Below are 47,242 nucleotides of genomic sequence, written 5' to 3'. Positions count from 1 at the left end.
CTGCAGCCCTTCCAAGGCCGGCCATCTCTGCAAGGCCATCGCCGTCCTTCAGAACCACCGTGTCGCTCACGCCACCCGAGGATGAAAAACATTCATTGTGACCCGCATCCTGCAGATATCCAGCCGAGGTCGACCCGGCGTCGAACCACCGTAACTCTGCGCATCGAGAATCGGCCGAACAGCGCGGCGAACACTTTTCATTCAGCCCGTTTTCCTCCCATTTCGGACTGACCGTTTGTTTTTAGATTACTTTTTACGCGACAATCCAAGCATTCCGTTGTACCGGAGGACCGGCCAACATATGCTCCGCACAGGTGAAACGTACAGCCAAGCCGACTGGAGGCGGGCATGGCTCGTTCCTAGGAGGCCGACCCTTCCGCGTTGTTCGAGCGGCGATTAGGGAAGGCGGCCAAAGAGCTGAACAGTTCGGACGGCCGCGATGAATGCCCGGATATCTGGCAGCTCAACAACGGTGACATCGCGGTGATCGGCAGGGACCTCACAGCCGCCTACAGCCTTCGCCTGCCGGAGGGCGTCTCCCTCGCCCCTGACGAGCGACTGGTCGTCATCCCGGGCATCATGCTCAGCGTGGCGAAGGCGGACATCGCCGATGCCTGATCCCCGCGCCCCTCTCGCCCCTCCCACGCGAGGCGTTCCACCACAGGGAGAGAAACTCATCAGGGAGGCCTACAGGCGCGACTTCCGGAAACGGGACGCGCGGATTCGCAATCGAGACTCCTGGAAGTTCGAGCGGCGGCAGCATTTCGAGGAGCAGAACAACCCCAGCCGTGACGCTTTTCGCCGAGGCGACTGGGACGAGGCGATGCGCCTTCTCGACGAGAGGCGAGGCGACCTGCTCGCACTCGCGCAGGAGGACGAACGCCGCGGCTCCTTCTTTCACCGGGTACGCGTGGTCGAGACACCGCTCACACCGTATATGCGGTGGGAGCTGCACTCTCTGCGGCTCCGCGCCGAATGCGGCGAGCGGATCCGCGTGATCGGCGTGGAAAAGGTGGCGGCCTCGGAGAAGACCGATCCGCTTCCCGAAGTGGTCATCCTCGGCGGCCGGACCCTCTACCACATCATCTACACCGCGACCGGCGTCCCGGACGGCGCGGTCCGCTACACCGATCCCGGCATCATCGAGGAGTGGGAGAAATACATCAAAAACCTCTATGAGGCCGGAGAAGATGTGATTTCCTACTTCAACCGCGAGTTGACCCACCTTCACTCGCCCGGGACAAAGCTGGAGTAGGCGTCAAAAAGCGCGGAGAAGGAGAGGAACGCCACGGCGGTTCGCGTTCCGAACTGTCGGGCTCCTCGCGCGATGTCGTGCAGGCCAGGGACGTCAGTGGCGGAGTCCACTTCCACGAGCACGGCAAACCAGACCGGAGCGACCCCGCCGACCTCACCCCACGGCAACTACCGGCCGATGGGCGTGGGTTCGTCAACCGCGTCGGCGAGTTCGAAGAGCTGAACACGGTCCTGATCGGCGAGGACGGCGATCCGCGCGTCATCTCGGTGTACGTGATCGCCGGGACGGCGGGCGTGGGGAAGACGTCGCTCGCGCTGCGCTGGGCCCATCAGGTCCAGGATCGCTTTCCCGACGGGCAGCTCTATGTCAATCTCCGTGGCTACGACCCGGGAGAGCCGGTCACCGCCTACGAGGCCCTGCACCGTTTCCTGGTCGCTCTCGGCGTCCGCGCCCGTTCCGTGCCGCAGGACCCCGACGCCGCCGCCGCGCTCTACCGCTCGCGGCTGGCCGGGCGCCGGGTGCTGATCGTTCTGGACAACGCGGCGACGGCGAACCAGGTCCGTCCGCTGCTGCCCGGCGGCACGGGCTGCCTGGTCGTCGTCACCAGCCGAAACCGCCTGTCGAGTCTCGCCGTACACGACGGGGCCCGTCGGCTGACGCTGGGCACGCTGCCCGAACCGGAGGCCGTCGCCCTGCTGCGTGCCGTCACCGCCGGATACCATCCGGAGGACGACGAGGAGAAGCTCGCCGAACTGGCCCAGCTGTGCGCCCGGCTGCCGCTCGCCCTGCGCATCGCCGCCGAACGCGCCGTCAGCTACCCACACATGCGGCTGGACGACCTGATCGCCGACCTGCGCGACGAGTCCGCCCTGTGGGACGCCCTGAGCACGGGAGACGACGAGGAGGCCGGAGCGGTCCGTACGGTGTTCGCGTGGTCCTACCGCGCCCTGCCGGAACAGGCCGCCCGGCTGTTCCGCCTGCTTGGCCTGCACCCGGGCCCGGAATTCGGTTTCCACGCCGCCGCGGCCCTCGCCGGACTCTCCCCCGGCCGCACCAGACAGCTCCTCGACTCCCTGGCCGGCGCCCATCTGCTGGAGCAGACGGCGCCGGACCGCTACCAGTTCCACGGCCTGCTGCGCGCCTACGCCGCGGACCAGGCACAGCAGGAGGAACCGCCCGAGGAGCGGGAGGCCGCGCTGCGCCAGGTGCTGGAGTGGTACCTGCACACCGCCGACACCGCCCAGGGCTGGATCAGTCCCGCCGAGGCCCGGGTGGAACTCGTGCCACCGGCCGACGGCGTGCGCCCGCTGACCTTCCCCGACTACAACGCCGCCGTGGACTGGTCCGAGCGTGAGCACACGAACCTCCTGCGTGCGATCGGGAGCGCCGCCTCGGCCGGACAGGACCGGCTCACCTGGCAGCTGTCGGCCGTCCTGTCGAACGCGCAGTCTCCTTCGGCACCGGCCGCCGACTGGCTGGTCGTGGGCCGCCTGGGGCTGGCGGCGGCCGGACGGCTGGGTGACCGCGTCGCGGAAGGACAGCTGCTCACGGAGCTGGGCATGGGATACACCCGGATCAATCATCTGACCGAGAGCCTCGAATGCCACAGGAACGCACTGGCGATCTGGCGCGAGCTGGACGACCGGCTCGGCGAGGCGCACTCGCTCAACCTGATCGGACTGGCGCATCTCCGCACGAGACGGCTGAACGACGCCGCGGAGCACTTCGAGCAGGCCGCCGCCGCCTTCCAGGAGCAGGGCTCCGCCCACTGGGAGGCCACCATGCTGTCCAACCTCGCCAGCACCCACTACCACGCGGGCCGCCTGCCGGAAGCCGCGGATGCCGCTCGGCGCGCGCTGGCGGCGCACCGGTCCCTGGACAACCAACGCGGCGAGGGCAACGTCCTGCGCCTCATGAGCGAGCTCCAGCGAGAGCGGGGAGAGGTGCGGGAAGCCCTGCGGTCGGCCCAGGCCGCGCTGGACATCGCCCTCGGCCTCCGCAACCACCGGCTGGAGGGCTTCTGGCTCATCACCCTCGGCAACGCCCAGCTCGCTGACGGCCGGTTCGCCGACGCGCTGGACTCCTATCACCGCTCCGCCACGCTCAATCGCCGCCTCGGCGACCGCAGCCGGGAGGCACTGGCCTGGCACGGCACGGCACGGCACGGCACGGGCGAGACCTACCGCCACCTCGACCGTCACGCGGAGGCCGCCGACTTCCACCGCCAGGCCGCCACCGTCCACCACGAACTCGGCGACACCTGGAACGAGGCTCTGGCCCTCGACGGCCTGGGGGCGGCCCTGCTCGACGAGGACCCGCAGGCGGCCCACCGGCACTGGACGGAGGCGCTGGGGCTCCTCGCCGACTACGACGACCCACGGGCGGTGGCAGTACGTGACCGCATCGAGCTGCAAGTGAGGGAAACGGGTTGAGCCGACCAGGAGCATACGCATGAGACCTGGCCGTTCACCTTCGACGGCCAGGTCACGGAAGGCAGGACACGCGAGGGGAGAGCCCACGCCGACCAGTCATTCGAGCACGTCGAGGTGGCCGAGGTGGTCGTACATGCGTTCACCGACAGCGTGAGCGCGCAGTTCGGCGAACGTGGGTGCGGCGACTTCCAGCTGAGCAGCGAGGCTTGCGGCGCGATCGGCCAGATCGGCCCGGGTACGGACTCCGTACAGGCGAGCCATGCCAAGGACTCTTTCCAACACGGCACGACGGCGTAGCCCGGCGTCGTCACACCACAGCTGCAGGAAATGATGGTTTCGCAGTTGGAAGGAACCCACCTGACTCAATGGCAGCTTCGGGGATCCACTGAACGCGCCCGGGGTCAGGACAACCCGCCAGACGGCGTTCGGCAGTTCCTGAAGTCGGCCAGGGCCAAGCTTCCTGTCGGCGAGCCATTCAGTCCACAGCTCGTGCGGGTTCACGCGGTCCACCGTGTCGATCCTCGCTCGGATCGCCGGAACGTCACGGCAGACGGTCTCCATGAAGTCGTCCCGCCCGGAATCGGTGTCGGTGTAGGCGAGCAGGGAGCGGTCGCTGGTCTCGATCAGATAGGTGGGCAGGTAAGCATCCCGTGTCGCGACGCCTCTGATCTCCCTGAGCTGGGCGGGAAGGTTGTAGTCGGCTCGATCAGGACGGGCAGCGAGGTCGTCGACAATCCGCGAATGGAACATCGTCTGCGCGAACAACGGAAGGAACCGTGTACGGTCCTCCAACAACTCCTGCGGAACATTCGGGTTGGGCAGCACGGTGAGTGATCCCCGGTGGTACCGCCGTGGCAGCGGTCTGCCGGTGAAGCGTTCGATCAGCACCTTCTGCCTGCTCTCCTTCGGGGTGTACCGCACACCCGCTCGCACGGACCGCAGCCCCAGCTCGGTCAGCCGGACCTCACCGTGGCGGCTCACCGTGAGATGGCCGATCACGGTGAGGAAGGCGAGGCAGCGGTCCACCAGGGAGCGCTCCAGCCCGAAGAAGGCGACCAGTCCGTCCCGAGTGCCGATACCGCCATCCGCGAGGGCGCGGGCCAGGAACCGGTCGATGACCTCGTAGGCCTGCTCCTCGTAAACGTTCGCGGTGATCTCCACCTCCCACAGGGGCCACGAGACGGCGAAGAGGCGCACCGGCCGGACTCCGGGAACGGTGACGGCGTGCTCCACGGCACGCCGGGCGGGGTAGATGGCGCGTGTCGTCATGAGAACTCGTCAAGGCGGTCGAGACGGGCGGCGACCTCGGCCGAGGGCCTCAGGTCACCGACGCGGCGGAGATGGTCCATCATCTGCCGCACCAGCACCCGGAACCCCTCGTCCCTGGCGGCGGTGAGGGTCGTGGTGTCCCCCACCAGCACGAGCTGCCTCCTGGCCCGGGAAACGGCGACGTTCAGCCTCCGCAGCTCCTTGAGGAATCCCACCTCTCCACGCGCGTTGCTGCGGGTGAAGGCGTAGACGACGAGATCACGTTCACCTCCCTGGAAGGAGTCGACCGTGCCGACGTTGTCCGCCACCTCGGTGCTCTCACCGAGCACGCGGGCGAGTCCGGCACGGATACGCTCCGCCTGGGCGCGATAAGGCACGATCACCGCCCAGTCCTTGTAATACCGGGTGTATAAGGCGACCAGCCGCACCACGATGTCGGCCTCCAGCCGATTGACGTAACCGGGCCGACTGCCCGCTTCCTCCGCTCGCTCGATCGCCGGCCTGTCGCCGGTGTCGATCATCGCGAACGAGCTGGCGAAGATGGGGTCGTCGTGCCTTCCCGCGTGGTCGGTGCGGAGTACGCCTTCGTAGAAGGCGGCCGACACGAACTCCCCGACCTCACGCGGCATCCGCCGCTGCACGGTCAGCATGACCTGGTGGTCTGCCGGCACGGCCCCGTAGAGCCGCTCGAAGGCGCTTCTGCGCAGCACGTCGGCGATCTCTCTCGCGTCGGCGGGCGGCAGATCCCCGTTCCGAGCCAGGTTGTCTCCCCAATCGCGTACCTCCTCATCGAGGTACGGCGGAAGCTGCTGATGGTCACCCACCAGGATGGCGCGCTTCCCCCGGACCAGGGGGACGAGGAGATTGGGCGTGGAGATCTGGCCGGCCTCGTCGACGATCACCAGGTCGAACTCCAGCTCGGCGAGCAGTTTGGTAGTCGCGGTGCCTATGCAGGTGGCGGCCACCACGTCCGCGTAGCGCACCAGCTCACGCTGGAGGTCCTGCTCGGCGTCGCCGATCTTGGCCCGCCATTCGTCCAACAGGGCCGCCCGCGTCCGGAACGTCGCCACGACCTGTTCCAATCGGTCACGCAGAGCCTCCCAGCCGGCCAGGTTCGCGGGTGGCCGTCCGTCCGGCAGTGGCTCCTCCAAGGTCGGGATGACGGCCGCGATGATCGACCGCAGTGATCCCGCGGCTCTGGACGCCTCGGCCGTCGCCTCCTCACCCTCCCGACGAGCGGTGTCCCTGGCCGCCATCAGCCGAGCCGCCTCCGGATGAGTTTCGATGAGTCTCTCCATCTCGGCCTGTTCCGCGCGGCACACCGTCTCGGCTCGCGTCACCTCCTCGGCGGCGAGCGCGAGCTCCCGCCGGATCGCGTTCAGCCGGGCCAGCCGGTGGTCGGCCAGTCGGCGGTAGAAGAAAGCGAGCATCCCCGAAACCGTCCGGGCCTGGGCACTCGCGTGCCGCCGCTCCCAGGTCTCCCGCTGAGCGTCCAGCCGCTCGGCGGTAGCACGTGCGGAGGTGAGACGGTTGACGGCATCGGTGATCCGACCGGCCTGGGTCGGCTCCAGCCGCTGGATGACCGCGTCGAGACCGGCCGCGTGTCCCTGTTCATCCCGCTCGGCTGTACGGGCGGCCGCGAGAGATTCCGTGAGGTACGCCAGCAAGCGGCCGGCCGCGTCCCCATCGCCCGTGAACGGCACCAGGCGCGAGACCGTCCCCTCCGTGGAGACGCGAATCCGTTGCCGCAACGCGGTGACGTGGCTCTCCACCATGAGGTCGCGGGCACGGCCGGTGATGACATCCTCGTTGCCGACGCGCACCGCCAGGAGGTCCGCGGGCAGCTGTTCCAGGACGTTGTCGACGGCCCGGTTGGTATGCGAAGTGATCAGCACGCGTTCGCCCCGCGCGGCGCACGCGACCGCGATCTCGGTAATCGTCCTCGTCTTGCCGGTGCCCGGCGGCCCCAGGATGAGCAGCAGGTCGGGCACGGCGAGTGCCCGCTGGAACGCCGACAGCTGGCTGTCTTGGTCGAGCGTCCCACGGGGCCGATCGTGGGTATTCACCGTGAACGGGGTGAGGCTCCGGTCGACAAGCCATTCAAGCAACCCGCGGTTCACCACGTCTCCCTGACGCAATGCCTGCACGGTGTCGGCCTGTGCCCGGAACACGCGGTCACTGGGCATCACCACGAGGGCCCCCTGGGCGGGGATACGGCCGTAGTCGACCGTCGTCTCGAACCGGATGAGCACGTCCAGCCCCTTCACCCTCACCACCCTGCCCTTCAGGTCGGGCTGGTCGGCGAGATGCACCATGGCCCCGGCCGCCAACATGGCGGGACGCATTAGACCGAAGACATACATACTCTGGGCGGAACGCCGCTCCTCGCGGACGCTCTCCCTGCTCCGGTAGTGGACGGGGGGCGCCTCGCGCTGCCGGGCGATCTCGATGTCCCGCCCCGCTTCGATGACCTGGGCCATCCGGTCGAGGTACGCGGTGTGGTGCCGGGGCAGCGACGGCCGTTCTGGCTCGGAGGAACCGACCCCGCTCCAGGCCCGCCGCAGCAGCGGCCAGTGTGCCGACATCCCGTCCGGCACGTCGCGCACCTGATGGAAGCCCTGCCAACCGGCGGAGCACTTCAGCAGCAGAGCCCCACGCAACAGCCGCTCCTCCTCCCGGAAGCCGCGCGGGAACGCGGCTCCAAGGTTGTAGGCGTCCCCGTGCCGGGTCACGAAGAGCCAGGCGACGTGTGTGTCGGTGTAGACGACGAGACGGTCAGGGTCCTTCTCCAGCCTGGCGGGCAGCGTTCCCATCCTGGACAGGCGGGTCATCGCCTCGATCAGTTGGCCCGGCCGCAGGTGTGGCGCCAGTTGGCTTCGTACCTTCTCCGACGGGATCACCGCTATCGGACCGGGCAGGGACACCTGCGAAACCGGCGACACCGTCACGAAAACCCTCCTTGGGAGATTTCCTTCCGTCCCTGCCGCAGTGCCGCGGCGAGCAGCCCGATCCGCTCCGGTCGGCGCCGTGGGTCGGCGTCGAGGGCGCGTGCCAGCAGTTCGTCGGCGACGGAGGGGAACCCCCGTACGGTGACCCGTATCGGCGGGGATCCTCCGGGCAGGGGTGGATGGCCGGTCACCGTGTGATGGACGACGGCGGCGAGCTGGTAGAGATCGGTGTGTGCCCCCGGCTTCGGGGAGTGCGGGCTGAAACGCGCCTGCTCGGGCGCGCGGTAGCCGTCAGTGCCCTCCCCCGGTCGCGGCGGCCAGGTCGCCAGTCCCACGTCTCGCAGTACCGGTTCGTAAGCCCGGCCGGTCATGACGATCGCGTCGGGGCTCAGCTTCCGGTGGCTGTGACCTCGCCGGTGGAGTTCGGCGAGCGAATCGGCCAGCCGCGCGGCCGCGTCCAGGACCGCCGCGACCGTGAGGTGGTCAAGCGGCCCGTCGCCTGGCCCGAAGACCTCGTGCCAGACCGGCCCCGGGGGCAGTTCCGAGGCCACGGTGATCCCGCGAGCCGGATCCTCATAGTGACCGAGCAGCCGGGGCAGTCGGCGCGCGCCCGACATGCTGGAGAGCAGCGCCGCCTGGTCCCGCATGGCACGCCGGGCATCGGCCGAAGCGGGGCCGTCACGGAGCATCGTGATCTGACGCAGCCGTACTCGGGCGGACGCGGGTTCGATACGGTCGGCGGTCGCCTCCCGCCACGCCCATGACCGGTCGGGGTTGAAGGTCTCGGCAGCGTCATCGTGCAGGAGGTAACAGTCGCCCCCGAGACGTAGCTCCTCGCCTCCGCGCCAGGGAACATCCGTCGGAACGGGACCCGCTAGCGGCACGGAGGGCGGATCGACCGGCCCGGGAGGCCGATAGGGGTCGTAGTAGACCCTCCTGACGGTCGCCGCCTCGGGGAGGTCGAGTTGGCGACGCAGCCCGCTCTCGTCCCACAGTTCGATGGTGATGCCGGTCTCCGCCTGCTGCTCCCGCCTCCAACGCTGCCACCATCGCAGTGTCGGAGCGTCCAAGCTGCAGGGGATGCACAGCACCCATTTCTTTATGACATAGCCTTCTTTTTCCGCGTATTTCCGGGCCGACTTGAAGGAGTCCCTGACCTGTCCCTTCTGGGATTCCCCGAACCCGTTGATGAAGTATTTCGCCTGCCAGTCCGTGATCTCATCGTTGAGATCTCCCACCAGCACGTCGATGCCCCAGTCACCGGGATTCGCCCGGACCAGCACCGCCTCCCGCCCGGTGACCGCCGAGACGAGCGAGACGAGCATCTGCTCGAAGTCCTCCCTGGCCCCCGCCTCACCCCTGCGCTGGTGGTGTGCCAGGAAATTGATGGGATGCTCTCCCGCCCCGAACCCATGGCTCATCGCGGCCCTTTCGTCTCCCGTGGACTCCTCGCCCACCTCGGCCTCCGAACCCACCGCGCCCGAGGCTCCGGCATCTCCTCAGCCACCATCCGGGATCGCACGCACCGATCCCTCAGCGCACCACCGGCCGATCCCGCATTACCAATCCGTTGTACATCAACGACACTCAATTGAAAGAGACGCAGACCGGTTCACCGCAAATACCGTCAGACCAACCATGCCAATAGCGGCATTTAACGCAAACATAAATGTTATTAGTAAGTCACTTAATTCTCTTGAACAACACGGACGACGGCAGGCAACGGCCACCCCCGCACCGATCCGGTGACCTCCGCAGGTCTGGTGACGACGCGGCCAGCGGCCCAGTACGCCCCGCCCCTGTCTGCCCTCTCCCCCTCAACGCACATCCGTTTTCGGCCACGCGGAGGGCGGTGCTATCCGGCCCCGCACGACCGGCAGCGCCTCCTCCACCTCCGGTACGACCTCCGCCAGCCGCTTGGCGTCCCTCACCGACCAGCCCTTTGTTCTCGTGCCTCTCCCGACTCGGGCGTGCGGCTACGGTCGTGGGTCGGCGGCCCGGAGCACCGCCAGCAAACCGTGCACGGCGGCGTACTGCTCGGCTGACAGCGGGTCTGGGGAGAAGTGCATGAGCTCGTTGCGCACCTTCCGAACCTTCTCAAGGTATTCGAGGAGGATCTCCTGGTCGACGTTCCAACCGAGCGTCTCCCATCGCCCGTGGTCCTTCAGCAGGTAGAAATAGTTGCCGAAGGTGAGATCCGCGGCCTGACGGACCCTGGGCGATCGTCCCACCTGCCGGAGTTCGTCCACGCTGAACACCGCGGCCGCCCGGCGGAGCCTGTTCTCCGCCTCCTCGATCAGGATGAACGGCTGTGCGTGGTAACCGAACTGGCGAGTCAGATCCGCGGCCGTGATGATCCCGTCCACCCTTGACCGATCAGCGCTCCGTACGAAGACGTATCCCCTCTCGTAGATGGTCTCGATCTGGCCGAGCAGAAGCGCGTCGTGATCGACCACGACGGCGGGCGTCAACGCGTCCTTCAGCGCCGGGTCGGCGGAGGCGACGTGTGCGTGACCGATCGACTCCCAGCTGATCGCACCGTGGAAGGTCCCGTCCTCATCGACCACGGCCAGCTGGGAGAAGTTCCTCGTCAACATGAGGGTCTTGGCGTATCGCAGCTTCGCCGATCTCGGCACCGAGACAAGAGGCGCCGGGAGGCTGCCGAGCCTGAGCGTCATGGGCTCGTAGTCGGAGACGTTCTCGACGTCGTCGCCGTCTTCGACGACGTCCATGGCCACATCGGGCTCTCCGACGAGCCGTACCAGGGCGATCTCCGTGTCCACAGTGCCTTCGGTGAACGGCGGCTGAGTCGTGAGGCCCTTCTCGGCAAGGTCGGCTTTGATCATTTCGATGGTCGTGCCGGTCCGCCGTGAGGTGTTCCAGTGCCCCAGGAAGTTGCGAATCGTCAGTTTCCGCGGATCCTGCGCGCTGCGCGAAACAGCATCCTCCAGCAGATCGGTAGCCGTGGTGATCTCTTCCTGCCCGTCCATTCCAGGATCGACGCCGTGTTCGGCAAGGTGAGCGAGTCGTCGTGCCGCGTCATTACGGGTCAGCCCACAGACCGTGAGGAGAGAGGTTGTGCTCGCCCGCAGATCGGTCTTGAAGTCATCGCGAAGAATATCTGTGCGAATCCACTCGACCTTGCGGACCTGCCGGAATCCTGGCACCTCACCTGGACGGTATTCGTAGGGACCGATCACCCTCCCTATAGCGACCTTCCCGGGAACCGTCGCCCTGGGCATCACCACCAGGTCGCCTTCCTCGATCTCCTTGGAGAAGCGCCAGAGCTGTCCGGCCCAGTTGGCGATGACGCCCGGTGAACTCTCCGGGTAGGCGCGTTGAACCTCTTCCTTGAGGTCTTCCCGATTCGCGTAGTGCCCGATGTCTCCGAGCTCGCGCCAGCCAACGATCGTGAGCCCTTCGGCCAGCGCCTTGTCCTCCGCCCGGTCCGCCCCCTCGACGTTCCGCCCACCGCGGACCAGCCATGCTCGGGGTCCACTCTCCTGCCGCGACTTCTCCACCATGATCGGTCTCCCTCCGCCGCCTTGCATGAGAGTGTCCAAGGACCTCAAACCGATCCAAGCTGATACACCGACGACTGCGCCACCGCTATCGCCGTATCAAGTGAATTCGAAAACAGGTCGAAGTCGTCGCGACCGCTACCGGCCGCACTGGTTTATCAACGGTCGTTCTCCGAAACCGCATCACCGGTGAACGCGACATCCCCCGTACGAGCCAATATCTCGGAGAGGGTTTCGCGGAAGTACCCACAGCCAATCGTCTTCGAACGCCGCGCTCGCTTCTTCTTTGCAGCCGGAGCCTCGTAGGGGTCCAGACCGTGCGCGGTCAGTCGCCACACACCTGATCGAAGCTGGCTGGCCTCGCTGCACATCGCCGAGAGATTGCAGGCATCAGTCTCTTGCGTTCCTCGATCTTCGACTCACCCGGCAACAGGAAAACCGCGACCTTGGCCTTGAGATATGCCTCGTATTCGTGCGGGCGCTCGAAGATACGGATGTCACAGGCGATCACCAGCCAACCTCGCTGCCCGACCAGAGGCAGCCAGCGCTCATCGGCGGCACCCAGCGCCTCGTCTCGTGAACCGAACAGTTCCGCGGGAGTGTGCACCGGGTAACCCAGTCCGGCCAGCAGCTTACGGACACTGCGGCTGACGCTGTTCTCGTCGAGGTAGAACTCAGGCGGCGTGGCCCAGGAGGATGCGGGTGGCGGTTCTGACGTCGTCGAGGGTGACTCCGAGCTCATCGGCGATCACCTCCGGCTCCTCGCCGGCCTTCATCATGGCCGCCACCTCGGACACCCTCGTGCGCGTCTCCGCGAAGATCGACTGCCCGAACGCCCGATGTGGATCGACCACCACACTCGACGGCAGACAGCTCCGCAGCCGCAGGCTGGCAGGAAATCCGTCCTCGGCTCGGACCACGTAGTCCAGATAGTCGGTGACGATCTCCCGGACGACGTGCTGGCCCGTCCGTGCTTCGATGAGTCCCGCACCGGCCTCCGTTCGCGAGAAGTCCCACAGCACGTCGATGCCGTCCGTCGCCAGTTCGGGAGCGAGAAGGACGTACTCGTGACCGAACTCCTGCCGGAGCCGCTGGAGTGCGGGCCGGATCCTGTTCGGCTTCACCCCGGCCCGTCTGAGCGCGTCCAGCACATAGGCCTCGGCCATGGCGACGAACGGCACGGTCGCCTGCCGGAAGTCGCCGGAGGGAAGAACGTGCAGTAGCGGACGCCCCCGCTCGTAACCTCTGGCCCAGCGGTTGAAGGTCTGCTGCCGGATGTCGAGGAAGCGGGCGGCGTCGCTCTGATTCAGCAGACCCGTCCGAGTCCGGATGTCGTCCATGTCGCTCGCCTCCTCCCGTTGTCGTGACTGCTGTCATCATCGCCGATCGGCCTATCACCGGACAGGGGCCTCGCCGCTTCCGCAATCATTACGGTCGGCAGCAAAGAGATCATGATGGGGCGATCCGACTGGCAGAACCCGCCCACCGGTCGGTCGCGGCACAGTTTCGCACGTGATCAAGCCGCGAGTCCGTGGTTCAGACGATCGCGGCCCTCGTGGCCCGGCATGCTGCCGCCGTACGACCCAAACCGGCCGGCGCACACTCGATCGCTCCTTTTCTGGGCTCAGTGGCTTCTCGGGGCGGCGGTGAGGCTGGTTCCGCTGATCGGAGCCGCTCTGGACCGCCTCACCCACGCCCATCCGGTCACCATCACCCTCGCCTCATGTGCCGGGACCGCCCTACGCATGGTCGGCGACGATCTGGGCCTTGACCTCTGCGACCTGGTCGACAGCGAGGACCACATAGACGGGAACCTCGAAACGGGACGGGTTGTCCGGCGTGGATCCGCGAGTTCCCGAAGGTCTCCCGCGCCGCGACCGGCTGAGCTCGCTCTCAGCAGGCGCTGATCCCGGCCGGTGTGTGCGATCCGCGTACCCGTACCGCGAGGGCCGCGGCCCATCCCCAGCCCAGGAGGGCGATGGCCCGGAGCAGCAGGCTCAGCGGCCGGGAGTTCTCGCCGCCGTCCGACAGCATTCCGGCCAGGAGGTAGAGGGCGGAAAGCGCCACGCCGGTGGCCGCGCAGTAGAAGGCCCATCCGCGCTCTCCGCGTACGGCGAAGTGGCGGGTGAAGACGAAGCACGCCGTGACCAGTGAGACGAACACCACGAAGAAGGCGGCGCCGTGCAGGACGTAACCCAGGCCGGGGTCGTCGGGAAGGCCCTGCGGCGCGCCGGGTGGATAGCCCCACGCCGGTTCGAAGCGGAAGACGCCGGCCCCGACCAGGCCGGTCCCGTACGCGCCGATCGGTAACGAACCCCAGGTGCCGCTGCGGCCGGGACGTAGCGCCCGCCACAGCCCGGCCGCGAACGCGATGTTCAGCAGCCCGGTGAGCACGAAGTTGGTGATCTGGATCCACCCCAGGTCGCCCAGGCTGAGCATGCTGAGCGGCTGCCGCCGGGGGTCGAAGTCCGTACGCGTGTAGTCCTGGATCACGACCGTGAGGACGAACAGCGGCCCGGCTACGGCGCCGCAGGTCAGCAGTGCCCTGGTCAGCCGCTGTTTTCGCATGGTGGACATGGTTCTCCCCTCTGGGACCGGTAGGTAAGTTTTCCTTAGCAGCGCTAAGTGCGCGTCGCCGTCATGTTTCCTTAGCGCTGTTAAGGTGTCAACCGATGGGCGAGAACAAGCGGGGAGCCGGCCTGACCCGGCAGATGATGATCGACACGGCGCTGCGGCTGCTCGACGAGGTCGGCCTGGACGGGCTGACGGTGCGCAAGCTCGCCTCGGAGCTGGGGGTCCAGTCACCCGCGCTGTACTGGCATCTGCGCAACAAGCAGGAACTGCTCGACGGGATGGCCGACGCGATCGTCCTGGCCGCCGGGATGGGGCCGCCCCGCGACGGCGAGTCCTGGCAGGACTGGCTCGCCCGCCGGGCTCACGCGTACCGCGACTCCCTGCTCGCCCACCGCGACGGCGCCCGCCTGGTCGCCAACGCCGCGAGCCTGAGCCCGGCGACGGTCAGGATGTTCGACGAGGAGCTGACCGCCATGGTCGGCCGGGGCTTCACCCCGGCCCTGGCGCTTCGTACGATCACCGCCCTCACCCGCTACGTCAACGGGTGCGTCCTGCAGGAGCAGACCGAACGCCAGGCGGAGTCCTCGGGGACGCCCACCGACCGGCTCGCGGGGCTGGCCGGGCTGCTCGACGGGGGGATGGAGTCCACTTTGATCGCGGCGCTCCGCGAGAGCGGCGGGTCGTTCGGCGAGGACGCGTTCGAACACGGACTCCAGGCCCTGATCGACGGTACGGCCACCGCCTTGGCCCGCGCAGTCTGAACGGCCACCACCCTGGCCCGCACCGCTTGAATGGCCGCCGTCTCGACCTGCGGTGCCTGAGCCTGCCGGGGCCCCTGGCCGGACCCGTCGTCCGCCGAGATCAGCCGGTCCGGTGACCGCGAACCGGTGAACCCGCCCGCTCGCCACCTCAACCCGTCCGCCGGTGCGCGTACCTTGTGCAAAAATGATCATGGCTTCCGGAGCCGTGTATCGGTCCATCCGGATTCCGGAAAGGTGCTCGGCACCACCGAGGGACACCATCGAGGAGAGGATGTCGGTTGTCCGTGACGGACTCGGAGCTCGCCGACGAGCTTCGCGAACTCGCCGATCATCCTCATCTGGCGGCCCGCCGGGACCAGCTGAACGACCTCGCGGGCGCGATGACCGATCCCGGAGGAGCCGGACGCTGGTGCGAGGTCGACCTGTTCGCCGCCTTCGCCCCCGATGACAGCATCCTCGTGGACGACGAACCGGAGGACACCTCCCCGTCGAGGAAACCGCGATGGCGCCGGAGGCTCGTCGCCGCCGTCGGGCCGGTCCTCGTCCTCGGGCCGGTGCTCGTCGCCTGGCTCGGGCTGATGATGGCCACGCGTGCCTACGGCGACGTCCTCGACGCCGGTGGGACGGACGCGGCTCGCCGGCCCTTCCTGGAGATGTGGCAGCGGGGCTTCGACGGCAGGCTGCCCTGGGTGTTCGAGTTCGGCAGTGTCGCGCTCTGCACCCTCGCCGCCGTCTCCTGCCTCGTCTTCTGGACCGTGTACGAGAACATCGCGCGGAACAGCAGGGAGGAGGCCTCGGAGCGCGCGCTTCGTGCCCTTCGTGTCCGGCTTCGCGGGGCACTGACCCGGGCGAGCCTCGTACTCGGCCAGGTGCGGCTCTCCTCCCCGGAGCGGTTCGGGGCCGAGCTCAGCAGGACGGCGGCCGACATCGGCTTCGTCGGGACCACCGCGCGCAAGGTGCACACCGAGCTGGTCGAGGCGCTCACCCTGACCCTGGAGGCCACCCGGAAGGCCACGGACGCGCTGACCGGCAGCGCGATCGACGTGCGTGACGCCGTCGAGCTCCTGGGCGGGCAGCTGGCGGCGATCAACAGCACGTGTGACGACCTCGCCGCCGCCGTGGCCCGGACCTCGACCGCGATCAGGGTCCCGGACGCCCCCGAGAGAGTCCGGGCCTCGCTGTGACGGCCGGGCGAAGGGTCTCGCTGTGACGGTCCGGCGAAGGGCCTTCATCTCGCCCCTGATGGCCGGTTGGCTCTCCGCCAACCTGCTGCTCGGGCTCACGATCGTCGCGCTGGGAACGCAGGCGCCGCCCTCCCCGCCCGCCGAGGCCGTGGCGGACGGCACCCGGCTCCAGCCGGAGACCATCCGGCCGCCGACGGAAGAACCCGAGCCGGAGGCGGGGGCCCCGTCGAAGGAGCGGGGGAAGTCCTCGGGTGAGGAAGGGCCCGCGCACTCCCGGCCGCTCCCCTCCTCCTGCGCCGATCTCGTCGGAGGCGTACGGGCGGAACCGACCACGGTCTCGTTCCGGGTCGCCCCCGGCACCGGTGACGGCGTGCTGTCCGCGCGGGTACGTCAGGAGCTGCGTAAGTACGGGGACCGCCTGGCCGGGCGGCGCGTCGGCATGGTCCTGACCTTCGGCACCGGCGACGGCGCCGGGGCGGGCGTCCGCCTGGCCACGCGGGTCAACGCCGCCGCCCGCCAGGCGTACCCGCGCGTCTTCGGGGCGGCCGTGACCCGGAACTTCCACGACCTCGCCGCCCCGGACGGGTCGATCTCCATGGAGATCTACTTCGTGACCCACGGCTGCTCCCCCGCTTCCACGAACTCCGGTTGAGGGAGATCCGGGCGGTGCGCCGTGAAGACGGTCTCGCCGTTCGCGTGAGACGGCCGGTGACGTCGCCTTGGCGACGGGCCGGGCCGGTCACGAATCCCGGCGGGCCGCCGCGCATGCCTCCCATGTCCACCGGCCCTGAAGAACCCGGCGAAACCGGCGGACCCGGCGGAAACCGCGTGCCGGTGATCATCGCCGGCATCTCCGTCCAACGCGCCTGAGTATCTCCATTACGTATTCACGGGTGCCGGATATACGTATCGAGCATCATTGATGACTCCGCCCGCACCGTGGGATGCTGCCAACACGACGCCACCTCGAAGAAGGTACCAATACCTACGCGAATGGCGAGCGACTCAAGTCTTGGTATGCGCAGCCCGGCATGCGAGAGTCCATTCCGGTTGCCGACGCATAAAGCAGCGGCAAACACCCGAGAGGGAGAATCGCATGGCACTCGAAGCGCAGAAGCGCGCGGAATTCATCAACGCCTACACCCGCACGCTCGTCACCGCCTGGTCGGACGAGGAGTACGCGGCCCGGCTCGCCACGAATCCGCGTGCGGCGCTGGCCGAGTCCGGGCTGGTCGTTTCGGAGGACGCCGAGATCCTCATCGTCCGGCACATCCCCGAGGATCGCGAGGAGGGCAGCCTGGACCTCCAGGTCGGGCTGTGGGAGGTGGGCCTGGCGACCGGGCAGTTCGAGTTCCACATCCCCGGGACGCCGGTCATCGACGCCGCCGAGCTCAGCGAGGGCGACCTGTCCGACATCTCGGCCGGTGTCGAGGCGGACGCCCGCTACTACTGCTGCAGCACCTGATTCACGGCGGCCTCTCGGGCATCGCGCCGCACGACTCCCCGACGTCAAATTCGGACGATACCTAGCTCCGGGCACCTTTCTCCACCAGAACGGCAGGAAATATCAGTACAAGTGGCGCTTGCGGGAGTGAGTTATCTGAGAGAGTAGATCGGGTTTGAGGCTGTCGTACGAGCGTTCACAGTCGGACACCCGTAAGGGGGATAGTTGCCCCTGTTGTTGAGTTTCTTCGGCATGACCATCATGGTCCTCACCGAGCTCAGCCTCGGCGACATGACGTTCCTGTTCGGCCACCACCTCGTGGAGAGCGGCGAACCGCAGCTGGTCGTGAGGCTTCTCACCGACAAGCCCTCGGGCGGGGAGCTGCTGGTCCACCGTCCCGACGGGATGTTGCTGCAGCGTCGCGTGTTCCGCGGATGGAGCACCATGCCACCCCCTCTCCCCCCGTTCGCCGCGCTCGACCACCTCTTCCTGGTGATGCGCGCCGTCGTCATGGCGAAGGACGACGCGACGGTCGCGCTGATCGGCAGCTCCTGCTCGCCCGGCGCGGGCGTGGCGGCCGCGCTGGCCGGGCGGTCCTGGCGGCCGGTGTCGGGACAGCTCCTCGTGGTCGACCGGGCCACCGGCCACACGCTGCCCTTCCAGGTCCCGCTGGACCTGCGCGGCAGCGCCCTGGAGGCGGCCAGGACCGGCGGCCTGATCGGCCCGGAGGCGGCCTCCGGAAGCTGGCGGCGGGTCCGGTCGGCGCTGACCGGGGAGTCCGTCTCAGTCCGTCCGGAACTGCTGGGCCCGATCATCCCCGTCACCGCCAGGCTCGCCCCGCCCACGCTGGTCAGGCTCTGCCAGGGAGACGGCGACCTCTGCAGGCTGGAGCCCTGGGCCTTCCAGCCGCACGTCTGGCCGCCGAACACCTCGGACCTGGCCGGAGCGCCCCGTTACCGGCTGCTCATGCCGGAGTTCGGCGGCGCGGAGGAGGCCGCGGCACTCATCGACGACATGATCTGGAAGACGCCGCGCCCCGGCGGACCGCGTACAGGCGGGGAACACCTCGTTGGGCTGACCACGTCACCGTCGGTCTGACCGGCGCGAAACAGTTCCACGGCGGCCCGTTCGGCCGGGGGCTCATCGGGGGAACAATCGGAATCCGGCGCATCCCCGGACCGAACCGCTCAGAGGCCGAGGGCGCCGGACAGCTCGTGCCGTCCCCGGATGCCGAGCTTGCGGTAGATGCGGCCCAGGTGGGTGTCGATGGTGCGCTTGCTCAGGCAGAGCCGCTCGGCGACCTCCATGCTGCTCATGCCCTGCCGTACGAGCTCGACGACCCGCTGCTCGGCGGGGGTGAGCACGGTCCGGGCGTGTGGCTGCCGCGTGTCCGGCGCGTCGTGCTCGTGGCTCGCCGACGGCTCGGCGGCGATCGTACGGGCGGCGGAGTGCTCGCCCAGGGCGGTGTAGGCCCTCGCGGCGTGGGCGCGCCAGGGCAGGCAGGCGGGGTTGGTGATGCCTCGGGCGGAGAGCCGGTGCCCGCAGTCGAGGAACAGGCTCAGCGCGGTGGCGTGGTCGCCCGCCGCCGCCGCGATCAGCCCCTGGACCTCCAGGACCATGCTCTTGACCAGGGGGTGGGCGTCCGTGGGGGTCGTCGGCTCGCGCACCAGCGCCGCGGCGTCCTCCGCGCGGTCCAGCCGGATCAGGGCCCGCGCGCCGCAGGCGCGGGCCGCCGTGGCGAGCACCCGCGCGCCGATCAGCTCGGCCCCCTCCCGCGCGTCGAGCGCGTCCCGCAGGCTGCCGGCGTACTCGCCCCGCCGGTGGCCGGCGTCCGACCGCAGGAGCAGGCCGAGCGCGTGCAGGTCCGGCTGGTCCCAGGTGCGGGCGTCCCGCAGGATCCTGGCGCACACGTCGAGCGCCTCGTCGGGCCGTCCCGTCCAGCCGAACGCCAGCGCGGCGCCCACCAGGCCGGTGCCGGCCGGCCGGTCCTCGCGGGGGCCTTCCCCGGTGGCTCGCGTCGCCAGCCGCCTGGCGGTGTCCGGGTATCGCCCGCTCGCCGCGACCATCGCCGCCAGCGCTCCGGAGAACTCCTGCGCCGCCGCGTCCCGCGCGCCCGACACGGCCATCCGCAGCGACCTGCGCAGCCCGGTGCGGTGTCCCGACAGCAGCCCCTGCGCGGTGAGCCGCAGCAGCGGCTCCCTCGGCGGGTCCGCCACGGCCGCCAGCTCGTGGGCCGTGGTGACGAACGGCCTGACGCCCACGGTGCTGGCGGCCAGCGCGGGGCTGGCCAGGTCCAGCAGCGACCCGGCCCGCCGGGTGAGGTCGGGGGCGGTGGTGGCCAGCGCCTCGGCGTGCCGGGCACAGGCGTCCAGGTCGTGGCGGAGCTCGACCGTGCCGAGCTGCGACGTCAGCTCGTGGATGGTGGCGGGGTCGTCGGAGCGGGCGAGCGCGCGGCGCAGGTATCGGGTCGCGTCGTCGTACTCGCGGGCCGCGACCGCCTCGGTGGCCGCCCTGCGCAGCACCGGGACCCCCCAGTCGGAGTCGGTGAGCATCAGGTGCTCGGCGGTCTGCGCGGCCGGCGCGCCCAGCCTGTCCAGCAGCGCGGCCCCGCGCTCGTGCAGGCCGATCCGGGTCCGGTTGTCGATGCGCGACAGCACGGCCGCGCGGATCAGGGGGTCGCGGAACCGTACGGGCGGCCCCTCCGTGACGAGACCCGCCTGGACGAGGGCCCGGCGGGCCTGCCGGACCTGCGGCTCGCCCTGGCTCAGCAGGATCGCCGCCACGGTGGTGTCGGTGTCGGGGCCCATGACGGCGAGCTGGGTGAGCAGCTCCGAGGCCACCGGGTCGTGGTCGTGCAGCCATTCGAGCACGGTGTCGGACAGGGCCGCCGTGCCGATCTCCAGCACCTGCTCGGCGTCGGGCTCGCCCGGGTTGATCCTGGCCTGCAGCATCCGGCTGGTCAGCTCGCGCAGCACCAGCGGGTTCCCCTGTGACAGCGTGTGGCAGAGCGCGGCCAGCTCCACGTCGGGCGGCGCGCCCATCGCCTCCGCGACGAAGTCGGCCGTGCAGGTGGCGCAGAGCGGTCTGAGCTGGACGAACCGTGCGTACGGCAGCTTGCCCAGATCCGCGGCCGGTCCGGCCGGTCCGGCCGGGGTGCCGCCGGGCAGTGTGGCGACCATCATCACCGGCAGGTCGTCCAGGCGGCGCGCGATGTAGGAGAACCACCCCAGCGACGGCGTGTCGGCGAAGGACAGGTCGTCGATCGCAATCACCACCGGATGGTCCGCGACCAGGTCCCGGGTGATGTGGAACAGGTCGAGCAGCAGGTCGTGGGTGGCGGCCCCGTCGCCGCCCGAGGCGCGGTCGAACTGCCTGCGGGTCCGCTCGCCGGAGGAGAGCACCGGGTCGAAGAGCTGGCGGACCATGCCGTACGCGAAATGGCTCTCGCTCGGATGGCAGCGCGCCCGCAGCACGCGGCTACGCGGGGGGAGCATCTCGACAACGGCCCCGAGCAGGGAACTCTTGCCCGTCCCGTTCTCCCCGAGGATCGACGCGACGGTCGGCCTTCCCGACCGGAGCCCGTCGACGGCCTCCCTGAACACGGCCAGCTCTCGGTCCCGGTGAAGAAGTGGAGCCATGCCCCATCGTCCCATTCCCCTGATACGGATCTCAACGGATTCCATGCCCGCCCTGCGCGGTGGTCCGGTTGTGAGCCCGGCGATACCGATGCTCCCGAACTCGTTCCCTAAGTATCGGCCGGGTGATGCGTACAATTTTTTGCGCATTCACCATCCGGTCTCCCCGTGTTTGAATTCGCAGCGAAGAGGGTTCCGGGGGCACGGGGTAAAAGGCGGACGGCGATGGAGAGTCCACGACTGAAGGCTCATTTCCATGTGGAGGTCGTGGACGGATCGCGGGTCTTCCTGTACGCGGAGGGAAAGAACTTCCTCGTGCCGGGAAAGGCCGCCGCGGCGGTGCTGCCCTACCTCGACGGCCGCAGGACCGTGGGCGAGATCGTCCAGGAGCTGTCCGGGAGCGTGCCGTTCACCGCGGTGCTCACCACGCTGCGCCGCTACGAGGCCGCGGGGCACCTCGCGGAGGGCAGGCCCGACCTGCCGGAGAGGGTGCTGGCCTACTGGGACGCCCTGGGCGTCGACCCCGCGGCCGTCACCGGGGGCACGCCGGTCACCGTCTCGGCCGCCGAGGGGGTGGACGCCGCGCCGGTCGTGGACGCCCTGACCGGGATGGGGCTGAAGGTGGGCACCGGCGCGATCGGCGAGGTGCCCGCCGAGGGGGTGTCGGTCGTGCTCGTCGACGACTACCTCGACCCGGCCCTGCGACACCGCAACGCGCTGCAGCTGGGCTCCGGGCTGCCCTGGCTGCTGGCCAGGCCCGGCGGCGTCGGCCCGTGGCTCGGCCCCTATCTCGACCCCGGCCACACGGGCTGCTGGTCGTGCCTGGCGCAACGGCTCGGCGGCAACCGCCAGCTGGAGCGCTACCTCGCCGGCAAGCGGGGCGAACGGGATGAGCGGGGTAAGCAAGGCGAGCGGGTGCCGCTGCACCCCGTGCGCGCGCAGATCTCGGCGGGGCCGCTGGCGCTGGCCGGGATGCTGGCGGCCGAGGTCGCCAGGATCGTGGCGACCGGTGAGCCGGGCGCGCTCCACGGCCGGATGGTCACCCTCGACCTGGCGACCCTGGAGACCGGCGGGCACGTGCTGGTCCGCCGTCCGCAGTGCCCCTCGTGCGGGACGCCGCCCGCTGACGACCCCAAGATCGTGCTCACCTCCCGGCGGGCCGGCCACGTCACCGACGGCGGCTACCGGGTCGAACCGCCGCGGGAGACGTTCGCCCGGCTGGAGCGGCACATCAGCCCGTACCTCGGCGCGGTCACCGGGCTGGTCCCGATCGGCGGCGATCCCACCGGCCTCACCTTCGGCTACGCCGCCGGCCACGACTTCGCCATGGTCGGCGACGGCATGGACCTGCTCCGCCGCAACCTGCGCGGCCGGAGCGGCGGCAAGGGGCGCTCGGAGATCCAGGCGAAGGTCAGCGCGGTCTGCGAGGCGCTCGAACGCTACTCGGGGGTCTGGCGGGGGGACGAGCCGGTCGTCCGGGCCGCGTACGCCGACCTGGACCCGGCGACGGCCGTGCACCCGGACCGGATGCTGCTCTTCTCCGACGAGCAGCGGGCCGGGCGCGCGGAGTGGAACACCGACCCGGCGCACCGGCCGCGGCGGGTGCCCGACCCGTTCCCGGAGACCGTGCCGTTCGACTGGTCGCGGGCCTGGTCGCTGACCCGGGACGAGGAACGGCTGGTCCCGGCCGCCTACGCCTGGTACGGCCACCCCGACCTCCGCGACCACTTCTTCTGCGTCGCCGACTCCAACGGCAGCGCCGCGGGAAACACCCTGGAGGAGGCCGTCCTGCAGGGCGTCTGCGAGCTGGTCGAACGCGACTCGGTGGCGCTGTGGTGGTACAACCGGCTGCGCCGCCCCGGCTTCGACCCCGGCTCCCTGGACGACCCCTACGTGGACGAGCTGCGGGCCCTCCACGACGGCATGGACCGCGACCTGTGGATGCTCGACCTCACCACCGACCTGGGCATCCCGGTGTACGCCGCGCTCTCCCGGCGCCGCCACGAGGCCGAGGACATCGTGGTCGGCTTCGGCGGCCACCCCGACCCGCGCGTCGCGGCGTTCCGCGCGCTCACCGAGCTCAACCAGTTCCTGCCCGGCGTGGAACGGCGTGGCGAGCGGGGCGGCACGCTCCACCGCGCGGACGACCCGGAGCTGCTCGCCTGGTGCGAGGGCGCCGTCGTCGACCGGGAGCCCTGGCTGCTGCCCGACCCGGGCCGGCCGCCCGCCACCGTCGGCCCGCCCGCCCCCACCGACCTGGCCGAGTGCGTACGCCGGTGCGTGGACTCGATCGAGGCGGCCGGCTCCGAGGTGATCGTCCTCGACCAGACCCGCCCCGACCTGGAGCTGAACGTCGTCAAGGTGATGGCTCCCGGCCTGCGGCACTTCTGGCGCCGCCTCGCCCCCGGCCGCCTCTACGACGTCCCGGTGCGGCTCGGCTGGCTCGACCGCCCGACCCCCCAGGACGAGATCAACCCCTGGAACGTGTTCTTCTGAGACGGACGGTCCCCATGAACCCCATCATCGTCTCCCGGCTTCGCCGGGGCGCGTCGTTCTCCGGCGAGCGCATCCAGCTCGCCACCACGTTCCTCGACCTGAGGAACCTGTCCCAGGGGCAGGCCACGGCACTGAAGCTGCTCGGCGAGGGCGACCACGACGACGACGCCCTCGCCGCCGCGGTGACCGTCGCGGACGGCGAGGCGGGGCTGCTGGGCTGGCACATGCTGTTCCGCGGGCTGAACACCTCCGGGATGGTCGAGCACGCCGTCCAGGTGGACGGCGCCGTCACGGCCAGGCTTTATCCGGTCGGCCGGGGCTCGACGCTGCTCGCGGCGGCCCCGGCGGGCCCGGTGCGGCTGTCGCGTTTCGCCGAGGTGAGGGTGGCGGACGGCACGCTGACCATGCGGGCGCCCGGCAACCATCTGGCCGTCGAGCTGGCGCCGGGGGCCGCCGGGCTGCTCGGCGAGCTGGCGACCTGGAACACCGGGACGCCCGCCCCGCTGCTGCGGCTGCTGGCCACGGCCGGCCTGCTGGCCCCCGGCGGCCCGGACGGGGACCCGGAGGCGACCGGGCGCTCCCACGCGCAGTGGCACCCGGCCGACCTGGCCTTCCACTGCCGTACCCGCTTCCCGGCCACGGCCTCCGGGTACGGCGGGACCTATCCCCTCGGCGACCGCTTCCCCCCGGACCCGGTCTCCCCGGCGCCCTCGGGCATCCGTACGGTCGCGCTGCCGGTGCCCGACCTGGACGAGATCGCGGCCAGGGAGCCGTCGTTCACCGAGGTGCTCGAACGGCGCGCCTCGATCCGCGCCCACGACCGGGAGGCGCCGATCACCCTCGGCCGGCTCGGCGAGCTGCTCTACCGGAGCCTGCGCAGGCGGGGCACCATGACGGGCAGCGACGGGCAGCGGCTGGCCAGCAGGCCGTACCCGAGCGGCGGGGCCGTCCACGAGCTGGAGGTCTACCCGCTGGTCTCCGCGTGCGAGGGACTGCAGGCCGGGCTGTGGCACTACGCGACCGACCGGCACGAGCTGGAACTCGTCGCCGAACCGGGCGAGGCCACCGACGCGCTGGTGAGGGAGGCGCGGAAGGCCGCCATGATGGAGGCCGACCCACAGGTGGTGCTGCTGGTGGCCGCCCGGTTCGGCCGGGTGATGTGGAAGTACGAGACCGTCGCCTACCCGTTGGTGCTCAAGCACGTGGGCGTGCTCTACCAGACCATCCACCTGGTGGCCACCGCGATGGACCTGGCCGTGTGCGGCCTGGGCGGCGGGGACGCCGCGGCCTTCGCCACCGCCTCGGGACTCGACCCGCTCCTTGAGGGCACCGTCGGGGAGCTCGTCCTCGGCTCCCGGCCCCGGACGAAGGGGTAACGGCTCCGGGGGAAGGAGGAGCGGCGCCGGGCGAAAAGGTAGCGGCCCCGCGGTCCCGGTGGGTTCAGAGCACCAGTGCGAGCACCGCCCACGCCACGCCCGCTCCGGCCGCCGCGCCCGCGACGGCCTGGGCGGTCGTGTGGTGGGTGACGCGCACCCGGGCCCACCCGATCAGGCCGGCGAGGGCCGCGCCCACCCCGAGCGTCACGGCGGCGGGCAGCACGTGCGCCAGCACCACCGCCGCCCCGGCGGCCACCCCGGTGTGGAAGGAGATCTTCCACTTCAGGGTGATCGCCCCCATGACCAGGACCCAGCCGAGCATCACCGCCGCCGTCGCCGTCACGACGGCCGGCGCGTCGAGCAGGACGAGCAGCACCAGACCGACCGCCACGGTGACCAGGCCGACGAGCATCGGCCCCGTACGGGATCTCCGGTCGACGAGGTGCATCGAGTCCAGGCGACCCCGCCGCACGCCGACCGCGATCACCCCCACGGGCACGCCGACGCAGAGGGCCGCCGCGAGCAGGCCCCACAGCGCGCCCGCCCACCCGTGGGCGAGCAGCCCGGCCACGGGCGGCAGCGCGATCACGACGTACTGCGGCGCGGCCACCTCGGTCACCGCCCAGGCGAGGCCCCCGCGTCCCGCCCCGGCCCCGGGTGTCTCACGCTGATCGGTCATGCGGCTCCTCGGACGGTCAGGCCAGGGCCCGGCGGTAGGGGGCGAGGGTCGCGAGCCATTCGTCCAGGGAGCCGGAGTCCTCCCACAGCTCGTACAGCTCGTTGTCGTCGGGACGGGTCGCCCGGTCGAGGGTGGCCCGGGCGAGGTCGCGGAGCTCGGCGGACGGCTCGAAGGGGTTGTTCTCCAGCCACCGGGTGGCGGCGGGGTCGGACTCGGTGCCGATCACGCGGGCGCCGATCAGGCAGGCCACCGCCACGGCCCCGCTCATCTCCGGCGCCTCCAGGTAGCCGTCCTCGTCGAGGATCTCCCGTATCGCCAGGGTGAGCAGCCTCGCCGTCTCCCTGTCGCCGTCGAGTTCGCCCAGACTGTCGAGGGCCCCGTCGTTGTCGAACGGCCCCGTTCCCCACGCGCCCATGCCGGTCTCCCGCCTGTCCTTCTGATCGGTCGGTCGGATCGTAGGGACCGCCTGTGACATTTCACCGCCCCGGCCATTCGATCATCGGCGGGATGAGGCAGCATAGCCCGGCCGGGGAACGCCGGAGGCCCGATACGTCGGCGAGCCCGGCCTTTGTACCTATGTACCTGGCCTCGTGGGGCCTCGTACGACCGCGAACCTCCACGCGTGCGGCTGGTGGCGGCGGGCATGTCCCCGGACGATGGCCCCGCCCGAGGCGGGGCCATCACCTGCTTCTACCGGGTTCTAGCGAGGCGGCGTCCCGTGGGATACCGCGCCCGGCACCGGGGCGTAGCCGGTGGCCCGGGTGGTGAAGGTGCCCCGGCCCTGGGTGCGGCTGCGCAGCCGGGTCGCGTAGCCGAACAACTCGGCCAGCGGCACGGTAGCGGTGATCACCACCGTCCCGGCCCGCGCGGCCGAGCCGGAGACCCGGCCGCGCCGGGCCGCCAGATCGCCCAGCACCCCGCCGGCCGTGTCGGCGGGCACGGTGACCGTGACCTCGACGACCGGTTCCAGCAGCACCATCGCGCTGGCCCGCAGCGCCTCACGCAGCGCGAACCGGCCGGCGGTACGGAACGCCATCTCCGAGGAGTCCTTGGGGTGGGTGGCCCCGTCGGTCAGCGTGACCCGCAGGCCGGTCACCGGATGGCCGCCGAGGGGACCCTCGGCCAGCGCGTCCCGGCAGCCCGCCTCCACCGCCCGTACGTACTCCTTCGGCACCCGCCCGCCGACGACGGCCGAGCCGAACACGAAGCCCGCCGCGTCCGGGGCGACGTCCGGCGGCTCCAGCGGCCCCGGTGACTCCAGCGGCTCCGTCGGCTCCGGCGGCTCCGTCGGCTCCAGCGGCCCCGGTGACTCCAGCGGCTCCACGTCGAGGACGACATGGGCGAACTGGCCCGCGCCGCCGTCCTGCTTGACGTGCCGGTACAGCAGCCCGGACACCCCGCGCACGACCGTCTCCCGGTAGGCCACCTGCGGCCGCCCGACGCCGACGTCCAGCCCGTGGGTACGACGGATCTTCTCCACCGCGACCTCCAGATGCAGCTCGCCCATCCCCGACAGCACCGTCTGGCCGCTCTCGGGGTCGGTCCGGACCACCAGCGAGGGGTCCTCCTCGACCAGCCGCGCCAGCGCCGACGCCAGCCGGCCGGTGCCGGCGCTCCGGCCGGCCTCGACCGCGACGGAGACCACCGGGTCGGCCACGGCCGGCGGTTCGAGGACCAGCGGCGCCGAGGGATCGCACAGGGTGGCCCCGGTGCGGGCCGCCTTCAGCCCGACGACCGCGACGATGTCCCCGGCCACCGCCAGGTCCACCTCGGTGTTCCGGTCGGCCTGCACATGAAGGATGCGACCGATCCGCTCGGTACGCCGGGCACCCGCGTCCAGCACGGTGTCTCCCTTCCGGATCGTTCCCGAGTAGACGCGCAGGTAGGACAGCCGCCCGGTGGCGGTCGAGCTCACCTTGAACACCAGCGCGGCGAACGGCGCCGCCGGGTCGGCGGCCCGCTCCCGCACCGCACCGGCCTGGGCGCCATCCTGGAAACCGTCCTCGGTGCCGCGTACCGGCGGCACGTCCAGCGGCGAGGGCAGGTAGGCGACGACGGCGTCCAGCAGCGGCTCGATCCCCCGGTCGCGGTAGGCCGACCCGCACAGCACCACCACGCCCTCTCCCGTACGGGTCAGGTCGCGCAGCGCGGCGGCGAGGGTCGTCGCGGAGATCGCCGACCCCGCGCAGAACTCCTCCAGCGCGATCGGGTGCAGTTCGGCCACCGCCTCCTCCAGCAGCCGCCTGCGCCGACGCGCCTCCTCCAGCAGGGCGTCCGGCACCGGCCCCTCCTCGTACGTGTCGCGGCCGGCGGCCCAGACCAGCGACCGCATGCGCAGCAGGTCCACCACGCCGGTGAACCCGTCCTCCCGGCCGATCGGCAACTGGACGACCAGCGGTACCACCCGCAGGCGCTCGCGGATCGACGCGACCGCCGCGTCGAGGTCGGCACCGGCGCGGTCCAGCTTGTTGACGAAGGCGATCCGCGGCACCCCGTGCCGGTCGGCCTGCCGCCATACCGACTCGCTCTGCGGTTCGACGCCCGCGACGGCGTCGAACACCGCGATCGCGCCGTCGAGCACCCGCAGCGAGCGCTCCACCTCGTCGGAGAAGTCGACGTGGCCCGGGGTGTCGATCAGGTGGACGCGGTGGCCGTCCCAGGAACAGCTCACCGCGGCGGCGAAGATGGTTATCCCACGGTCACGCTCCTGGGAGTCGAAGTCGGTGACGGTCGTCCCGTCGTGCACCTCGCCACGTTTGTAGGTGGCGCCGGTGACGTACAGGATCCGTTCGGTGATGGTGGTCTTGCCCGCGTCGACGTGGGCGAGGATGCCCAGGTTGCGGACGCCGGTCGGCGAGTCGGTGATATGACGGTGCGTGTCGGTGCGCATGGCCCATGGCCCTTCGGAATGTTCCGGACAGGACTGCGCGATTCCCGGACGAGACGAGACGAGACGACCCGAGACGGCCCGAGGCCGGGTCGTGGAGGTTCCCTGACGCGGTGCGACCGCACGGGGGCGTGCCCTACCGCGTGCTTCCCGCGCGCTTCACCGACTTCGTCGGCATCACCGGCCTTGTCGGCCTTATTAGCCTTGTCGGCCTTATAGGCCCTGTCGGCTTTGTCGGCCGATCCGGCAGCGGGCGGGCAGGGGTCAGAGACTCGTCACGGGCATTCGACGCCGGCCGCGCGGCCGGCGTCGGGAACCGACGAAGACACCAGGATCACGTCGTAGCGTGACGGGGGAATGACCACGGTGGTGCGACAGCGCACGGCCCGCTCCCCTCACTGGTCAAGGCGCGCGCGCCGCGGTGTCGCGGCGGCGCGTGATCAGTGGCGAGTGTACCGAGCCCGACCAGGGACGGAAAAGCGGTTTTCTCCCCCGCTCCCTCGGGACCCCGATACTCCCGATCCCCTCAGCGGCCCGGCACCCGACTCCCTCGCCCTCATCGCTTGACACCCCCGGGGCGCCCCTGACTTCACCGGCCCTGCCTGCGTGTGAGGCGTTGAGAAACCTCGGAAGGTTTCACATCGCGACATGGCGAACGTCGCGCCCGGGACCGTTTCCTCCGGCCGTGACACCGGCGTCGCACGCGGCGATCCAGTTCACCCTTGAATCACATCATCAGCGATAAAACATGACTATTGACACCACTTTCTGATTTATCTAACTTCCAGGTGTTGCTTCAAGGGAAGCTTTTCGCACAGGTGAATCCGGGAGTGTGGCCATGTCGTCCCAGAGTCCACTGTTCGGCCGGCGCCGGATACTGGCCGGAACCGCGGTCGCGGGTATCGGCATCGCACTCGCCCCGGCCACCGTGACGGCGGCCGGAGCCGCCGCCCGCCCTCCGTTCGGGCCGTACGGATCACCGCGACACCGCCGGAACGAGCGCACGCTGTACGTCGACTCCCAGGGCCGGGGCGACCACCCGACCGTCCAGGCGGCCGTCGCCGCGACCCCGGACGCACCGGAGCGGGGCTGGACCCTGGTGATCGCGGCCGGGACCTACCGCGAGACGGTGCTGGTGCCCCAGGCCAAGACCGGCCTGACCTTCCTCGGCGCCACCCGCGACGCCCGTGACGTCGTCATCGTCTTCGACAACGCGGCCGGGACGGCGAAACCCGGCGGGGGCACGTACGGGACCAGCGGCAGCGCCACCACCACGATCCAGGCCGACGGGTTCACCGCGACGCACGTGACCTTCGCCAACGACTGGCTGCGCGCCGACCACCCGGAGATCACCGCCACGCAGGCCGTCGCCGTGAAGGTGATGGGCGACCGTTCCGCCTTCGAGGCGTGCCGCTTCCTCGGCCACCAGGACACGCTGTACGCCGACACCGCCAACCTGGCCACCTTCGCCCGGCAGTACTACCGGCGCTGCCACATCGAGGGCGACGTCGACTTCGTCTTCGGCCGCGCCACCGCGGTCTTCGACCGGTGCGAGCTGCGCGCCCTGACCCGCGACGTGTCGTTCCTGCCCTACGGCTTCGTGTTCGCGCCGAGCACCGCCGCCGCGAACCCGTACGGCTACCTGGCCACCAGGTGTCGCGTCGCCGGCGAGGTGCCCGACGCCGCCTACGGCCTCGCCCGCCCCTGGCGGCCGAGCAGCGACCCGACCGCCGTCCCGATGCTGACCGTGCGCGAGACCTGGCTCGGCCCGGCGATCGACACCGCCGCGCCGTACGTGAACATGAGCTCGGGTTACCCCTGGCAGGAGGCGAGGTTCGGCGAGTACCGCAACTCCGGCCCCGGAGCGGCGGTCCCCGTCCCCGAGAACAGGCCCCGGCTCACCCCGGAACAGGCGGCCGGGCGGACCATCAGCGCCCACCTCGGCGACTGGAGACCGTCGATATAGGTCGTCACAAACCGACGCAGGTCATCATAGGTCGACGCAGGTCGCCACAGCTCGATACAGGTCATCACGGCCCGCGCGACCGGTCACGCGTCCGCTCCGGGGGCGACGCGCTTGACGAAGAGGAGGCCGTCGGTCTCGCGCAGACGGCCGGGGTCCAGCGGGAAGTAGCCGTGGTTCGCCGACGTGTCGGTACGTGGGGCCGGTTCGGTCCCCGTGGCGCCGAGAGCCTCGGCCAGGCCCGCCGAGTCGACGACGTAGCGGTTCCCCGGGAGGGTGGACAGGATCCCCTCAAGGGTGTCCGGACGCGGAGCGCCGAGCCCGTGGCGCGGCGCGGCTCCCAGGGCCGACGCCACGAAGGCGTACTCGTCGCCCAGCCGCGCCGCGACGACCGCGCCGGCGCTCCACCACGTCAGCGTCCGGCCTTCCAGCGGCCCCCAGCCCGGCGGGAGGAGCCAGTGGCTCTCCTCCCGCTGGAGGTGACGGTTGTGGGCGTACACCAGCGTCGGTCCGCGCCGCGCGTGGCGCTCCTGCTCCTCGACGGCTCGCAGGTTGTCGGCCATCATCGCGTCGCGCAGGCCCATGAGCCGCACCACCCGCGCCTCGGATGTGTCGGCCATCACGGCGTGGTAGCGGAGCAGCCCGGCCGCGGTACGCCCGTACAGGTAAGCCCGGCACCACTCCTCACGCGACGTCGCGCGGATCAGGCGCGGCGACTCCGCGGTGAGCAACGCCAGAAGGTCGTCCGCGATGAGACGCAGTTCCCCGGCGTCGGCGGACAGTCCCACGGACAGGGAGGGATCCATGGTCACCGCGGGATCGGTCCACCGGTCGTCGGGGCCGACCAGGTGATCGATGGTTCCCGCGGTGTACGGGAGGAGGTCGATCTCCAGCCGGGCCGCGAGGTAACCGTGCAGCGCGCTGAGGGCTCGCCTCGGGCTGTCCGCGCCGGTCATCTCGAACGGGCCGTCGAACCCGAAGAACCGGACCCTGTCCGGCGCGGGACGGTCCCGGTTGTACTCCCTCATCCACCGCACGAGCTCGCGGCTCGTCTCCAGCTCGCCCCATCCGTGGCTGAAGCCGTGGCGCATGACGTCGTCGAACGTCCCCACGCCCTCCGTGACGTGGTCGTCGACGACCAGGCCCGCGAGGCAGTCGCTCTCCAGCGCGATCGACCGGTAGCCCTCGTGCTCGACGAGATGCCGGAGGACCTCGTTGCGCAGCCGCGAGAGCGCCTCCTCACCGTGCATGGCCTCGCCCAGACCGAGCAGGCGGGGCCTGGCGGGAAGCGACCGGAGAAGCCTCGTCATCGCGGAGCCGAGATCGGCGGCGCTCTCGCCGCCGAACGCCCACGTGTCTTCCCGGACCGGCGGGTCGGCGGCCATGATGACTCCTGTCTCCTCGGTCGTCCGGACTCCTCCTTGAACCGTATCGTTGAACTTCCTGTGTAAACTTTCGCGCGCTTCCGCATGGTCCATGTGGCCGAACCTTAAACACCGTGGCACGGCTCAGGCCGACCGGCCCGGCACTCGGACCTCCCGGTCCCCGCTCTTCCGGCCGTACCGGATCCACCGGCGAGGACCGGAGGAGCGGGGGAACGCGGGATCAGTAACCGATCCAGCCGAAGGAGATCGGCCGGTCGGCCACGCTGTGGTAGCCGGTCGTGACGTTCTCGTTGACGCCCCACCAGTGCCCCTGCGGCCGGTTCGCCGCGTCGGTGCGGATGAAGATCCATCCGCGTCCCGCCCCGGAGTACTCGGTCGCGCCGACCGCCCGGGAGTCACGGAAGTTCTGGTACGGCGAGCTCGCCGAGGTGACCGCCACACCGTGCGGGTTGCTGGTGGTGTCGACCACCGGGACCGCCCATTCGACCGTGGAGGCGTTGCCGTCCCTGTTGTGCGGGACGGGGTCTCCGGCCACGATCATCACGTGGCCGGTGGAGTCACCGGTGCCGGGGGACGCGCTGTTGTACTTGATGGCGATGATCACCCCGGCCCCGATCTCGGTGAGCTGGTCCAGGCCGGAGTTGGCGCTGGTGGTGAAGTACTCGGCGCCGTTGGTGAAGGTGTCGTGATACTGCGCCGCCGTCGGGCTGATCGACCCGAAGTTGTCGGCCAGGTACTGGTCGGTGGCCCCGGGCAGCACCCGCTTGATCACCTTCGTCACGAAGCTGCCGCACTTGCTGCGGTTGAAGTAGGTGGTCGGCGAACCGGGCGTGCCCCAGACCACGGACGTGCTCTGACCGCCGGTGAGGTAGGTGTTGTAGGAGGCCTGCCCCGGCCAGCTCATGCTGTTGAGGTTGTCGGCGATCTCGGCCGCCGCCTGGTAGGTGCTGACGTCCATGGTCGCCGCCCGGTGGGCACCGGCGTCCAGAGCCGCCGACGCCCCCGACGCGCGTGCCGGCGACGCCGACGCCGACGCGGCGGCCGACAGTCCCGGCATTCCCGTCACCCCCGCCAGGACCAGTGCGGCCGCCCCCGCCGCGGTGACCGCGCGCAGCGGCCCCCGCCCGCCACGACGGGCGCTGGTGTCCCGGGTCGTCCCCCCGTGGCCGCCGGACGCGGCCATGACCGTTCTCGTACGCATCGCGATGTCTCTTCCTCGATCGCGGGCGGCACACCTCGGCGCCGCCCTCCCTGAAGTGCGGGCGGCGCGCGTCGGCGCGGCCCTGCCCGTGTCTCGTGCCACCGCCCCGGATCCACCCCCGTGGACACCCCGATGACGGGCACTCGACAGAACCTACGCGGGAACAGAGGAACGTTCTGCGCGATGAACCACAGAGCGAACATGCCGTTCTCCCTGGACGGATCGCACCTCCTGGACTCGCCGAACTCGCCGGCATGACGCAGGCCGTGCGACACCGACGGCGAGATCCACGACCGGGCAGATGCGGATACGGCCGTCACGCAGGCGAGCCGCCGGCAGCGCGCGTCCAGCGTGCCGCCTCAACCGCGGATCACCTCATATAGTTATCCGCCCCATATGATCACTTGCCGAGAATTGCCCGCAACATAGCTAATCCTCCGTGTCATCTCCATTGTCACCAAAACATCGAACCAGCAATCCCGCTCACCCGGCACCGTTTTCCGAACGCGACCGCCACCTGCCACGTCGGCCGATCGTCACAAGACGCCGGGCACGACACAATGGTTTCTTCCCAGCGTGCTTGAGCATTGCGATGAGCGATTCGTGCTATCAAAGACTCACCGTATTCGGGAACGATCAAGGAGGATCGATGAAACTTTTCCGCGCTGTTCACACCCTGACCCTTGCCGGGACTTTGATATCCGTCCCGTTTACCGTGATGCCCGCCGCGGCCGTTGTGTCCGCCGATGCGCCGGAGCGGCTTCGGGCCGGGTTCCAGGCGTCCCTGGTGGCCCGGCACAGCGGGAAATGCCTGGACGTGGACGGTGCCAGCAGGGCCGACGGCGCCAACGTCATTCAATGGACATGCCGGTCCCAGCCCAACCAGAAATGGGACCTGGTGGCCACCGACAGCGGCTACTACACGCTCCGGGCCGCGCACAGCGGAAAGTGCCTTGACGTGGACGGCGCCAGCAGGGCCGACGGCGCGAACATCATTCAATGGACATGCCAGTCCCAGCCCAACCAGCAGTGGCGACTCGTTCAGAAGGACAACGAATACTTCGCGTTGGTATCGCGTCACAGCGGAAAGTGCCTTGACGTGGACGGCGCCAGCAAGGCCGACGGCGCGAACATCATTCAATGGACATGCCAGTCCCAGCCCAACCAGCAGTGGCGGCTCGTCTGAGCCGACGACAGGCGGCCGGGGCGGCTCCTTCCGCTGACCGCCCCGGTCGTTCTCAAGGCCGTCACAGGTCGGGGAGCCAGCTCCCGTGGAAGCCGAGCGGCACCCGGACCGGCAGATGGATCCGTGCGACGGGCTCGCCGGTGAAGTCCTGGGCGGAGAGGATGACCAGGTCCGCCGCGCCGCGCTCCGGGTCGTGGGCGTAGGCCAGGACGTAGCCGTCGTCCTCACCGGCCCCCGAGACCGCCCCCGAAGCGGCCCCCGAGGCAGCCCCCGAAGCGGCCCTCGAAGGGGCCCTCGAAGGGGCGAAGACGCCCTCGCCCACGGTGGCGTGGCGCCCGAAGCGGTGCACCTCGGCGGTGTCCCGGTCGTAGTCGTGCTTGATCAGGGCGTTGTCGAACGCCTCGTCGGGGAGCGGCCCGTCCACCGGGGGCATGGCGACCGCGTTCATCTCCCCGGTGACGGCGGCGTAGCCGTACCGGTGGCGGCGCGACAGGACGTTCTCGTTGACGCGGGGGAACTCCTGCGGGCGGTCGTCGATCGTCCGCCGGCGCGTCGTCCCCGCCCCCGGGTCGATCGTCCAGCGTTCCAGCGCGGCCGGCTCGGCGGTGTTGGTGCGGACGTCCATCCGCGGGTACCTGACGAGGTCGAGGATCACCGAGGAGCCCTCGTCGTAGGCGTTGAGGGTGTGGGCGACGTAGCACGGCTCGATGTCGATCCACCGGACCCCGCCCACGCCGTCGCGCGGCATGACCCCGACCCGCGCCCGGTGCTCCTCGTTCCAGAGGTAGGGCACCGCCTCCCCGGCCCGCGCGAGTTCCACGCCGAACGTCACCGGCTGGTCGATCAGCACGACGTACCGCTCGGTGAGCGCGAAGTCGTGCATCATCGGGGCGTCCGGGATCGGGATCCCGGTGGCGCGGACCATCGTGCCGGTCCCGTCGACCACCAGGTGCCGGACGTGGTCCCACAGCGGGAAGTAGGCGACGGCGTGCAGCTCGCCGTTGACCGGGTCGATCTTGGTGTGCGCGGTGAACGCGCCGTCGAGGGCCCCGCCGAAGTCGTACGGCCCGACGGTGCCGAGCTCGTCGTCCAGCTCGTACGGCCTCGGTCCCCCCTCGATGAGCGCGAGCGTGCGGCCGGCGTGCCGGATGACGTGCGTGTTCGCGGCGAGGTCCGTGTCCGGGCCGACGTCGCCGGTCCGGCCGGGGAGTGGCGGCTCGCCGAGCCCGTCGGTCACGCCCGCCGAGCGCACCCACCGGTTGCGGTACCACTCGGCGCGGCCGTCACGGAGCCGTACCCCGTGGATCATGCCCTCGCCGAGCATCCAGTGGTGGGCCACCGGGTCCTCGACGTTCAGCGGGTTGGGGCCGTTGCGCAGGTACCGCCCGTCAAGCTCCGGCGGGACACGCCCGGACACGGGCAGGTCGTACGCGGTGACCTCCTCCTTCACCGGCGCGAAGGGGCCCTGCAGGTAGGGGTTCACGGTGGACGTCCTTTGGCGAGGGGAGGGGAGTTCGAGGTGACGCGATCACCCTCGCCGAGGCGGCTGACGGCCCGCGTACCGGCCGCTGACAGGGCTGATCACCTCCCGTCAGCCGTCGAACGCGCCGGCCGTCGAACGCGCCGACTGTCGAACGCGTCCGGCACGGACCGCAAGCGTCCGGCACGGGCGGGTCCTGCCCGAGGAGCCCGCTACCCCAGGCCGCGCAGGGTGGCCACGGCCGATCTGGCCGCCTCGGCGCCCGCCTCCCGCAGGGCGTCGCCGGAGGCGGTCCCCAGATTGGCGTAGTGCAGGTCGGCCACCAGGTTGCCGAGCCTGAAGGTGACCACGGTCATGTGCACCCGTCCGCCGGCGTCGGCCGCGTTCCAGGAGAACGCCTCGTCTCCCACGTCCGTGAGCGTCCGGGGGGCGGAGCGGGTCATACGCCGCTCGTCCTCGACGCCGATCTCGTACCAGGTCCACCCCATGTCGCGGGTGCCGTGGGCCTGCCGCCTCTCCAGGGCGGCGAAGAGGCCGTGCGCGGACCCGGGGCTCAGCGACCACGGGTCCGGGGTGCCGGAGCCGGTGACGGCGGTCAGCTCCACCCCCGCGCCGCGGGTCGTCCACTCGCAGTTGTTCGCGGACGTGCGCCCTTCGGCCGGGGCCCCGAGAAGCTCGGTGATCTGTTCCCGTGACAGCGCCTCGCAGAGGTCCACGGCCTTCTCGAACACCGGTGACACCGGCCTGGCCGCCGATGTGGGCTCCCTCGTGATCAGTATGGCGGCCACGGCGGAGGCCACGGCCGTCGCCACGGCGAGCAGGACCGCCGGGGTCCACCGGCGCGTCCGGCGGTCGATCGTCGGGGGCGCGGTGACGCGCGGTGACTCGCCGTCCGCGATCTGCCGCAGCAGCCCCAGCGCGATCTCGGCGTCCGGGCGCGCCTCGGGCTCGCGGGCCATCAGCCACCGCAGGAGTGACGTCAGCGGACCGGAGTCCCGCGGCTCGCGCCGATCCCGCGCGAGCGTCGCCTCGGCCACCTCGGCGGGAGAGCCGTCGTAGGGCGGGACACCCTCCAGCGCGATGAAGAGGGTCGCCCCCAGCGACCACAGGTCCGAGGCGGGACCGCCGTTCCCGCCGGCCAGGCGCTCCGGGGCGACGAACCCGGGCGTCCCGATGACCTGGCCGACGACCTGGCTCCTGTCGGCCGGCGTGGGCCGGTCCGGGAAACGGGCGACGCCGAAGCCGATGAGGACGACACGGTCGTCGTCTGTCAGGAACACGTTGCCCGGCCTGACGTCACGATGCTGCACGTCGTGCGCGTGCGCGACGACCAGCGCCTCCAGCAGGAAGGCTCCGATCGTGGCCACCTGGAGGGGAAGCCGCGGGCCGCGGGCCGCCAGCTCGTCGTCGAGGGTACGGCCGCGCAGCCGTTCCATCACGATCCACGGCCTGCCGTCCTCCACCAGCACGTCGTGTACGGCGACGATCGCCGGGTGACGCAGCCGGGCCACGGCCTCGGCCTCCCGCATGACCCTGGCCACCAGCTCGGCGCGGCTCCGCCCGTCGCCGCCCTCCGGGATTCGTACCTCCTCGACGGCGACCTCGCGGCCGAGCATCTCGTCCCTGGCCAGCCACAGGGTGCCCATTCCGTCGTGACCGAGCGGGCGCAGGAGAAGATAGCGAAGAGCCAGCTTCGCCCCCATCGAATCGGCCATATTCCAAGAATAGGCAATTATCTCGCATTAATCGATCTCTCGAATGCGACGAGGTGATACCGGTTCCCTGTCGCGACAGCCTCTCATCGCGTTCACGAATCGGAGAATGGGCGACCGGACGCGTCACACACCTCGAAGGACACGGCCCGCTCGCAGTTCTTCCGAGCGCCGCGACGGGAGGAGCCGATTTATTTCCGGCCCGTTCATAACCGACTTCGACTGCCAGGCGAAACCCGACGATCGCGTCGCCCGGTGTGATCGATTCGGTACCGTACCTGCCCTTCGGGTACGGAAGGCGCTCGCGGGTCCCGGTCGCGGCCCGGTCGCCCCGGGGCGTGGCGCGGATCACGAAACCGGTCGCGACACAATCGTGGGACCGGCCGTGGCGCGAGCTATGAAACCGGTCGCGGCACGCTCGTGAAACCGATCGCGGCGCGGGCTTTGACACCGGCCGCGGCGCGGGCTGTGATACCGATCGCGGCTCGGAGCATGGCACCGATCGTGCCCCGGGATGTGACGCCAAGGGGGTTCGAATACCGCCCGGGAGCGCCCACGGGTAAAAGCGCACGACTTCCCCGGCAGGCTCGCGGGCGCATTCCTTTTCCCCTTCCCCCTATTTTCAAACACGACACCGAAAGCGACGTACATTCAACGTGAAAAGGATTCGGCCCCGTCCGCCGGCACCGGGAGGGACACGTGGGGAAAGGTCGTCATCAACGCATGAAGCGGGGTGAGACGGGAGCCGGAGCGGGCCGGGACGTGACGAGGCGGAGCACGGGGACGGCGGCGGCGAGGCGGAGCGCGGGGACGGCCACGGCGGCGGCCACGGCGACGACGGTCGCGACGGCCAGGCCGTAGGTGACCATCACCGTCGTCCGGCCGAACTCGATCACGGCGCTCATCGGCGCTGGAAGCGGTAGTGGTGGACGATCAGAGCGGCGACGCACGCGAGGGCGGCCAGCCCGAACCCGGCACCGGCGAGGACGTCGGTGCCGACGAACGAGAACACCGTGTTGAGAACCGCGCTGACCAGCAGCAGGACCCACAGCACGGGACGTACCATCCCGGCCCGGACGCCGGTGGGCCGTGTCGGACGCGGCGCCTCGGGGGCCTGTGGGATGCGGTGGAGATCGGTCACGGCGCGCTCCTCGCTCGACGGGGTCGACAGCTCGTCTGTCATGGGTCGACGCTACGGACGATCACCGCCGGCCGCGATCCTGCCCACCGGACAACCGGGGTACAGCAGGCTGTACTACTTGCCCGACGTTGCCCGACGATCTGACGATGAGCCGGACGGTGCCCTATCGTCTGGGGCCAGGAGGTTCGTCTGGTCCAGGAGGTGCGGATGCCGGCCCCCGAACCCGCGGCCGCCCGGAAGCCGGCACGTCGACGGGCCGTGGTCTCCCGCGCCCTCGCCACCCTGGACGCGTTCGAGCACCTCGCCGGCGGGCTCGGCACCACGATCCTGGCCCTGGTCGCCTCCCTCCTGCTGGCCGCCACCGCGCTGGCCTGCCTCGTCGGCGTGGGCCTGTTCCTGGTGCCCACCGCGCTGCGCGGGCTGCGCGCCGTCGCCGACCGGGAACGCGCGCGGCTCTCCCGCTGGGGCCCGGAGATCACCGGCCCGGAGCCGGTGCCGCCCGGCCTGCGTGCCGCCCTCACCGATCCGGCCACCCGCCGGGAGCTGGGCTGGGTGGTCACCCACGCCACTCTCGGCCTGCTCCTCAGCCTGGTCGGTCTCACGCTGCCCATCAGCGCGGTGACCAACACCACGTTCCCGCTGTGGTGGCGGCTGCTGCCCCCGGAGGAGGCGGCCACCTCGGCCATGGGGCTCTGGACCGTACGGGACCTGCCCGGCGCCCTCGGGGTCAGCCTGCTCGGCCTGGGATGGATCGTCCTCGCCATGCTCCTCACCCCGGGCATGGCGCGGCTGCAGGCGTGGCCCGGCCGGCGACTCCTGCCGGCCGACCCGGGCGGCGACCTGGCGCTGCGGGTCGCGCAACTCACCGCGACCCGCGCCGCCGCGCTGGACGCGCACGCCGCCGAGCTGCGGCGGATCGAACGGTCGCTGCACGACGGGACCCAGAACCGGATCGTCGCCGTCACCATCATGCTCGGCGCGGCGCGTCGGGCGCTGGCACGCGACCCGTCCAACGCCGAGGCCATCCTCGAACGCGCGCAGAGCGCCGCCGAGGAGGCGCTCGCCGAGCTTCGCGCGGTCGTCCGCAGCATCCTGCCCCCGGTGCTCACCGACCGCAGCCTCGCCGACGCCCTCACCGGCCTGGCCACGACCTGCCCGATCCCGTGCCGGATCGACGCCGACATCCCCGTCCGGTGCGCCGCCTCCGTGGAGGCCACGGCCTACTTCGTGGCGGCCGAGGCGCTCACCAACATCACCAAGCACAGCCAGGCCCGGCACGCCACCGTCAAGGTTCACCGTGGCGCCGACCGGCTTCACCTCCAGATCACCGACGACGGCCACGGCGGAGCGGACGAGCGCGGCGGGTCGGGACTCGTCGGCATCCGCCGCCGTATCGAAGCACACGACGGGACATTCATGCTGAACAGCCCTGCCGGTGGACCCACCACCCTCACGGTGAGCCTGCCATGCGGATCGTGATCGCCGAGGACGACCCGCTCCTGCGCGAGGGCCTCGCGCTGCTGCTGCGCGCCGAGTCACTCGACGTCGTGGCCACCGCCGCCGAGCCCGACGGCTTCCTGGCCGCCGTCGACGCCCACAGACCGGATGTCGCCATCGTCGACGTCCGGATGCCGCCGACCCACACCGACGAGGGCATCGTCGCGGCCGTCGAGGCCAGGCGGCGCCGGCCGGACCTCGCCGTTCTCGTGCTGTCCGCCTACGTCGAGCAGGCCTTCGCCACCGAACTGCTCGCCCAGGGCAGCGCCCGCCTCGGCTATCTCCTCAAGGAGAGGGTCGGGCGGGTCGACGAGTTCCTGAACGCGCTGCACCGGGTGGCGGACGGAGGCACGGCCATCGACCCCGACGTCGTCGCGCAACTCCTCACCCGCACCCGGCCCGACACCCGGCTGGAGCGCCTCAGCCCCCGCGAGCGCGACGTGCTGGCCCTGATGGCCGAGGGGCTGGGCAACACCGCCATCGCCGAACGGCTGTTCGTCACCGACGGCGCCGTCCACAAACACATCCGCAGCATCTTCGCCAAGCTCGACCTCGCCCCGACCGACCGCGCGGACCGGCGCGTCACCGCCGTCCTGCACTATCTGGAGGACGCCCACCGCCGAGCCTGATCCGCCGCCCGGTGCCGCCCGGCGACCGATCAGTGGTAACCGAACTGGCCGAGACGGTGATGGGCGATCTCGATCTCGGCGGGCGTGAAGAGATCCGCGAAGCGTGGCTGGACGACCAGTGCCTCGACCGTCAGATCGAGGCGCCCGCGCTCCCAGAGGGCGGCGAAGCCGTCAGACACCGCCGGCGCGTGCAAGAGCTTACGGGCCGTGGCGAGACTGCCATGCTCGGCGAGCATGCTCAGGAAGTATGCCGCGTGGTAGTTCGCCTCACCTCGTGCCCTGTCGTAGACGGAACGCATCGCCGCGTCGAACTCGGCATCGACCTTCACTCCGGCCTCTGGCTCGTCCGAGGCGACGGGCTCCTCCCTCCTGACGCTCCCGTCACCACGGGTGCCCGCGGCGTTCTCGTTGCGGCGGGTCACGTAGCCGAGCAGTGCGTCGACCGAGGTGAACACCTCGTACCCCAGCTCTTCGAGCCGTGGCAGATCCGCCACGTCGGGGTCGAGCTCCAGGACCACAGGCCTGCCCTGCCCCGCCTGTAGTCCGTCCGGCCAGAAGGCCTCCGCGACGGCCAGCGCGCGACCTGTGACGGGATCGGCGATCTCGCTGTCGAGCGCCGGTTCGGCGTATCCCAGCCGCACCAGCTCCTCGGCCATGGCCTTGACCTGCGCCGAACGAACGTCGTCCTGCTCGTCGGCGACCACCGTCACCGGCCGGAGTTCGGTGGCGGTCGCGGCGGAGGCGCCGTCGCGGAGCTCGGTCAGGAACGACTGGACGGCTTGTGCGAGCAGTTGGCGCCGGGCGGCGAGGAAGTCGGCGTACCGCTCGATCCGCCACAGGTCAGGATCGGAGGGGATCCACTGCGAGGCCAGCACGCCGGGTTGCTTCTCCTCGGCCTCCGCGAAGTACTCCTCGGGGGAACGTTTCCCGATCATGAGGTTGGTGTCCTGCGTCAGGAAGCAGAAGTTCGCGACGGCGTTGACCTGCCCCCGGTCGTATCCGGCCTTGTAGAGAAGCGCCTTGGGGAAGATGTGGTGCACCTGGAGTGTGCTGAGTTTGCCCAGGGCCTCGGCACGCAGTTCCAGACCGCTGCCGAGGTCCCGTGCCCCCTTGACCCGGGTGATCATGTAGAGGAGCGGGTAGAAGCGTGCCCCCTTGGTGGAGCCGTCGAAGTCATGGGGCTGGATCTCCAGGTTCCCGCCGCGCCAGCGTTCCAGCGAGGCGATCAGTCCGTCGATGCCCGACTCCTTCACGACCTCGTAGTCCTGGGCCAGGACGGTCTCGGTGGAGCCGGCGAAGCGCCCCCACAACGCCGAGTGGACATACCAGAACAGCACCTTGTCACGGTGGACGGCGTCGGCGAACCGGCCTCCGGGGCTGAGGTGGAGCAGGCGTGAGATGACCGGAATCGCGTAGCGGCCCATGACGACCTGGTCGTGATCCAGGCCGAGGCGTCCGGACGCCGCGTCCAGGAAGTTACCGACGTATCCGACGGACTTGGCCAGGGCGGTCTCGAAGTCGGCGGCCGACACGGCGTCGAGGGCGGTGAACACCGCACGTCCCGTCGCCACGGCGGTGGTGTTGCGCAGGAGCCAGTCCAGGGAGAAGTCGAATCCCGCGCCCTCCCAGCGCTTCAGGTGGTCGCGCATCACCTGCCGAGCCGGGGACCAGTGCGCGCAGATCTTCGCCAGCGCGAGATCTCCCTTGGACAGTGCGGTGCCGCCGGAGTTCACCCGGTTGAAGATGTCGACGACGACCTCGATGTCCTTGTCCGGACCGGTGATCTTCTCCTCGTGGAACTCCCTCTCAAGCAACTGCCGCAGCCGGTTGAGCCGTTCGAGGTAGGTGGTGAACCTGTCCGGAGCCGTGCTGAAGTCCTTGATGAACGGCTCCAGCCCGTCGGTGAACAGGCGGGTCACATCCACCCATCGGGCGTCGTCGCGCATCTTCGCCGGGGCGTAGAACTCGAAGTTCTCGTCCTCGACGTTGAAGCGGAGACCGGTGAAGGCGGAAGCGTCTCCTTCGAAGAAAGCGGGCGCGTGACCGCGGATGACGCCATAGAGAGAGGTGATGCGCTGCTGGCCGTCGAGAAGCAGCAGTCGCACACCACCGTCGGTCGCACCGCCGCGCACCGAGGCCTGGTCCGGCTCGGTCTCCCACAGCAGCAGGCCGCCGACCGGATACCCGCGATACAGCGAGCGCATGAGTCCGCGGACCTGGTCGCGGTTCCAGACGTATCCCCGCTGGAACTCCGGCAGGAGCACGGTGCCGTTGTCGATCTGGTGGAGGAGTACCGAAAGCTTGGCCATGTCCCGCCTTCATCGTGACGAACTTATGATCTTAATTGCCGCCGTACGGTTCGTGCTTGATCTTTCACTGAAAGTCACGTGGTGAAACCGGCCAGGAACGGGCTGGCTGCGCCGTGCCAGGAAAGGTGAAGCTGCTCCCGCGCCCGGGTGCACGCGACGAACACCAGGCAGCGTTCACGTTGGAGGTCCTGCGAATGCGTCAGGGGATCCTCCTCGACCGGGGTGACGGCGTTCGACGACGGCACCTGGTGTTCCGCAAGCCCGATGACCGCCACACACCGGAACTCCAACCCCTTCATCCGGTGCATCGTCCCGGCCCGGACCACGTCGTCGGCGTCCTGCGCCTTGGCCAGTGAGCGCGCGGGGACACCGGCCCGCTCCAGCGCGGCGATCGCCGCGTCCGCCAGCATGTTGGATCGGGCAGCGACGCCGATCTCTCCCGGTTCCACCCCCGTGTCCAGCCACTCCCGGACCCCGCGCGCGAGCGCGTCCAACTCGTCTCTCTGCGTGCGGTGTCCGCGGAGCTCCGGAGGGCGGCCGTGCACCTGCGACCGGTAACCGGCCACCGTGTCCAGCCCGCCGTCCATGTCGTCGATCCGCTCGCCGTGGAGCATGCCCAAGCTCCAAGCGAGGATCTCGGCGGTCGTCCGATAGTTGACGGTGAGGCGCGACGAACGCCCCCCGACCCTGATTCCGAGTTCTCTCAGCGAGACACGGCTGTTGTAGATCCGCTGGTGGGTGTCGCCCGCGATGAACAGGTCGTCGGGCCCCTCGGCGACGGCCGCGCGCAGCAGTCGCCACTGGACGGGGTGCAGGTCCTGCGCCTCGTCGACGACGATGTGCCGGTATGGCTTGTCCGGCCGCTCCTCCAGCAGGCGGGTGGCCTCGACGCAGATCGTCTCGTACGTCCATACCCGACGCCGTCTGAGCTCCTCCTCGAACTCCCACACCGCCTGCCACACCTCGGCCTTCTGCCGGGTGCCCAGCCCGCGGCCCCGTCCCTCCCGCTTGGCCCTGAGATATTCGGCGGCGTTGGTCACCCGCTGGGCGAGCACCACGTGCCGCCACTCCTCGGCGAGGAACGTCTCGGTGAAGGGCACGTCGAGCCGCTTGACGACCCGCCGCCAGATGTCCTTCTCCTCCCTGTCGCGCAGGATGGCGGGGCGACCGTGCCGCTCGGCGAAGACCTGGTAGGAGAGCTGGTCGACGTGCCGCACCTCGATGTGGTCCCGGACCTTGGCCGAGTCGGCCAGCAGGCGCAGCCCCGCCTCCAGCGAGGCGGACAGCGTCGAGGTGAAGGTGGTCACCAGCACCGGTCCCGCCCCGAGGCCCGCGAGGTGATGGGCGCGGTGCAGCGCGACGACCGTCTTGCCCGTGCCAGGACCGCCGGTGACGCGCGCCGGCCCATTGAAACGCGCGTATGCCACATGATGCTGTGCCGGGTGAAGGTAGATCTTCCAGAGCGTGAACGGGTGCCGGAACACCTCCATGAGCTCCTTCGGCCCCTCGACCAGCACTACCCTTTCCGGGGTGCGCTCGACCGCCGCGGTGATGTCCTCGGTGTCGTACGACTCCCGTCCCGGCACGACACCGAGTTCGGCCCACACCTCCTCGGGGGTCATGCCCGCGGCCAGGCCGTAGAGGGCGTCCCACTGGTTCTGCGGCAGGAAGGATCTTGCGGCCTCCAGCTGCACGATGTCGGTCAGCACCCTGGCGAAGGCCAGGGTCTGCTCGTCGACGCCGAGGCGCCTGAGGTCGGCGTCGCCCGCGTCGTCGAAAAGCCGTCGCGGTGCCCGATCGGCCATCCTGGCCAGTTCCGGCAGGGTGGCGTCGATCGCCACCCCGTCCCTGATCTCGATGCGGCCGGTCGCCGTGTTCACCGATGCCTTCCGCCGCTGCGCCCATGTGTAGGCGTCGTCGTGCGGGAGCACCTTCAGCAGCGTGAACGAGTCACCGGTCTCGGGCGCCAGCACGACCCCGCGCCAGAATTTGTCGATCCGGATGGTTCGGAACCGGGGGTCCCGTGCGTTGTTCGGCTTCTCCAGGTGGAGTCCGGCGTGCGTGGCCTGTTCGAACTTCGCGAAGACCTCCGCGACACGCTCCTGGACGGATCGTTCCAACTTTCCGTAGTCACGGAGAAAGTCCTTGTCGATCCCGAGCTTCGCCACGCCATGTCCTCCGGGGGTTTCTCACGTGTGGAGACGACCTACAAGAATGCTCGTACACGTTATAGATCATCAAGGCTTTCCAGGATTTCCCGGATTTTGTCAACGGTGGGATGACGGGGACCGTACCGCCGTTCAAGATCCCGCAGCAGGTCGCTCAACGTGGCCTTCGCCCGCACTCTTCGACCGGAGCCGAGCTCCAACAGCCCGATCTGGCGTCGCAACTCCAGGATCCGGTCCTCGTCGACACCAAAACGCCGCTCGTCGTCCAGGAGCACGCCGAGTTGGGTCAGGGCGAGGTTCGTCTCTCCGACCGCCGCGTGGCAGTTCGCCTCCATAAGGCGGCAGCGCAGTACAAGGCCGTGCTCGGGCCCTTCCCGTTCGGCGAGGTCCGCCGCGAGCCTGCGGAACTCGGGGGCCGCTCGCCGGTAGTCCCCGCCGAGGAACAGGGCATCGGCCAGTTCTATTCGCAGGTCGATCACCTCCGGGGTCTTCGGCTCGAAGACCCCGGCGGCGCGTTCCAGCGCGTCCGCCAGCACCTCCACAGCCTGGGAGAACCGGGACTCGGCCTTGAGCGCCGCGGCGTCCTTGCGGGCGAAGGCGATGTCCACCCGTCCGCCCCGCGCCGCCTCGCCGCCCCACTCGACCCGCCCGCCCCATGCCGCATCCTTGTCGCGAAAGCTTCCGACCGGCTGAGGAGCCACGAGCTGTTCGGTCCTGGCCGCCGACCGACCTGAGACGGGTGCCTCAGGAGCGGCCCGATTCGTGGCGACCTCGTCGATCCGCCCGACGACGGCCGCGTACATGCGTACCGGATGCGGCGCGCCGAGGTTCACGTAGCCAGGGAACGGCGGCAGGTTGCGGCAGAAGTCCATGAGCCGCTCGTAGACCACGTCGGCGCCGGGAGGTCGCTTGTCCGGTGCCTTGGCGAGCAGCCACAGGACGAGCCGCTCCAGCCCTTCGGGCACGTCCTGCTTTCTCTCGCGCAGTGGCCGGGGCGCGATGTCGGTGTGGTTGCGCATCGAGGCCAGCGCCGTGGGGCCGGCGAACTGGTTGTCCCCGGCGAGCATCTCGTCCAGGACCACTCCGAGGGAGTACAGGTCGCTCTGTCGGCTGGTGACGCCGTTCATGGCCTGCTCGGGCGCCATGTAGGCGGGGGTGCCTACCACGACGCCCGTCCCGGTGAGCTTCGTCGCGACGTCAGGGGCGAGCGCGGCGGCGATGCCGAAATCGAGGACCTTCACCGTCCCGTCGGGGCAGAGCATAAGGTTGCCCGGCTTGAGGTCGCGGTGCACCAGCGAGCCCGCGTGGGCCACGGCCAGCACCGAGCACACCTGGGCGGCGATCGCCACGGCCCACGCCACGGGCACCTCCGTCTCGTCGAGGAGCGAAGAGACCGGACATCCGTTGATGAGTTGCATGACCAGATAGAGTTCGTCGCCGTGCGATCCGCAGTCGTAGACGGTGGGCACTCCCGGATGTTCCAGTCGGGCGGTAATCCGCGACTCACGCACGAAGCGTTTGGTGAGCTCGTCGTCGGGCCTGCCATCGGCCTGCCTGTCGATCCGGATGAACTTGACCGCGACCGGCCGGTCCAGGCGTTTGTCGTAGCCGAACCAGACCTCTCCCATGCCTCCCGCGCGGCGGGACACAGGGTCCAGTTCGTAGCGGTCTCCGATAATCGTCCGCCTGCCCAAAACGGCCTGCCTTTCGCGGGGCTACGATTTTCGCGACAATTGTTGAGGATTTTCCCGGTAAAACGTACATGTCCGTTGATCACATCGCAGGTTCCCTGACGACGTTCCCTTCCGCGGTTACCGCGGCGCCATCGCACGGCCGTTTCCTACCGGTTCATCGAAGCCTTTCCAGCACACCCCGGGAACGCAGCTCGGCAATGTGCTCGGCCGCACGCCGCGGGGCGGTGCCACCCCGCACGAGCAGGCCGGCCTCGATGTTCCTGGCGACTCCCGACTGAGTGAGGTTGGCGCTGGAGACGAGCATGACGCGCCGGTCGGCGACGGCGAGCTTGGCGTGCGTCTTCGCCCCCTTCTCGGTCCGCCTGGCGACCGGCCAGTGCCACAGCTCGACTCCCGTGACCGCCGCGAACGCCGCC

The 47,242-nt window shown here is 70.2% G+C and carries 35 protein-coding genes (1 of these 35 running past the window's edge); 14 read left to right on the top strand and 21 right to left on the bottom strand.

The genetic code is table 11. The annotated features are described in order from the left end of the window. Positions 1-381: 381 nt before the first annotated feature. From ACFYWM_RS37935 to ACFYWM_RS37925, 3 genes are all read left to right on the top strand, one after another. Positions 382-618: a hypothetical protein gene (locus ACFYWM_RS37935; RefSeq protein ID WP_389924452.1), complete on the top strand. Its 237-nt coding sequence runs from the start codon at positions 382-384 to the stop codon at positions 616-618. After that, on the top strand, positions 611-1,255 hold the full coding sequence (locus tag ACFYWM_RS37930) for a DUF6879 family protein (protein WP_389924449.1): 645 nt from the start codon (positions 611-613) through the stop codon (positions 1,253-1,255). The genes ACFYWM_RS37935 and ACFYWM_RS37930 overlap by 8 nt, the downstream gene beginning before the upstream one ends. Positions 1,256-1,332: 77 nt before the next feature. After that, positions 1,333-3,687, top strand: a complete 2,355-nt coding sequence (locus ACFYWM_RS37925; protein ID WP_389924446.1) for an ATP-binding protein — start codon at positions 1,333-1,335, stop codon at positions 3,685-3,687. A gap of 96 nt (positions 3,688-3,783) precedes the next feature. On the opposite strand, the gene ACFYWM_RS37920 is transcribed toward ACFYWM_RS37925, so the two are convergent. The 7 genes from ACFYWM_RS37920 to ACFYWM_RS37890 all read right to left on the bottom strand — a co-directional run bounded on the left by ACFYWM_RS37920 (position 3,784) and on the right by ACFYWM_RS37890 (position 14,002). After that, entirely contained in the window at positions 3,784-4,956 is a 1,173-nt protein-coding gene (locus ACFYWM_RS37920; RefSeq protein WP_389924443.1) for a hypothetical protein, read from the bottom strand. After that, entirely contained in the window at positions 4,953-7,904 is a 2,952-nt protein-coding gene (locus ACFYWM_RS37915; protein WP_389924440.1) for a DEAD/DEAH box helicase, read from the bottom strand. The genes ACFYWM_RS37920 and ACFYWM_RS37915 overlap by 4 nt, the downstream gene beginning before the upstream one ends. Then, complete coding sequence (locus ACFYWM_RS37910) at positions 7,901-9,325, bottom strand: hypothetical protein (RefSeq protein ID WP_389924437.1); 1,425 nt, start codon at positions 9,323-9,325, stop codon at positions 7,901-7,903. Before ACFYWM_RS37910 ends, ACFYWM_RS37915 begins: the two co-directional genes overlap by 4 nt. Positions 9,326-9,880: 555 nt before the next feature. After that, positions 9,881-11,428, bottom strand: coding sequence for a CBS domain-containing protein (locus tag ACFYWM_RS37905; protein ID WP_389924434.1), 1,548 nt, complete (start codon positions 11,426-11,428; stop codon positions 9,881-9,883). 322 nt (positions 11,429-11,750) lie between these two features. Further along, the gene (locus ACFYWM_RS37900) at positions 11,751-12,167 is read right to left on the bottom strand and encodes a hypothetical protein (protein ID WP_389924431.1); all 417 of its coding nucleotides are present in this window, start codon (positions 12,165-12,167) and stop codon (positions 11,751-11,753) included. Next, positions 12,100-12,765: a DUF433 domain-containing protein gene (locus tag ACFYWM_RS37895; protein ID WP_389924428.1), complete on the bottom strand. Its 666-nt coding sequence runs from the start codon at positions 12,763-12,765 to the stop codon at positions 12,100-12,102. Before ACFYWM_RS37895 ends, ACFYWM_RS37900 begins: the two co-directional genes overlap by 68 nt. Positions 12,766-13,318: 553 nt before the next feature. Beyond that, a complete protein-coding gene (locus ACFYWM_RS37890; protein WP_389924426.1) occupies positions 13,319-14,002 on the bottom strand; it encodes a DUF998 domain-containing protein in 684 nt (227 codons plus the stop codon). A 95-nt stretch (positions 14,003-14,097) separates the two neighbouring features. On the opposite strand from ACFYWM_RS37890, the gene ACFYWM_RS37885 reads away from it, so the two are divergent. From ACFYWM_RS37885 to ACFYWM_RS37865, 5 genes are all read left to right on the top strand, one after another. Beyond that, positions 14,098-14,760, top strand: a complete 663-nt coding sequence (locus tag ACFYWM_RS37885; RefSeq protein WP_389924423.1) for a TetR/AcrR family transcriptional regulator C-terminal domain-containing protein — start codon at positions 14,098-14,100, stop codon at positions 14,758-14,760. A 284-nt stretch (positions 14,761-15,044) separates the two neighbouring features. Further along, positions 15,045-15,944, top strand: coding sequence for a hypothetical protein (locus ACFYWM_RS37880; protein ID WP_389924420.1), 900 nt, complete (start codon positions 15,045-15,047; stop codon positions 15,942-15,944). A 22-nt stretch (positions 15,945-15,966) separates the two neighbouring features. Then, positions 15,967-16,596 carry a hypothetical protein gene (locus ACFYWM_RS37875; protein ID WP_389924417.1) on the top strand — a complete coding sequence of 210 codons (630 nt, stop codon included), beginning with the start codon at positions 15,967-15,969 and terminating at the stop codon, positions 16,594-16,596. A gap of 444 nt (positions 16,597-17,040) precedes the next feature. Beyond that, positions 17,041-17,409 carry a hypothetical protein gene (locus ACFYWM_RS37870; RefSeq protein WP_389924414.1) on the top strand — a complete coding sequence of 123 codons (369 nt, stop codon included), beginning with the start codon at positions 17,041-17,043 and terminating at the stop codon, positions 17,407-17,409. A 231-nt stretch (positions 17,410-17,640) separates the two neighbouring features. Next, positions 17,641-18,486 (top strand): hypothetical protein, encoded by an 846-nt coding sequence (locus ACFYWM_RS37865; protein ID WP_389924411.1) that lies wholly within the window; start codon positions 17,641-17,643, stop codon positions 18,484-18,486. A gap of 89 nt (positions 18,487-18,575) precedes the next feature. Here the strand turns inward: ACFYWM_RS37865 and ACFYWM_RS37860 are convergent, their stop codons facing one another. Then, complete coding sequence (locus ACFYWM_RS37860; protein ID WP_389924408.1) at positions 18,576-21,026, bottom strand: AAA family ATPase; 2,451 nt, start codon at positions 21,024-21,026, stop codon at positions 18,576-18,578. A 222-nt stretch (positions 21,027-21,248) separates the two neighbouring features. Between ACFYWM_RS37860 and ACFYWM_RS37855 the strand changes: the two genes are divergently transcribed. Both ACFYWM_RS37855 and ACFYWM_RS37850 read left to right on the top strand, forming a co-directional pair. Further along, positions 21,249-23,519: a TOMM precursor leader peptide-binding protein gene (locus ACFYWM_RS37855; protein WP_389924405.1), complete on the top strand. Its 2,271-nt coding sequence runs from the start codon at positions 21,249-21,251 to the stop codon at positions 23,517-23,519. 14 nt (positions 23,520-23,533) lie between these two features. Continuing rightward, the gene (locus ACFYWM_RS37850; protein WP_389924403.1) at positions 23,534-24,895 is read left to right on the top strand and encodes a SagB family peptide dehydrogenase; all 1,362 of its coding nucleotides are present in this window, start codon (positions 23,534-23,536) and stop codon (positions 24,893-24,895) included. 64 nt (positions 24,896-24,959) lie between these two features. On the opposite strand, the gene ACFYWM_RS37845 is transcribed toward ACFYWM_RS37850, so the two are convergent. The 3 genes from ACFYWM_RS37845 to ACFYWM_RS37835 form a co-directional block, all read right to left on the bottom strand. Next, positions 24,960-25,574, bottom strand: coding sequence for a hypothetical protein (locus ACFYWM_RS37845; protein WP_389924400.1), 615 nt, complete (start codon positions 25,572-25,574; stop codon positions 24,960-24,962). 16 nt (positions 25,575-25,590) lie between these two features. Further along, the gene (locus ACFYWM_RS37840; RefSeq protein ID WP_389924398.1) at positions 25,591-25,989 is read right to left on the bottom strand and encodes a DUF4259 domain-containing protein; all 399 of its coding nucleotides are present in this window, start codon (positions 25,987-25,989) and stop codon (positions 25,591-25,593) included. A 285-nt stretch (positions 25,990-26,274) separates the two neighbouring features. Further along, positions 26,275-28,464 (bottom strand): elongation factor G, encoded by a 2,190-nt coding sequence (locus ACFYWM_RS37835; RefSeq protein ID WP_389924395.1) that lies wholly within the window; start codon positions 28,462-28,464, stop codon positions 26,275-26,277. An 835-nt stretch (positions 28,465-29,299) separates the two neighbouring features. Here ACFYWM_RS37835 and ACFYWM_RS37830 point away from each other — a divergent pair. After that, entirely contained in the window at positions 29,300-30,427 is a 1,128-nt protein-coding gene (locus ACFYWM_RS37830) for a pectinesterase family protein (protein WP_389924392.1), read from the top strand. A gap of 83 nt (positions 30,428-30,510) precedes the next feature. Here the strand turns inward: ACFYWM_RS37830 and ACFYWM_RS37825 are convergent, their stop codons facing one another. Together ACFYWM_RS37825 and ACFYWM_RS37820 are read right to left on the bottom strand one after the other, a co-directional pair. Next, the gene (locus ACFYWM_RS37825; protein ID WP_389924390.1) at positions 30,511-31,809 is read right to left on the bottom strand and encodes an erythromycin esterase family protein; all 1,299 of its coding nucleotides are present in this window, start codon (positions 31,807-31,809) and stop codon (positions 30,511-30,513) included. 220 nt (positions 31,810-32,029) lie between these two features. Then, complete coding sequence (locus ACFYWM_RS37820; RefSeq protein WP_389924387.1) at positions 32,030-33,010, bottom strand: hypothetical protein; 981 nt, start codon at positions 33,008-33,010, stop codon at positions 32,030-32,032. 649 nt (positions 33,011-33,659) lie between these two features. Between ACFYWM_RS37820 and ACFYWM_RS37815 the strand changes: the two genes are divergently transcribed. Then, positions 33,660-34,196, top strand: coding sequence for an RICIN domain-containing protein (locus tag ACFYWM_RS37815; protein WP_389924384.1), 537 nt, complete (start codon positions 33,660-33,662; stop codon positions 34,194-34,196). Positions 34,197-34,257: 61 nt separating this feature from the next. Here the strand turns inward: ACFYWM_RS37815 and ACFYWM_RS37810 are convergent, their stop codons facing one another. From ACFYWM_RS37810 to ACFYWM_RS37795, 4 genes are all read right to left on the bottom strand, one after another. Continuing rightward, entirely contained in the window at positions 34,258-35,679 is a 1,422-nt protein-coding gene (locus ACFYWM_RS37810; protein WP_389924381.1) for a carotenoid oxygenase family protein, read from the bottom strand. Positions 35,680-35,888: 209 nt separating this feature from the next. Beyond that, positions 35,889-37,391 (bottom strand): serine/threonine-protein kinase, encoded by a 1,503-nt coding sequence (locus tag ACFYWM_RS37805; protein WP_389924378.1) that lies wholly within the window; start codon positions 37,389-37,391, stop codon positions 35,889-35,891. A gap of 713 nt (positions 37,392-38,104) precedes the next feature. Next, positions 38,105-38,293 carry a hypothetical protein gene (locus ACFYWM_RS37800; RefSeq protein WP_389924376.1) on the bottom strand — a complete coding sequence of 63 codons (189 nt, stop codon included), beginning with the start codon at positions 38,291-38,293 and terminating at the stop codon, positions 38,105-38,107. Further along, positions 38,290-38,571: a hypothetical protein gene (locus tag ACFYWM_RS37795; RefSeq protein WP_389924373.1), complete on the bottom strand. Its 282-nt coding sequence runs from the start codon at positions 38,569-38,571 to the stop codon at positions 38,290-38,292. Before ACFYWM_RS37795 ends, ACFYWM_RS37800 begins: the two co-directional genes overlap by 4 nt. Before the next feature lie 165 nt (positions 38,572-38,736). On the opposite strand from ACFYWM_RS37795, the gene ACFYWM_RS37790 reads away from it, so the two are divergent. Both ACFYWM_RS37790 and ACFYWM_RS37785 read left to right on the top strand, forming a co-directional pair. After that, positions 38,737-40,008 carry a sensor histidine kinase gene (locus ACFYWM_RS37790; RefSeq protein ID WP_389924371.1) on the top strand — a complete coding sequence of 424 codons (1,272 nt, stop codon included), beginning with the start codon at positions 38,737-38,739 and terminating at the stop codon, positions 40,006-40,008. Then, on the top strand, positions 39,996-40,655 hold the full coding sequence (locus ACFYWM_RS37785; RefSeq protein ID WP_389924368.1) for a response regulator: 660 nt from the start codon (positions 39,996-39,998) through the stop codon (positions 40,653-40,655). The genes ACFYWM_RS37790 and ACFYWM_RS37785 overlap by 13 nt, the downstream gene beginning before the upstream one ends. A gap of 29 nt (positions 40,656-40,684) precedes the next feature. On the opposite strand, the gene ACFYWM_RS37780 is transcribed toward ACFYWM_RS37785, so the two are convergent. The 4 genes from ACFYWM_RS37780 to drmC form a co-directional block, all read right to left on the bottom strand. Beyond that, on the bottom strand, positions 40,685-42,964 hold the full coding sequence (locus ACFYWM_RS37780; protein ID WP_389924365.1) for a DUF262 domain-containing protein: 2,280 nt from the start codon (positions 42,962-42,964) through the stop codon (positions 40,685-40,687). Positions 42,965-43,038: 74 nt separating this feature from the next. Continuing rightward, on the bottom strand, positions 43,039-45,132 hold the full coding sequence (locus ACFYWM_RS37775; protein ID WP_389924363.1) for a UvrD-helicase domain-containing protein: 2,094 nt from the start codon (positions 45,130-45,132) through the stop codon (positions 43,039-43,041). 59 nt (positions 45,133-45,191) lie between these two features. Next, entirely contained in the window at positions 45,192-46,760 is a 1,569-nt protein-coding gene (locus ACFYWM_RS37770) for a protein kinase (RefSeq protein ID WP_389924360.1), read from the bottom strand. A 220-nt stretch (positions 46,761-46,980) separates the two neighbouring features. Beyond that, positions 46,981-47,242: the final stretch of a DISARM system phospholipase D-like protein DrmC gene (drmC, locus tag ACFYWM_RS37765; RefSeq protein ID WP_389924357.1), read on the bottom strand. It continues 503 nt past the right edge of the window; only the last 262 of its 765 coding nucleotides appear in the window; the start codon falls outside the window, past its right edge; the stop codon is at positions 46,981-46,983.

Source organism: Streptosporangium sp. NPDC002721, assembly GCF_042888905.1.
Lineage (GTDB): Bacteria > Actinomycetota > Actinomycetes > Streptosporangiales > Streptosporangiaceae > Streptosporangium.
The sequence above is the reverse complement of the archived record's forward strand: the minus strand, read 5'-3'. Positions and strand labels throughout refer to the sequence as shown.

Coding starts and splice junctions, on each gene's coding strand:
- ACFYWM_RS37900 (WP_389924431.1), bottom strand. CDS start 12,167: ATGAGCTCGGAGTCACCCTCGACGACGTCAGAACCGCCACCCGCATCC.
- ACFYWM_RS37845 (WP_389924400.1), bottom strand. CDS start 25,574: ATGACCGATCAGCGTGAGACACCCGGGGCCGGGGCGGGACGCGGGGGC.
- ACFYWM_RS37795 (WP_389924373.1), bottom strand. CDS start 38,571: ATGACAGACGAGCTGTCGACCCCGTCGAGCGAGGAGCGCGCCGTGACC.
- ACFYWM_RS37840 (WP_389924398.1), bottom strand. CDS start 25,989: ATGGGCGCGTGGGGAACGGGGCCGTTCGACAACGACGGGGCCCTCGAC.
- ACFYWM_RS37870 (WP_389924414.1), top strand. CDS start 17,041: ATGGCACTCGAAGCGCAGAAGCGCGCGGAATTCATCAACGCCTACACC.
- ACFYWM_RS37780 (WP_389924365.1), bottom strand. CDS start 42,964: ATGGCCAAGCTTTCGGTACTCCTCCACCAGATCGACAACGGCACCGTG.
- ACFYWM_RS37825 (WP_389924390.1), bottom strand. CDS start 31,809: ATGGCCGCCGACCCGCCGGTCCGGGAAGACACGTGGGCGTTCGGCGGC.
- ACFYWM_RS37910 (WP_389924437.1), bottom strand. CDS start 9,325: ATGAGCCATGGGTTCGGGGCGGGAGAGCATCCCATCAATTTCCTGGCA.
- ACFYWM_RS37855 (WP_389924405.1), top strand. CDS start 21,249: ATGGAGAGTCCACGACTGAAGGCTCATTTCCATGTGGAGGTCGTGGAC.
- ACFYWM_RS37835 (WP_389924395.1), bottom strand. CDS start 28,464: ATGCGCACCGACACGCACCGTCATATCACCGACTCGCCGACCGGCGTC.
- ACFYWM_RS37850 (WP_389924403.1), top strand. CDS start 23,534: ATGAACCCCATCATCGTCTCCCGGCTTCGCCGGGGCGCGTCGTTCTCC.
- ACFYWM_RS37895 (WP_389924428.1), bottom strand. CDS start 12,765: ATGGACGACATCCGGACTCGGACGGGTCTGCTGAATCAGAGCGACGCC.
- ACFYWM_RS37830 (WP_389924392.1), top strand. CDS start 29,300: ATGTCGTCCCAGAGTCCACTGTTCGGCCGGCGCCGGATACTGGCCGGA.
- ACFYWM_RS37885 (WP_389924423.1), top strand. CDS start 14,098: ATGGGCGAGAACAAGCGGGGAGCCGGCCTGACCCGGCAGATGATGATC.
- ACFYWM_RS37785 (WP_389924368.1), top strand. CDS start 39,996: ATGCGGATCGTGATCGCCGAGGACGACCCGCTCCTGCGCGAGGGCCTC.
- ACFYWM_RS37930 (WP_389924449.1), top strand. CDS start 611: ATGCCTGATCCCCGCGCCCCTCTCGCCCCTCCCACGCGAGGCGTTCCA.
- ACFYWM_RS37800 (WP_389924376.1), bottom strand. CDS start 38,293: ATGAGCGCCGTGATCGAGTTCGGCCGGACGACGGTGATGGTCACCTAC.
- ACFYWM_RS37805 (WP_389924378.1), bottom strand. CDS start 37,391: ATGGCCGATTCGATGGGGGCGAAGCTGGCTCTTCGCTATCTTCTCCTG.
- ACFYWM_RS37790 (WP_389924371.1), top strand. CDS start 38,737: ATGCCGGCCCCCGAACCCGCGGCCGCCCGGAAGCCGGCACGTCGACGG.
- ACFYWM_RS37920 (WP_389924443.1), bottom strand. CDS start 4,956: ATGACGACACGCGCCATCTACCCCGCCCGGCGTGCCGTGGAGCACGCC.
- ACFYWM_RS37865 (WP_389924411.1), top strand. CDS start 17,641: ATGACCATCATGGTCCTCACCGAGCTCAGCCTCGGCGACATGACGTTC.
- ACFYWM_RS37860 (WP_389924408.1), bottom strand. CDS start 21,026: ATGGCTCCACTTCTTCACCGGGACCGAGAGCTGGCCGTGTTCAGGGAG.
- ACFYWM_RS37820 (WP_389924387.1), bottom strand. CDS start 33,010: ATGCGTACGAGAACGGTCATGGCCGCGTCCGGCGGCCACGGGGGGACG.
- ACFYWM_RS37890 (WP_389924426.1), bottom strand. CDS start 14,002: ATGTCCACCATGCGAAAACAGCGGCTGACCAGGGCACTGCTGACCTGC.
- ACFYWM_RS37770 (WP_389924360.1), bottom strand. CDS start 46,760: ATGGGAGAGGTCTGGTTCGGCTACGACAAACGCCTGGACCGGCCGGTC.
- ACFYWM_RS37815 (WP_389924384.1), top strand. CDS start 33,660: ATGAAACTTTTCCGCGCTGTTCACACCCTGACCCTTGCCGGGACTTTG.
- ACFYWM_RS37905 (WP_389924434.1), bottom strand. CDS start 11,428: ATGGTGGAGAAGTCGCGGCAGGAGAGTGGACCCCGAGCATGGCTGGTC.